Raw genomic sequence first — 57,671 nt, 5'->3', positions numbered from 1 at the left:
GTTACGACGCCAGGTAAGAAAAATGTATATCGCATTATAAACAAGAAAACAGGTAAGGCAGAAGGCGATTATATTACTTTGGAAAATGAAAATCCATACGATGAACAACCTTTAAAATTATTCCATCCAGTGCATACTTATAAAATGAAATTTATAAAATCTTTCGAAGCCATTGATTTGCATCATAATATTTATGAAAATGGTAAATTAGTATATCAAATGCCAACAGAAGATGAATCACGTGAATATTTAGCACAAGGATTACAATCTATTTGGGATGAAAATAAGCGTTTCCTGAATCCACAAGAATATCCAGTCGATTTAAGCAAGGCATGTTGGGATAATAAACATAAACGTATTTTTGAAGTTGCGGAACACGTTAAGGAGATGGAAGAAGATAATGAGTAAATTACAAGACGTTATTGTACAAGAAATGAAAGTGAAAAAGCGTATCGATAGTGCTGAAGAAATTATGGAATTAAAGCAATTTATAAAAAATTATGTACAATCACATTCATTTATAAAATCTTTAGTGTTAGGTATTTCAGGAGGACAAGATTCTACATTAGTTGGAAAATTAGTACAAATGTCTGTTAACGAATTACGTGAAGAAGGCATTGATTGTACGTTTATTGCAGTTAAATTACCTTATGGAGTTCAAAAAGATGCTGATGAAGTTGAGCAAGCTTTGCGATTCATTGAACCAGACGAAATAGTAACTGTAAATATTAAACCTGCAGTTGATCAAAGTGTGGAATCATTAAAAGAAGCCGGTATTGTTCTTACAGATTTCCAAAAAGGAAATGAAAAAGCGCGTGAACGTATGAAAGTACAATTTTCAATTGCTTCAAACCGACAAGGTATTGTAGTAGGAACAGATCATTCAGCTGAAAATATAACTGGTTTTTATACGAAGTACGGTGATGGTGCTGCAGATATCGCACCTATATTTGGTTTGAATAAACGACAAGGTCGTCAATTATTAGCGTATCTTGGTGCGCCAAAGGAATTATATGAAAAAACGCCAACTGCTGATTTAGAAGATGATAAACCACAGCTTCCAGATGAAGATGCATTAGGTGTAACTTATGAGGCGATTGATAATTATTTAGAAGGTAAGCCAGTTACGCCAGAAGAACAAAAAGTAATTGAAAATCATTATATACGAAATGCACACAAACGTGAACTTGCATATACAAGATACACGTGGCCAAAATCCTAATTTAATTTTTTCTTCTAACGTGTGACTTAAATTAAATATGAGTTAGAATTAATAACATTAAACCACATTCAGCTAGACTACTTCAGTGTATAAATTGAAAGTGTATGAACTAAAGTAAGTATGTTCATTTGAGAATAAATTTTTATTTATGACAAATTCGCTATTTATTTATGAGAGTTTTCGTACTATATTATATTAATATGCATTCATTAAGGTTAGTTTGAAGCAGTTTGGTATTTAAAGTGTAATTGAAAGAGAGTGGGGCGCCTTATGTCATTCGTAACAGAAAATCCATGGTTAATGGTACTAACTATATTTATCATTAACGTTTGTTATGTAACGTTTTTAACGATGCGAACAATTTTAACGTTGAAAGGTTATCGTTATATTGCTGCATCAGTTAGTTTTTTAGAAGTATTAGTTTATATCGTTGGTTTAGGTTTGGTTATGTCTAATTTAGACCATATTCAAAATATTATTGCCTACGCATTTGGTTTTTCAATAGGTATCATTGTTGGTATGAAAATAGAAGAAAAACTGGCATTAGGTTATACAGTTGTAAATGTAACTTCAGCAGAATATGAGTTAGATTTGCCGAATGAACTTCGAAATTTAGGATATGGCGTTACGCACTATGCTGCGTTTGGTAGAGATGGTAGTCGTATGGTGATGCAAATTTTAACACCAAGAAAATATGAACGTAAATTGATGGATACGATAAAAAATTTAGATCCGAAAGCATTTATCATTGCGTATGAACCTCGAAACATACATGGTGGATTCTGGACTAAAGGCATTCGTCGTAGAAAGCTTAAAGATTATGAACCAGAAGAACTGGAAAGTGTAGTAGAACATGAAATTCAAAGTAAATGAGAACGAAACAATTGCTGATTGTTTGTCACGAATGAAAATGCAAGGGTATATGCCGGTAAAACGTATTGAAAAACCCGTGTTTCAGGAGCAAAATGATGGCACGGTTGAAGTATCACATCAAGAAATCATTTTTGTAGGTAAGAAAATCCAATAACATAATCCAATTTAAATAAAGACTATTTGAATAGGAAAGGCTATTCAAAGTTTGAGTAATTTTACTTTGGATAGCCTATTTGTTTATACATGCAAGATGCTAGATTCATATTGTATGAGAAAGGGCTTGGGACATTAAGTTCTTAGGCAATGTAAAAAAGCTGATTTCTATTAATTATTTGATAGAAATCAGCTTTTTTGATATGTATTTTATAATGTACAGCTCGTTGAGCTGCTATTTTCCTTATATTAAGTGCCATTAATACAAAACCTAGCTCTCGTTTAACTTTATTTATTCCTCGAACTGACATTCGAGTGAAACCCAAAATAGCCTTCATAAATCCAAAAACAGGCTCTACATCAATTTTTCTTTGACTATAGATTTTTTTCGTTTCTGGTTCAGAAAGCTTTTGATTAATTTGGGCTTTAAAGTATTCCCAATTATAATTCTTCATGATTTTCTTATTGGATTTCGAATTTGGTTTCATGCATTGTTGCCTCAAAGAACATGCTGAACAGTCATCGCATTCATATAGCTTGAAGTCACGTTTAAAACCATATCTATCATTACGGTATGCATATCTTTTAAAACCTATTCTTTTGTTATTAGGACATATAAATTCATCATTAAGTTCGTCATATTTCTAATTTTGAGTGTTAAAAATGTCACTTTTAAACTTTCTCGTTTTATCTTTAATAAACATGCCATACGTAATAAGTGGCGTTTTATTAAAGTCATCTATAATAGCCATATAGTTTTGCTCACTACCATAACCTGCATCAGCTACAATATACTCCGGTAAATAACCGAAGGTATTTTGAATCATTGTTAAAAATGGAATTAAAGTTCTAGTATCTGTTGGGTTTTGAAATAGGTCATAGGATAAAACAAATTGAGAATTTGTCGCTATTTGTAAATTGTATCCTGGCTTAAGTTGGGTCATGTTATAATTTTTATACATAAGGCACCTCGTTAATTTAGTTTAGTGGTATTTATTAAATTATGCGAAGGGACCCAACACAGAAAATTCATTTTATTGAATTTTACATTTATGTGCAAGTTGGGCAAAGTGTCTTATTTTTTTAAAGTATTTAAAAGTAAAATAACATGTTAATACGTAGTATTAATGGCGAGACTCCTGAGGGAGCAGTGCCAGTCGAAGACAGGGGCCCCAACACAGAAGCTGACATATAGTCAGCTTACAACAATGTGCCGGTTGGGGTGGCTGAGACGGCACCCTAGGAAGGGACCCGTCATCAAAAATTCTATTTATAGAATTTTACAGTAATGTGCCAGACGGGCAAAGCGAAGCCATTCAATACGAAGTATTGTATAAGTAGAGAACAGCAGTAAGATATTTTCTAATTGAAAATTATCTTACTGCTGTTTTTTAGGGATTTATGTCCCAGCCTCTTCTTAATATTTTAAAATCATTGTTAAATTATATATATCGTCGCTTTTTCTAAAACAATCTCATCGCATGAAATTTTTTCTTCCTAGAGACCTTTAATAAGATTAATAGTTTACTTAATCATATCTAGATAGTCTTATGACTTATGCTTAATGAAAGTCATTCTAGGAGAAGTTCCCAAAGCTTCTGTGTTCATAATTGTTAGTAGTATTTTATTATCATTTGGTATAAATATTTCAATAACAATTGAGCTATTATTTTTATTATATAATGTGAGTTGTTTGTGTTCTGTATTTATATATTTGCAAATGTAATCAGAATCGTCTGAGGTACTGAGAATAAATTTTAAAGGACTATCATTTAAATCTTGAGGATGCCATTCTCCCTCAATAATATTAAGATAATACTTAGCCTCTGAATTACATTTGAATTTATCAATACTAAATAATTCAATTTGTTCCATAATATTATTTACCTTTCTAAAATACAAATTTTAATAACCATAAATAGATGAATACCATCGATAATGGTCGCCATTGGATACTGGAATAACATTGTTTTTAGCATCTTGAGTCATAAAACCATTATCCCATGGATTCCATATAATTATAACCTCTTGTCCATTGTCTAATTTAGCATTCCCAACAACTGCCATGGCATGCCCTGCGTGCATACCATTTCTTGATTCTACTCTACTACCTAAAATAGCAATTCCTTTATTATTTTTAGTAAGATTGTCAACTTCATTATATGTAGTCATTCTATTAAGAAGTTGTGGATTTCTTCCCTGAGTTTGTCCAAAATAAATCATCTCTCTTGGCGTTAAACCAGTAAATTGGAATTGTTGTCCTTGTAAGTTTGGGTGTAAAAATCTCATCACAGCTTCTGCATGATATTTGTTAGTATTATAAGTTGCATTTAGTAATGCAGACATCGTATAGCCTGCACACCAACCATTGTTACCTTGAGTTTCTCTTATCTTGAAATTCTCAAGTTTATTTACATATTGCTCGTTGTAAGTATAATTATTACTTTTAAATTGACTAGTTGGCATAGTGACAGAAGCTTTTTGCTTTAGTTGCGTTACATTATTGCCAGTAGGTATACTCTCGGTCTTTTTTACCTTTTTATCTTCTAGACGTGGTGTTTTTAGTACTAATTTTGCTTTATGATTTTGAGTAACCACATAGTAACCTTTTGAGTTTGTCAAAATAGTAATTTGTTGATCTTTATATTGATTTAAGGCTTTAGATAAAAATGAAGAAACATTGATTGTGTATTTAGAAGATGAACTAGAATCCTTAGTGACTTTTGGTGAAATTGTAACTATATAATCGATATTACCTTCAGTGTTCAAAACAGGAAAATAATAATTACCATCACTCTTTTTGTTGAATTTGTAAATTTTAAAAGGTTCACCAAGTGTATACGAGGCTTTCTCTTTATTATAGATTTTATCAAGTGAAGTAACATAAGAAAGATAGTCTTTTTGCGCTAAATTACGTACGTCAGTAGGAACACTCTTGTCCTCGACATTAACTTGCACATGCTTCTTATCTTTTGCTTTGATATTTGAATTGCTCTCGGCGTTTGCAATAGGGGTAATACTTAAAGAAATTATTAAACTTAAAGCTATTAATTTTGGAAAGTTTCTTTTCATATAAAAACTCCTTTCTTTTATTATAAAATAATTATATTAAATTTAGTTAAGAATTTCAATATAAATTTTTAATCTATGTTTAAAAAATATTTAATTATTACACATTATCAGTTTATTTAATAATTTAGTAGCTTATTTACTAAATTGTAAACATTTCATTCAATAATTAATATGATCGAAAGTTTCATGAAAATATATTAGTCGATTTCGAAAGAAGCGTAGTCAATTTATGTCTTTCTATAAAAATTTACTATTAAGAAAATCTCTGCGTATTTTTCTATAATCAGTTTCGTATTTATACGATTCTGGAGGTCGATATTAATGGCTTATGTTTAAAATGCTACACCTATGCAATAGAACATATATTCTTTTTGTGAGTAGAAAATTTGTTAAATTAGAAGCGAATAATTTTAAAAGGCATTATGGAATGTAAGAAGGAATATTATGAAACTAGGTAAAGTAGATTGTTGAAAATTCCATACAATAGGAGAAGTAAAGTGAATAAAATCTGGTATTACTAAAGCTATTGATTGTCCTAATTGTAATAAAAAGTTGGATAGTGTAGTTGAGGGGAGAAAAATTAAAATGCAATATTATATTCTTAATGGATCATTATAAATACCAGTTAGATTAAAGTGTTGCGAACATTTACAATTAGAAATCAGTATTAATCTGCCATAGATAATTGTATTAATGTAAAAAATAAAATAGAATGAGAATATACGGAAATTTTTTATACATTTATAACCAATTCTGTTAAACTGTGAAGAGTAGAGTTAAAAACGAACTTTTTATTTATTTTTATTAAAAATGTTCTGTTTTTGAAAATTCGAGTATACATACGATAGGAGTTAAAAAAATGATTGAACGTTATTCTAGAGAAGAAATGTCTGATATTTGGACTGATCAAAATCGCTATGAAGCATGGTTAGAAGTGGAAATTTTAGCATGTGAGGCATGGAGTGAATTAGGACATATACCGAAAGCTGACGTACAAAAAATTCGTCAAAACGCAAAGGTAAATGTCGAACGTGCACAAGAAATTGAACAAGAAACGCGCCATGATGTTGTAGCCTTTACTAGACAAGTTTCTGAAACGCTAGGTGAAGAACGTAAGTGGGTACATTATGGTTTAACTTCTACTGATGTTGTAGATACAGCTTTAAGTTTCGTTATTAAACAAGCAAATGACATTATTGAAAAAGATTTAGAAAGATTTATCGACGTTTTAGCTGAAAAAGCAAAAAATTATAAATATACATTGATGATGGGACGTACACATGGAGTGCATGCAGAACCAACTACATTTGGTGTCAAAATGGCATTGTGGTACACGGAAATGCAACGTAACTTACAACGTTTCAAACAAGTAAGAGAAGAAATTGAAGTAGGGAAAATGAGTGGTGCAGTAGGTACTTTTGCTAACATTCCTCCTGAAATAGAAAGTTATGTGTGTAAACATTTAGGTATTGGCACAGCGCCTGTATCAACGCAAACATTGCAACGCGATCGACATGCATACTACATTGCGACATTAGCATTAATCGCGACGTCACTAGAAAAATTTGCCGTTGAAATTCGTAACCTTCAAAAAACCGAAACAAGAGAAGTTGAAGAAGCATTTGCAAAAGGCCAAAAAGGTTCATCTGCAATGCCTCATAAACGAAATCCAATTGGCTCTGAAAATATCACAGGTATTTCAAGAGTCATTCGTGGTTATATTACTACAGCTTATGAGAATGTGCCATTATGGCATGAAAGAGATATTTCTCATTCTTCAGCTGAGCGTATTATGTTACCAGATGTTACAATAGCACTAGATTATGCATTGAATCGTTTCACGAATATTGTGGACCGTTTAACTGTATTTGAAGATAATATGCGTAATAACATAGATAAAACATTTGGTCTGATTTTCTCACAACGTGTCTTATTAGCATTAATTAATAAAGGTATGGTTCGTGAAGAAGCATACGACAAAGTACAACCAAAAGCGATGATATCTTGGGAAACGAAAACACCTTTCCGTGAATTAATCGAACAAGATGAGTCTATTACAAGTGTTTTAACAAAAGAAGAATTGGATGAATGTTTCGATCCTAAACATCATTTGAATCAAGTTGACACTATTTTCAAACGCGCTGGATTAGCATAAAATTAAATAAAGTAACGATTCAGATTTAATAAAATATAAATCGCTACACTTTAATAGGTTAATGCGTTAAAATGACATAAAGAATAAAATTATAGGGGTTGTTTCGATATGCAAATTGAAAAATTACGAGGTGCAGCGTTAGATGAATTGTTTGATGCAATACTAACGTTAGAAAATAGAGAAGAATGTTACCAATTTTTCGATGATTTGTGTACTGTAAATGAAATTCAATCACTGTCTCAAAGATTACAAGTTGCTAAAATGATTAAGCAAGGTTATACCTATGCAACGATTGAACAAGAATCTGGAGCATCGACTGCAACGATTTCTAGAGTGAAGCGTTCATTACAATGGGGTAATGATGCTTATACAATGATTTTAGATCGTATGAATATTGAAACAAATGAATAATAAATGAACGATAAACAATGGTTATCTATCTGCACTAATAAGGTAGATAATCATTGTTTTTTCACGAAAAAATTTACAGAGTAAAAGAACTTAAAATTCATATTAAGTCTTTAGAACTCGACACTTAAAAATGCTATAATCATATGTATGTTAAAAAAGGAGTTTCGGAAAATGTATGACATTAAAAAATGGCGCCATATTTTTAAATTAGACCCAGCTAAACATATTTCAGATGATGATTTAGATGCGATTTGTATGTCTCAAACAGATGCAATTATGATTGGTGGAACTGATGACGTTACTGAAGATAATGTCATTCATTTAATGAGCAGGGTAAGAAGATACCCATTGCCTTTAGTACTTGAAATATCAAACATCGAAAGTGTAATGCCTGGTTTTGATTTTTATTTTGTACCTACAGTACTGAACAGTACAGATGTTGCATTTCACAATGGTATATTATTAGAAGCGCTTAAAACATATGGACATAGTATAGATTTTGAAGAAGTAATATTTGAAGGGTATGTCGTGTGCAATGCTGATAGCAAAGTGGCAAAACATACCAAAGCAAATACAGATTTAACAACAGAAGATTTAGAAGCATATGCCCAAATGGTCAATCATATGTATCGATTACCGGTTATGTATATAGAGTATAGTGGCATTTATGGCGACGTATCAAAGGTTCAAGCTGTCTCAGAACATCTAACAGAAACGCAACTTTTTTATGGTGGCGGTATTTCCTCAGAACAACAAGCGACAGAGATGGCAGCTATTGCAGATACAATTATCGTCGGTGATATTATTTATAAAGATATTAAAAAAGCTTTAAAAACAGTAAAAATAAAGGAGTCTAGTAAATGAATGCGTTATTAAATCATATGAATACAGAGCAAAGTGAAGCTGTAAAGACAACAGAAGGACCATTGTTAATTATGGCAGGTGCTGGTTCAGGGAAGACACGTGTTTTAACACATAGAATTGCTTATTTATTAGACGAAAAAGATGTCTCACCATACAATGTTTTGGCTATTACTTTTACAAATAAAGCTGCAAGAGAAATGAAAGAACGTGTTCAAAAATTAGTAGGTGATCAAGCAGAAGTTATTTGGATGTCAACATTCCACTCAATGTGTGTTCGTATTTTACGTCGTGATGCAGATCGAATAGGTATAGAACGCAATTTTACGATAATTGATCCTACAGACCAAAAATCTGTTATTAAAGACGTCTTAAAAAATGAAAATATTGATAGTAAAAAGTTTGAACCTCGTATGTTTATCGGTGCGATCAGTAATTTGAAAAATGAACTTAAAACACCTGCAGATGCTCAAAAAGAAGCCACAGATTATCACTCGCAAATGGTAGCAACGGTTTATAGTGGATATCAACGCCAATTGTCGCGTAATGAAGCGTTAGATTTTGATGACCTTATTATGACAACGATTAACTTATTTGAGCGTGTACCAGAAGTTCTAGAATATTATCAGAACAAATTCCAATATATTCATGTAGATGAGTATCAAGATACTAATAAAGCACAATATACATTAGTTAAATTATTAGCAAGTAAGTTTAAAAACTTATGTGTTGTAGGTGACTCAGATCAGTCAATTTATGGTTGGCGTGGTGCTGATATTCAAAATATCTTATCATTTGAAAAAGACTACCCAGAAGCGAATACAATCTTTTTAGAGCAAAATTATCGTTCGACGAAAACGATTTTAAATGCGGCTAACGAAGTGATTAAAAATAATTCTGAACGTAAGCCAAAAGGACTGTGGACTGCAAATACGAATGGTGAGAAAATTCATTACTATGAAGCAATGACAGAACGTGATGAAGCGGAATTTGTAATACGAGAAATTATGAAGCATCAACGTAATGGTAAGAAATATCAAGATATGGCAATTTTATATAGAACAAATGCACAATCACGTGTACTTGAGGAAACATTCATGAAATCTAATATGCCATACACAATGGTTGGTGGCCAAAAGTTCTATGACCGTAAAGAAATCAAAGATTTATTAAGTTATTTGCGTATAATTGCCAATAGTAATGATGACATTAGTTTGCAACGTATTATTAATGTTCCAAAAAGAGGTGTAGGTCCTTCATCTGTTGAAAAAGTTCAAAACTATGCACTTCAAAACAATATCAGTATGTTTGATGCACTTGGAGAAGCTGATTTTATCGGATTGTCAAAAAAAGTGACACAAGAGTGTCTTAATTTTTACGAGTTGATCCAAAGCTTGATAAAAGAACAAGAATTTTTAGAAATTCATGAAATAGTTGACGAAGTATTACAAAAGTCTGGCTACCGAGAAATGCTTGAACGTGAAAATACATTAGAATCTCGAAGTAGATTAGAAAACATCGATGAATTTATGTCAGTACCAAAAGACTATGAGGAAAATACCCCATTAGAAGAACAGTCATTAATTAACTTTTTAACGGATTTATCGTTAGTAGCTGATATTGATGAGGCAGATACTGAAAATGGCGTAACACTAATGACAATGCACTCGGCTAAGGGCCTTGAATTTCCAATTGTCTTTATAATGGGGATGGAAGAATCTTTATTCCCACATATTAGAGCGATTAAGAGTGAAGATGATCACGAAATGCAAGAAGAACGTCGTATTTGTTATGTAGCAATTACAAGGGCTGAAGAGGTGTTATATATCACTCATGCGACATCAAGAATGTTATTTGGTCGCCCTCAGTCAAATATGCCATCTAGATTTTTAAAGGAAATTCCAGAATCACTATTAGAAAATCATTCAAGTGGCAAACGACAAACGATACAACCTAAGGCAAAACCTTTTGCTAAACGCGGATTTAGTCAACGAACAACGTCAACGAAAAAACAAGTATCGTCATCTGATTGGAATGTAGGTGACAAAGTGATGCATAAAGCCTGGGGAGAAGGCATGGTGAGTAATGTAAACGAGAAAAATGGCTCAATCGAACTAGATATTATCTTTAAATCACAAGGGCCAAAACGTTTGTTAGCGCAATTTGCACCAATTGAAAAAAAGGAGGATTAAGGGATGGCTGATTTATCGTCTCGTGTGAACGAGTTACATGATTTATTAAATCAATACAGTTATGAATACTATGTAGAGGATAATCCATCTGTACCAGATAGTGAATATGACAAATTACTTCATGAACTGATTAAAATAGAAGAGGAGCATCCTGAGTATAAGACTGTAGATTCTCCAACAGTTAGAGTTGGTGGTGAAGCCCAAGCCTCTTTCAATAAAGTCAACCATGACACGCCAATGTTAAGTTTAGGGAATGCATTTAATGAGGATGATTTGAGAAAATTCGACCAACGCATACGTGAACAAATTGGCAACGTTGAATATATGTGCGAATTAAAAATTGATGGCTTAGCAGTATCATTGAAATATGTTGATGGATACTTCGTTCAAGGTTTAACACGTGGTGATGGAACAACAGGTGAAGATATTACCGAAAATTTAAAAACAATTCATGCGATACCTTTGAAAATGAAAGAACCATTAAATGTAGAAGTTCGTGGTGAAGCATATATGCCGAGACGTTCATTTTTACGATTAAATGAAGAAAAAGAAAAAAATGATGAGCAGTTATTTGCAAATCCAAGAAACGCTGCTGCGGGATCATTAAGACAGTTAGATTCTAAATTAACGGCAAAACGAAAGCTAAGCGTATTTATATATAGTGTCAATGATTTCACTGATTTCAATGCGCGTTCGCAAAGTGAAGCATTAGATGAGTTAGATAAATTAGGTTTTACAACGAATAAAAATAGAGCGCGTGTAAATAATATCGATGGTGTTTTAGAGTATATTGAAAAATGGACAAGCCAAAGAGAGTCATTACCTTATGATATTGATGGGATTGTTATTAAGGTTAATGATTTAGATCAACAGGATGAGATGGGATTCACACAAAAATCTCCTAGATGGGCCATTGCTTATAAATTTCCAGCTGAGGAAGTAGTAACTAAATTATTAGATATTGAATTAAGTATTGGACGAACAGGTGTAGTCACACCTACTGCTATTTTAGAACCAGTAAAAGTAGCTGGTACAACTGTATCAAGAGCATCTTTGCACAATGAGGATTTAATTCATGACAGAGATATTCGAATTGGTGATAGTGTTGTAGTGAAAAAAGCAGGTGACATCATACCTGAAGTTGTACGTAGTATTCCAGAACGTAGACCTGAGGATGCTGTCACATATCATATGCCAACCCATTGTCCAAGTTGTGGACATGAATTAGTACGTATTGAAGGCGAAGTAGCACTTCGTTGCATTAATCCAAAATGTCAAGCGCAACTTGTTGAAGGATTGATTCACTTTGTATCAAGACAAGCCATGAATATTGATGGTTTAGGCACTAAAATTATTCAACAGCTTTATCAAAGTGAATTAATTAAAGATGTTGCTGATATTTTCTATTTAACAGAAGAAGATTTATTACCTTTAGACAGAATGGGGCAGAAAAAAGTTGATAATTTATTAGCTGCCATTCAACAAGCTAAGGACAACTCTTTAGAAAATTTATTATTTGGTCTAGGTATTAGGCATTTAGGTGTTAAAGCGAGCCAAGTGTTAGCAGAAAAATATGAAACGATAGATCGATTACTAACGGTAACTGAAGCGGAATTAGTAGAAATTCATGATATAGGTGATAAAGTAGCACAATCTGTAGTTACTTACTTAGAAAATGAAGATATTCGTGCTTTAATTCAAAAATTAAAAGATAAACATGTTAATATGATTTATAAAGGTATCAAAACATCAGATATTGAAGGACATCCTGAATTTAGTGGTAAAACGATAGTACTAACTGGTAAGCTACATCAAATGACACGCAATGAAGCATCTAAATGGCTTGCATCACAAGGTGCTAAAGTTACAAGTAGCGTTACTAAAAATACAGATGTCGTTATTGCTGGTGAAGATGCAGGTTCAAAATTAACAAAAGCACAAAGTTTAGGTATTGAAATTTGGACAGAGCAACAATTTGTAGATAAGCAAAATGAATTAAATAGTTAGAGGGGTATGTCGATGAAGCGTACATTAGTATTATTGATTACAGCTATCTTTATACTCGCTGCTTGTGGTAACCATAAGGATGACCAGGCTGGAAAAGATAATCAAAAACATAACAATAGTTCAAATCAAGTAAAAGAAATTGCTACGGATAAAAATGTACAAGGTGATAACTATCGTACATTGTTACCATTTAAAGAAAGCCAGGCAAGAGGACTTTTACAAGATAACATGGCAAATAGTTATAATGGCGGCGACTTTGAAGATGGTTTATTGAACTTAAGTAAAGAAGTATTTCCAACAGATAAATATTTGTATCAAGATGGTCAATTTTTGGACAAGAAAACAATTAATGCCTATTTAAATCCTAAGTATACAAAACGTGAAATCGATAAAATGTCTGAAAAAGATAAAAAAGACAAGAAAGCGAATGAAAATTTAGGACTTAATCCATCACACGAAGGTGAAACAGATCCTGAAAAGATTGCAGAAAAATCACCAGCCTATTTATCTAACATTTTAGAGCAAGATTTTTATGGTGGTGGAGATACAAAAGGTAAGAATATTAAAGGTATGACGATTGGTTTAGCTATGAATAGTGTTTATTACTATAAAAAAGAAAAAGGTGGACCGACTTTTAGTAAAAAACTAGATGATAGCGAAGTTAAAAAGCAAGGTAAACAAATGGCTAGTGAGATATTATCAAGGTTACGTGAAAATGATGATTTAAAAGATATACCAATTCATTTTGCAATTTATAAGCAATCAAGTGAAGATTCAATCACACCAGGTGAATTTATCACTCAAGCGACTGCAGAAAAGAGTCAAACAAAGCTTAATGAATGGCATAATATCAATGAAAAATCAGCTTTATTACCTTCTTCAACAGCAGCAGATTATGATGAAAATTTAAATAATAATTTCAAGCAATTTAATGATAATTTGCAATCATATTTTTCTAATTTCACACAAGCAGTAGGGAAAGTTAAATTTGTTGATAAAAAGCCACAACGATTAGTAGTAGATTTACCAATCGATTACTATGGACAAGCTGAAACAATTGGTATTACACAGTACGTTACTGAACAAGCGAATAAATATTTCGATAAAATCGATAACTATGAAATTCGTATTAAAGATGGTAACCAACCACGAGCTTTAATTAGTAAGACAAAAGATGACAAAGAACCGCAAGTTCACATTTATAGTAATTAATTGTAAATTAAAGATAATAAAAAGGTACCAATGTTAGTCAGAATTTTGATTAACATTAGTACCTTTTTAATTTGTTAAGACTTATGAATTATTTTTCTCTAACGATGTCACGAACTTTGTTTAAGTCAGTTTCAACAAATGCACCAGGTTTTTTAGTAAGTTTACTTACAACATATGTAACGATTACACTTACAATAAATCCAGGAATAATTTCATATAAGCCGAATATTTCGTTGATATGTGCCAATGGTTTAATCCACGCAATCCAAACGATAACGACTAAGGCACCTGAAACCATTCCACTTACAGCACCGGCACGTGTCAAACCTTTCCAGTAAAGTGCAAATAGCACAAGTGGACTGAACGATGCACCAAATCCGGCCCAAGCATTACCTACTAAGTTTAGTATTGTGTCATTTGGATTCCATGCAATTGCAATAGCAACGATTGCTACTGCTAATACAGATAAACGTCCAATCATAACAAATTCTTTTTGGTGCGTTTTAGCTTTTTCTTCACCACGAATTAATTTATAAAAGTCTTCCGTTAATGAACTAGATGTTACAAGTAATTGTGAAGAAATCGTGCTCATAATTGCAGCTAGAATCGCAGCAAGTAAGAAACCACCTACAAGAGGATGGAAGAGTACTTGACTCATCACGATGAATAATGTCTCAGGATCTTCTAGTTTAATATGATAAGCAGGTACGAATGCAATACCTGTTAAACCAACAGCCACAGCGCCTAACAAACCAACTGCCATCCAGCTAATACCTAAACGTCTAGCTTTAGGTAGCATCTTGTGTGATTTAATAGACATAAACCTTACAATGATATGAGGTTGACCGAAATAACCTAATCCCCATGAAAATAGAGAGATAATTCCTATAAATGATAACCCTTTAAATAAATTTAAATTTGTAGGTTTCATAGCTGCTACATCATGAAACGTTCCCCAGCCGTTTAAATTCATCATAGCAACAATAGGGACCATAACCATCGCAATTAACATAATGACACCTTGGAAGAAATCTGTAATTGATACAGCTAAATATCCACCAAAGAAAGTATAGAAAATGACAATGAAAGCAACTAATATTAAACCGAAATGATAATCTAATCCAAAAGCACTTTCAAATAATTTACCACCAGATACGAAACCAGAATGTGTATATAAAGTAAAGAATATAACGATAATTAATCCAGAAATAATCTTTAGAACATTATTTTTATCGTTTAGTCTATTTTTAAAGAAATCTGGTAATGTGATTGCATCTCCAGCTAATTCGGTATAAACACGAAGTCTAGGAGCAACAACAAAGTAATTTATATAAGCACCTAATGTTAAACCGATTGTAATCCACATAGCTGATAGACCAGTGCTATAGACAGAGCCAGGTAGACCCATAATCATCCATCCACTCATATCTGAAGCTCCAGCTGATAATGCAGTAATATACGGTCCAATACTACGTCCACCTAACATGTACTCGCTTAGGTTACCAGTTGCTTGCTTGTAACCGTAAAAGCCAATAACGATTAGTATCAAAAAGTAGACGGCAATCATAATATAAGTTTGCCAATTGGCATCTACTTGTTGACTTAATGCTGTCCCCATTGTAAGCATGATAAACACTCCCTTTATTTAATTTATAATTTAGTTACTTGAAAACATTATACATAAAGATAAATGTTTAGAAAAGTAGGAAAATTAAATTTATTCTTTTTGAAATACTTGTATATCAATATAGAAAACGCTTTCGTATTTTTTGGATATGGGCAAATTTTTATAATTAAAATTGCATAATCATAATATTGAATTGGGTTGTCTAATATTAAAGGGTGTTGTTTTTATAAAAAATGATTTGATAAATGAATGATAATGTTTATACAGTTTATATGAAATTAAAGTAGTACCTCATAAATACTTAGATTTTTAATTGGAAATTTGATACAATTTAGTGATGAATGACTTAAAGGAGGCTTTTATTAATGACAAAAGTAACACGTGAAGAAGTTGAGCATATCGCGAATCTTGCAAGACTTCAAATTTCTCCTGAAGAAACGGAAGAAATGGCCAACACATTAGAAAGCATTTTAGATTTTGCAAAACAAAATGATAGCGCTGATACAGAAGGCGTTGAACCTACATATCACGTTTTAGATTTACAAAACGTTTTACGTGAAGATAAAGCAATTAAAGGTATTCCGCAAGAATTAGCTTTGAAAAATGCCAAAGAAACAGAAGATGGACAATTTAAAGTGCCTACAATCATGAATGAGGAGGACGCGTAAGATGAGCATTCGCTACGAATCGGTTGAGAATTTATTAACTTTAATAAAAGACAAAAAAATCAAACCATCTGATGTTGTTAAAGATATATATGATGCAATTGAAGAGACTGATCCAACAATCAAGTCTTTTCTAGCGCTGGATAAAGAAAATGCAATTAAAAAAGCGCAAGAATTGGATGAATTACAAGCAAAAGACCAAATGGATGGCAAATTATTTGGTATTCCAATGGGTATAAAAGATAACATTATTACAAACGGATTAGAAACAACATGTGCAAGTAAAATGTTAGAAGGTTTTGTGCCAATTTACGAATCTACTGTAATGGAAAAACTACATAATGAGAATGCCGTTTTAATCGGTAAATTAAATATGGATGAGTTTGCAATGGGCGGTTCAACAGAAACATCTTATTTCAAAAAAACAGTTAATCCATTTGACCATAAAGCAGTACCAGGTGGTTCATCAGGTGGATCTGCAGCAGCAGTTGCAGCTGGCTTAGTACCATTTAGCTTAGGTTCAGACACAGGTGGTTCAATTAGACAACCGGCTGCATATTGTGGCGTTGTCGGTATGAAACCAACATACGGTCGTGTATCTCGATTTGGATTAGTTGCATTTGCATCTTCATTAGACCAAATTGGTCCATTGACTCGAAATGTAAAAGATAATGCAATCGTATTAGAAGCTATTTCTGGTGCAGATGCTAATGACTCTACAAGTGCACCTGTTGATGATGTAGACTTTACATCTGAAATTGGTAAAGATATTAAAGGATTAAAAGTTGCATTACCTAAAGAATACTTAGGTGAAGGTGTAGCTGATGACGTAAAAGAAGCAGTTCAAAACGCTGTAGAAACTTTAAAATCTTTAGGTGCTGTCGTTGAGGAAGTATCATTGCCAAATACTAAATTTGGTATTCCATCATATTACGTGATTGCATCATCAGAAGCTTCGTCAAACCTTTCTCGTTTTGACGGAATTCGTTATGGTTATCATTCTAAAGAAGCTCATTCATTAGAAGAATTATATAAAATGTCGAGATCTGAAGGTTTCGGTAAAGAAGTAAAACGTCGTATTTTCTTAGGTACATTTGCATTAAGTTCAGGTTACTACGATGCTTACTATAAAAAATCTCAAAAAGTTAGAACATTGATTAAAAATGACTTTGATAAAGTATTCGAAAATTATGATGTAGTAGTTGGTCCAACAGCGCCTACAACTGCGTTTAATTTAGGTGAAGAAATTGATGATCCATTAACAATGTATGCCAATGATTTATTAACAACACCAGTAAACTTAGCTGGATTACCTGGTATTTCTGTTCCTTGTGGACAATCAAATGGCCGACCAATCGGTTTACAGTTCATTGGTAAACCATTCGATGAAAAAACGTTATATCGTGTCGCTTATCAATATGAAACACAATACAATTTACATGACGTTTATGAAAAATTATAAGGAGTGGAAATCATGCATTTTGAAACAGTTATAGGACTTGAAGTTCACGTAGAGTTAAAAACGGACTCAAAAATGTTTTCTCCATCACCAGCGCATTTTGGAGCAGAACCTAACTCAAATACAAATGTTATCGACTTAGCATATCCAGGTGTCTTACCAGTTGTTAATAAGCGTGCAGTAGACTGGGCAATGCGTGCTGCAATGGCACTAAATATGGAAATCGCAACAGAATCTAAGTTTGACCGTAAAAACTATTTCTATCCAGATAATCCAAAGGCATATCAAATTTCTCAATTTGATCAACCAATTGGTGAAAATGGATATATCGATATCGAAGTCGACGGTGAAACAAAACGAATCGGTATTACTCGTCTTCACATGGAAGAAGATGCTGGTAAGTCAACACATAAAGGTGAGTATTCATTAGTTGACTTGAACCGTCAAGGTACACCGCTAATTGAAATCGTATCTGAACCAGATATTCGTTCACCTAAAGAAGCATATGCATATTTAGAAAAATTACGTTCAATTATTCAATACACTGGTGTATCAGACGTTAAGATGGAAGAGGGATCTTTACGTTGTGATGCTAACATCTCTTTGCGTCCATATGGTCAAGAAAAATTTGGTACTAAAGCCGAATTGAAAAACTTAAACTCATTTAACTATGTACGTAAAGGTTTAGAATATGAAGAAAAACGCCAAGAAGAAGAATTGTTAAATGGTGGAGAAATCGGACAAGAAACACGTCGATTTGATGAATCTACAGGTAAAACAATTTTAATGCGTGTTAAAGAAGGTTCTGATGATTACCGTTACTTCCCAGAGCCTGACATTGTACCTTTATATATTGATGATGCTTGGAAAGAGCGTGTTCGTCAGACAATTCCTGAATTACCAGATGAGCGTAAAGCTAAGTATGTAAATGAATTAGGTTTACCTGCATACGATGCACACGTATTAACATTGACTAAAGAAATGTCAGATTTCTTTGAATCAACAATTGAACACGGTGCAGATGTTAAATTAACATCTAACTGGTTAATGGGTGGCGTAAACGAATATTTAAATAAAAATCAAGTAGAATTATTAGATACTAAATTAACACCAGAAAATTTAGCAGGTATGATTAAACTTATCGAAGACGGAACAATGAGCAGTAAAATTGCGAAGAAAGTCTTCCCAGAGTTAGCAGCTAAAGGTGGTAATGCTAAACAGATTATGGAAGATAATGGCTTAGTTCAAATTTCTGATGAAGCAACACTTCTAAAATTTGTAAATGAAGCATTAGACAATAACGAACAATCAGTTGAAGATTACAAAAATGGTAAAGGCAAAGCTATGGGCTTCTTAGTTGGTCAAATTATGAAAGCGTCTAAAGGTCAAGCTAATCCACAATTAGTAAATCAACTATTAAAACAAGAATTAGATAAAAGATAATTTAAATCATCAAACTATGAAGATTTAAAAAATATACCCTTGATTGCTGACTTAGATGCAATCGAGGGTTTATTTATATCTATAGAAGTCATATTACTTTTAACTTTATTCATTGTACATGTTAATGGTAAAAATATTAATTTTATTAATGCGTTAGCTTTAATTATATTAAGGCAAACTGTATAATAAAAAGGTATAAAACATTTTTGTATAAAGACAACATTATATTTACAACATCATTTTAAAGGTAAAATAGCATAACTGACGAAGTCTATATAACGAAGAACGGCAAAAAATGCTGAATAAATAACAACCTTTGTACATATTGAGATAGTATTTGTTTAAGATACAAGTTGGTCTTTAACGATATTAAGAATGATGAAATAAGACTGAGCCTGGGTCATAAATTCAATGTCCTAGGCACTACAATGTTATATTGGCAGTAGTTGACTGAAAGAAAATACGCTTGTAACAAGCTTTTTTCAATTCTAGTGGGGCCCCAACAAAGAGAATTTCGAAAGAAAATTCTACAGACAATGCAAGTTGGCGGGGCCCCAACAAAGAGAATTTCGAAAGGAAATTCTACAGACAATGCAAGTTGGGGCGGGGCCCCAACATAGAAGCTGACTTTCTGTCAGCTTACAATAATGTGCAAGTTGGGGTGGGGCCCTCAACAAAGAGAATTTCGAAAGGAAATTCTACAGACAATGTAAGTTGGGGTAGAACGAAATAAATTTTGTTAAATATTATTTCTGTCCCACTCCCTATTAGACGAAACCAAGATGAAGTTAAAATATATGAATTTTAAGTAGAGGGATAAGATATGAGGAAACGTGCTAGAATCATTTATAACCCGACATCAGGTAAAGAGCTATTTAAAAGAGAATTACCTGATGCCTTAATAAAATTAGAAAAAGCGGGATATGAAACGAGTGCATATGCAACCGAGAAAATAGGTGATGCCACACTTGAAGCAGAAAGAGCTATGCATGAAAATTATGATGTATTAATCGCTGCAGGTGGTGACGGAACATTAAATGAAGTAGTTAATGGTATCGCAGAAAAGCCTAATCGTCCTAAGTTAGGTGTCATTCCTATGGGTACTGTTAATGACTTTGGACGTGCATTGCATATACCTAATGACATCATGGGGGCACTTGATGTCATCATTGAAGGTCATTCTACTAAAGTAGATATTGGTAAAATGAATAATCGATACTTTATTAATTTAGCTGCAGGCGGACAATTGACGCAAGTCTCTTATGAAACACCGAGTAAATTGAAATCTATTGTTGGTCCATTTGCTTATTACATCAAAGGTTTCGAAATGTTACCTCAAATGAAAGCTGTAGATTTAAGAATTGAATATGATGGTAATGTTTTCCAAGGAGAAGCATTATTATTCTTTTTAGGTTTAACAAATTCAATGGCAGGATTTGAAAAATTAGTGCCGGACGCTAAGTTAGATGACGGCTATTTTACGTTAATTATAGTTGAAAAATCAAACCTTGCAGAACTTGGTCATATTATGACTTTAGCTTCAAGAGGAGAACATACTAAGCATCCTAAAGTTATTTATGAAAAAGCAAAGGCAATTAATATTTCATCATTCACAGACTTACAACTAAATGTAGATGGAGAATATGGTGGTAAATTACCAGCGAATTTCTTAAATCTAGAACGTCATATAGATGTCTTTGCACCTAATGATATTGTAAATGAAGAGTTAATAAATAATGATCATGTTGATGACAATTTAATCGAAGAATAAACAGAAATAGTGAAATATATAATGGCAGGTTAGGAAGCGCATAATTTTGTTCCTAACCTGTTCATTTTGGAGGTAAAATTTTGCAAGCAATAGCTAAAAATGACATAAAAATGGGAACAGTTGTTGATTTAACGCATGAAGGCCATGGTGTTGTAAAAATAGATCGCTTTCCTATTTTCATACCACAAGCTTTAATTAATGAACAAATTGAATATAAAATTATCAAAGTAAAAAAGAACTTTGCGATTGGTAAGTTGCTTAATATAAATACGAGAAGTGAGAATCGTGTTGCACCGCCATGTATATATTATGAACGTTGTGGTGGGTGCCAACTTCAACACTTATCATACGAAGCACAACTTGAAATGAAAAAGGAACAAGTGATTAATTTGTTTCAGCGAAAAGCGCATTTTGATAATTCTAAGTTTAACGATACAGTTGGCATGACAGATCCTTGGCGATATCGAAACAAGTCCCAGATTCCAGTTGGTAAGAATGAACAGAATGAAGTTATTATGGGCTTTTATCGTCAAAGAAGCCATGACATTATTGACATGGAAAGTTGTTTAATACAAGATTCACAACATCAAGAAGTGATGAATGAAGTTAAATCTATTTTAAAAGATTTAAATGTAAGTATTTATCAAGAACAATTGAAAAAAGGTTTAATGAGACATTTGGTTGTAAGAACAGGATATCATACAGACGAAATGATGATTATTTTTGTAACTAATGGTAAAAAGTGGCCACAAAAAAATGCTGTTGTTGAGAAGATATTAGATGCATTTCCTAATGTGACAAGCATTAAACAAAACATTAATGATAGCCACTCTAATGTTATTATGGGACGTCAGTCTATAACGCTATATGGTAAAGATACAATTATTGATCAATTAACAGATAGTACATTTAAAATAAGTGATCAGTCATTCTACCAAATTAATTCTGAACAAACAGAGAAATTATATAATAAAGCAATTGAGTATGCGCAATTGACAGGTAATGAAGTTGTATTAGATACCTATTGTGGTATTGGAACAATAGGGCTATATATGGCACCACATGCAAAACATGTATACGGTGTTGAAGTAGTACCTTCTGCAATTGAAGACGCACAACAAAATGCGACTATAAACCAATGCAATAATACAACTTTTGTCTGTGGGAAAGCTGAAGAAGTTATTTTACAATGGAAAGCACAAGGGATTAAACCAGATGTTGTAATGGTTGATCCGCCAAGAAAGGGCTGTGACGAAACGTTTATTCAGACTTTGCTTACATTAGAACCTAAGCGTATTGTCTATATTTCATGTAATCCCGCAACACAGCAACGTGATGCATTATTATTAGCTGAAAAATATCAACTTGAAGAGGTAACACCGGTAGATATGTTTCCACAAACAACACATGTTGAGACAGTGGCATTATTCAATTTGAAATAGCGCACATGATTTGAGATAAAATTTCGCCTTAATAAGTGAAGAAAGAAGTCGTACATTAAAATTTTATTACAGCCAATTTACTTTCTTGATATGAACTTTTTAAATTAAATGTGACATTGTATACTATATTTAAAGAAGAATAAGAATGTCATGATCGGGAGGGTTGGTAATGCATAAAATTGATTTAACGACAAATAATTTTCAAATGCGAAGGTTTATTATCTTGCAACTTGTTATTGCGTTATTCGTGATTTTATTTACGTATAAGTGGGCGTTAGGTGTCACAGCGGTTGTCGATCAAAATATCATCATCAATCTTGTATATGGGTTTGCTGGATTCATTATTTTATTGATTTTACATGAACTTATCCATAGAGCATTATTTCTTTTATTTAAAAAAGATAGCAAACCTATGTTTAATATAAAAAAAGACAGAATCTTATTCCAAACAGCAGATGCTTGCTTCAACAAATGGCAATTCTCAATTATTATGCTGTCACCACTATTCCTATTAAGTACTGGCTTGCTTATTTTAATTAAGGTATTTGGTTATTCATCACTTATTTTTATGTTTAGTATGCATACTGCTTATTGCTTTATAGATATTCTGCTTGTTGCATTAACAATATCTAGTAGTTTTAAATATGTTCAACAAGATGAAGATAGTATTTATTTGTATCATCAAAAGCCGACTCAATAATAAATTTTAATATGATGATACCAACAAAATGAATTTGCTTGAATTATTTCAGATTACCTATGTTTTCTTACTCAATCGTCTTCATCATCATGCTTAAATAGCAATTGATTTTATAACAACTTGTAGTTATCTCAATATAGTTATCGCTAAGTGCAAGATTTATGTAAAAAAATCGTACACAGCGTATAATTATGTTGAGATATTTTTGTGCGTTATAAAAGTAAAAATTAGTAGGGAGGTGAGCACTTGACTGAGAGACGAATTATTCATATAGATATGGACTATTTTTTTGCACAAGTCGAAATGAGAGATAACCCCAAATTGAAAGGGAAACCAGTCATTGTTGGTGGTAAAGCAAGCAGTAGGGGTGTTGTCTCTACGGCATCCTATGAAGCACGAAAATACGGCGTCCATTCAGCAATGCCTATGTCACAAGCGCATAAATTATGTCCAAATGGATACTTTGTCACAAGTAATTTTGGTGCTTACCGAGAAACATCTGCGCAGATTATGTCTATTTTCCGAAGTTATACAGATAAGGTAGAACCGATGTCATTGGATGAAGCGTATTTAGATATTACAGAATTAGTGAGACCAGACCTTCCTGCTTCGAAAATTGCTCAGTATATTAGAAAAGATATTCTAGAGCAGACACATTTAACAGCATCTGCAGGTGTTTCTTATAACAAATTTTTAGCTAAATTAGCGAGTGGTATGAATAAACCTGATGGTTTGACTGTGATTGATTATCAAAATGTCCATGATATTTTGATGACATTGGATATTGGAGATTTTCCAGGCGTAGGTAAAGCTTCCAAAAAAGTAATGCATGATAATGGTATTTTTAACGGTAGAGATTTATATGAGAAAACGGAATTTGAATTAATACGTTTGTTTGGAAAAAGAGGTCGGGGTTTATATAACAAGGCACGCGGTATTGACCATAGTGAAGTGAAATCATCAAGAGTAAGAAAATCAGTAGGGACTGAACGCACATTTGCAACAGACGTGAATGATGATGAAGAGATTTTAAGAAAAGTATGGGAATTGTCAGGTAAAACAGCTGAACGTCTAAATAAATTACAGAAGTCAGCTAAAACTGTAACGGTTAAAATTAAAACTTATCAATTTGAAACGCTATCTAAACAGATGAGTTTAAGAGATTCGGTTAGTTCTGAAGAAGATATTTATAATATTGCATATTTACTTTATAACGATTTAAAAGACCCAGATGTACCAATTCGACTTATTGGTGTCACTGTAGGTAATTTAGAACAATCAACTTATAAAAATATGACGATATATGACTTTATATAAAATAAAGCTCCCTGCAAAGTTTACATTTTTACAATGCTTACTTTTGAAGGGAGTATTTTATTTAGTCCTAGCCTTTATCTTTTAGATTTTTACCATAAATATTAGTTACATATGTTAAATTTTCATAATTTTTCAGTAGCCTAAAAGTAATCATTGCGCATGCTTTGGCATCATTCAATGCATCATGATGACCATGAAAATCTAATTGATAAAACTCCATCATATGTTTTAAACCGTATCGATACGAATCAACGGTTCTTTTAGCAAGTTGATAACTACAAAAGTAAGTTAAATTTGGAGTTGGTAAACCAATATTTTGAATGCTTTGATGTAAGACGTTCATATCAAATGCCGCGTTATGTGCGACAACAGGTAAATCTGCAATAAATTGCATCATATATGGAAATACGTAGTCAAACGTAGGTGCATTTTCAACATCTTCTGGTTGTATGCCATGAACTTTAATATTTTGTTGTGAAAAATAGTCTTGCGGATTCACAAGAGTATGAAATGTTTCTGTTATTTGACTATCAATGACTTTAACCATTCCGACAGAACAAATACTTGTACGTTTACCATTTGCTGTTTCAAAATCAAGTGCAACAAACGCATCTTGTATCATGTAGTCAATCCTTTCAATTAATTAAATGTATATATTAATAGACTTTTAGTCATTTGCTTACAAACGATACATAATATTATACGTGAAGGTATAACGTGAAATCTATCATTTGGATGTAACTCTGATTAAAAAGTAAATGATGATATGCTTTAAAATCGGTCAAATTAATTCAACATCAAATTTAGAGTTATTAACATTAGTAGTTTAAAAAATAAATGACTAAAAATACAATAATTAGCCTTGAAAATGAAAAAACGCAGATCAATGATTCAGAAAATGAATCTAGTGATCTCCGTAAAGCAAAATAATATAGACATTGGGTTATTGTAAGTGACCCAAATGCCTATCATGTCGTATGATATTTATCTGTCTATTGTAGTGATGTTTAATTATTCTTCGTCGAATGTACGAGCGCCAAGTTCTTTTTCGTAAAGATATAATGCATTGCTGTCATCGCCGATACGAGTTAAATAATTGATGTGAGTTTCAAACATTGATTCTTCTTCGACTTGTTCATCTAAGAACCAGTTTAAGAATGAGATAGTTGCATAATCTTTATCTTGACGAGCGATTTCAGATAAGTTATAGAAACGTCTTGTTACTTCTTGTTCTTGAGATAAGCTGTCTTTGAAAGTTTCTAGTATGCTTGAAAAGTCAATTTTTGGTGCTGAAACTGCTCTGAATTCTGCATGTGCACCTCTGTCGTTAATATAGTTATAAATCTTTTGTCCATGGAAACGTTCTTCTTTAGCTTGTTGAATGAAGAAGTTTGCAAATCCTTCGTACGATTCTTTATCACAGTATGCTGCCATTGCCATATATGCGTGTGCTGCAAAGTACTCATGGTTCATTTGATCATTTAATGCTTCTAATAAATTTTTACTTAACATTTTGATACACCTCTTATTTGTAAATTAAAATTACTATGAATTAAACTTAGTATAACAAACTCATTCTCAATTGTAAATAATAATAATTATAATTTAACACCTTATTTTAGCACTCTAATTGAGAAAATGTATCATTTAGCGATATTTAATTGAGAATAAATATCATTTTTAATTATCTAAATGAGAATGATTATAATTTAGAAACACTGTATCAATTTGTGATTGAGAAACTTTTTTGAAGTTGCCTTGTCATGTTATAATGATGCGAGTGGAAATTTGAGGAGGAAACACATGAGACAGTGGACGGCAATCCATCTAGCGAAATTGGCGCGTAAAGCAAGTAGAGCAGTAGGTAAAAGAGGAACAGATTTACCTGGACAAATCGCTAGAAAAGTGGATACAGATATATTAAGAAAATTAGCAGAGCAAGTTGATGATATTGTATTTATCAGTGGAACAAATGGTAAAACAACGACTTCAAACTTAATTGGACATACTTTAAAAGCAAATAATATTCAAATTATACACAATAATGAAGGTGCTAATATGGCTGCAGGTATAACTTCTGCATTCATCATGCAATCAACACCTAAGACTAAAATTGCGGTAATCGAAATTGATGAAGGTTCGATTCCACGTGTGTTAAAAGAAGTTACACCTTCAATGATGGTATTTACTAATTTCTTTAGAGATCAAATGGATCGCTTCGGTGAAATTGATATTATGGTTAATAACATTGCAGAGACAATTAGTAATAAAGGCATCAAATTATTGCTAAATGCTGATGATCCATTTGTGAGTCGTTTGAAAATCGCAAGTGATACGATTGTGTACTATGGTATGAAAGCACATGCCCATGAATTTGAACAAAGTACGATGAATGAAAGTAGATATTGTCCAAACTGTGGTCGCTTATTGCAATACGATTATATTCATTATAATCAAATTGGTCATTATCACTGTCAGTGTGGTTTCAAACGAGAGCAAGCAAAATATGAAATATCAAGTTTTGATGTGGCACCGTTTTTACATTTAAATATCAATGATGAAAAATATGATATGAAAATTGCAGGTGACTTTAACGCTTATAACGCGTTAGCAGCATATTCAGTTTTAAGAGAGCTTGGGTTAAATGAACAAACAATTAAAAATGGCTTTGAAACGTATACATCAGACAATGGTCGTATGCAGTACTTTAAAAAAGAACGAAAAGAAGCGATGATCAATTTAGCTAAAAACCCTGCAGGAATGAATGCAAGTTTATCAGTTGGTGAACAATTAGAAGGCGAAAAAGTGTATGTTATTTCGCTAAATGATAACGCTGCAGATGGTCGAGATACTTCATGGATTTATGATGCAGATTTTGAAAAATTATCTAAGCAACAAATTGAAGCTATCATCGTGACAGGTACACGAGCAGAAGAACTTCAATTGCGATTGAAGTTAGCAGAGGTTGAAGTACCAATTATAGTTGAGCGTGATATTTATAAAGCAACGGCAAAGACTATGGATTATAAAGGTTTCACAGTTGCAATACCAAACTATACATCATTAGCGCCTATGCTTGAACAATTAAACCGTTCGTTTGAAGGAGGTCAATCATAATATGCATGAATTGACTATTTATCATTTTATGTCAGATAAATTGAATTTATACAGTGATATAGGAAATATTATTGCTTTAAGACAACGTGCTAAAAAACGAAATATTAAAGTTAATGTCGTAGAAATCAATGAAACAGAAGGTATTACCTTTGATGAATGTGATATTTTCTTTATCGGTGGTGGAAGTGATAGAGAACAAGCATTAGCAACAAAAGAATTAAGTAAAATTAAGACACCACTTAAAGAAGCGATTGAAGATGGTATGCCGGGATTAACAATTTGTGGAGGCTATCAATTTTTAGGAAAAAAATATATCACGCCTGATGGTACAGAATTAGAAGGGTTAGGTATTTTAGATTTTTATACTGAATCAAAGACAAACCGATTAACAGGAGATATTGTTATCGAAAGTGATACTTTTGGAACTATTGTAGGTTTTGAAAATCACGGTGGTAGAACATATCATGATTTCGGTACACTTGGTCATGTTACTTTTGGTTATGGTAATAATGATGAAGATAAAAAAGAAGGCATTCATTATAAAAATTTATTAGGTACTTATTTACACGGACCAATTTTACCTAAAAATTACGAAATCACTGATTATCTGTTAGAAAAAGCTTGTGAACGTAAGGGTATTCCGTTTGAGCCTAAAGAAATAGATAATGAAGCGGAAATACAAGCGAAACAAGTATTAATAGACAGAGCAAATAGACAGAAGAAATCTCGTTAACTCTGAATATCGCATCAATGGATTTAATATTGATAAACGATGAAGTTTAGTAATTAATCATATATGTATAAACACACACATTATTTTGGATGGAAACAACCAAATTGATGTGTGTTTTTTTGTTCTAGTGAATAATTATTATACAATGAGTATCTATCCTAGAATTATCAATAGTAATGGTGATTATGCAACATGAAAAAATGAATGATGAAAGGAATTTGACGATGAAGCCCACTAAAGTGATTTTAAGAGATGCATCTTATTTACATAGCAAAACATCGATAACATTTATTTTAAAAGATGTAGTTATCGAAGAAGATAATAAAATTTATTATTTCGACACTAGTGCAACTTTCGAAGATCAAGAAGTTAAATTTGAATTTGCACTTTTTGATAGTGACATGGACAATTTGAAACATATGGATTACGACAATCCTGTTACCGAAATATATTTTATAGAACCTGATTTACATTTTACGATTATTGATTTTAATCAAGAACTGCTTTGTATTTATATTGATTTTGATTCTGGTTTAAGGCATTCAAACATGGCAACAGAATCTGGTATTTCATTAAGGATAAATGTTGCTAAATCAGATTTTACTAAATTTATTAATGAATTAGCCTCTTTACATTAATGATTTAAATCTGATACATAATTACAATCAAAAAAGACAGCCACATCCCTCCGTAGTTTAGGCGTGTGGCTATATTTGAGTCTGAATATTTATGCTTGTAATTTTAAAAAGGGACATGCTATATACGATAAAAAGAGGCGGGGACATAAATCAATGTTCTATGCTCTACGAAGTTATATTGGCAGTAGTTGACTGAACGAAAATGCGCTTGTAACAAGCTTTTTTCAATTCTAGTCAGGGGCCCCAACAAAGAGAAATTGGATTCCCAATTTCTACAGACAATGCAAGTTGGGGTGTGGGCCCCAACACAGAGAATTTCGAAAAGAAATTCTACAGGCAATGCGAGTTGGGGTGGGACGACGAAATAAATTTTACGAAAATATCATTTCTGTCCCACTCCCATGGTGCCAATTAGCATAAGATACTTAAATTAAGCATATCTGCTGTCTAGCAGTCGATAAATCATTAGAACTTCGTATAGTATATGACTTTTAATTTGATTTTCACCACTAATTTCAAGTGCTTTTATTGTCGAACGTAAAGTTTCTACAGAATCATCTTCTCTCTTAAAAGAACCATCATAAAATATATCTTTGATGCTACTACTAATTTTTAGCAATGCCATTTTTTCGTCACCTGAAAAGTTAACACGAGTATTTTTAGGCAAGTAAATGATATTTGATAAATGAGTGATAAACAAACGATTCGTATATGCACGTTTAGTTAATTGATTGAGTAATTTCCAATCACATTCTTTTTTCTTATGATAGCTTAATTCATCACGTTGATAACTTATTAACGTTTCAACTTGATTGTTTAAATTGAAAATATTTTTATATGCTTTTTCGCTTTTATCAGATTGCAGTCTTGATAAGATAAGTTCTTGGCAGCGATTGTAAAATAATTTATACATCAAGGCATCTGTCTTACTTAATTTTTCTTCGACCTGACCATAATACTTAGGTGGAAACACCATGAAGTTAATTAAACCTGATGTCACGAGTCCAATAATTGCTGTCAATGTTCGAGACAAAAAGTTGAATATGTAGGCATCATGAATACCTGGAATCATAGCTAATGATGTTAGTACAGCGACATTCGTACCAACTTGCAATTTGAGTTTTGTACAGAATAAAATCGTGAACGTTGCACTCAATGCATATGTAAAAGGTGATTGATCGCCGAATAAATATGTAAATAATACTGCAAAGCCTGCACCAATTACCGTAGCAGGTAATCTACGATAACCTTTAATAAGTGATGCCTTGGCAGTTGGTTCAATTGTGACTACAGCTGTTAAAATGGCATAGATGGGTGTTAAATCTAGTGCCATACAAAAGACAGCTGTTAAAAAAATGGCAATACCAGTTTTAATTGTTCTGGCACCAATTAAATGTTTATACCATTGATCGTTCATTTTTTAACCTCTAATCATCGTAAAATCTTAGCGAGCGCTTTATAATAATAGTATCGTACATTGGAAAAGTTCATGTATGTAAAATATTTGAAATAATCATACTTAAGCATTACTTTGATTTTCATATACATTAATCAAAGTTCTGGGCTCCACAATGTTATATTGTTAGTAGTTGACTGAAATAAAATGCACTTGTAACAAGCATTTTTCAATTATAGTCCGGGGCCCCAACACAGAAGCTGACGAAAAGTCAGCTTACAATAATGTGCAAGTTGGGGTGTGGGCCCCAACATAGAGAATTTCAAAAAAGAAATTCTACAGGCAATGCAAGTTGGGGTGTGGGCCCCAACACAGAGAATTTCGAAAAGAAATTCTACAGGCAATGCAAGTTGGGGACGATAAAGAAATATTTTTTCTTTATCACACTATGTCTCACTCACTTTCCAAAATACTAAAGTAACATCTTTAGTATATCAAAGAATTTTTGCTATAATAAGTTATAATTATATAAAAAAGGAACGGGATAAAATGATTGTAAAAACAGAAGAAGAATTACAAGCGTTAAAAGAAATTGGATACATATGCGCTAAAGTGCGCAATACAATGCAAGCTGCAACCAAACCAGGTATCACTACGAAAGAGCTTGATAATATTGCGAAAGAGTTATTTGAAGAATACGGTGCTATTTCTGCGCCAATTCATGATGAAAATTTTCCTGGTCAAACGTGTATTAGTGTCAATGAAGAGGTGGCACATGGGATTCCAAGTAAGCGTGTCATTCGTGAAGGAGATTTAGTAAATATTGATGTATCGGCTTTGAAGAATGGCTATTATGCAGATACAGGCATTTCATTTGTCGTTGGAGAATCAGATGATCCAATGAAACAAAAAGTATGTGACGTAGCAACGATGGCATTTGAGAATGCAATTGCAAAAGTAAAACCGGGTACTAAGTTAAGTAACATTGGTAAAGCGGTGCATAATACAGCTAGACAAAATGATTTGAAAGTCATTAAAAACTTAACAGGTCATGGTGTTGGTTTATCATTACATGAAGCACCAGCACATGTACTTAATTACTTTGATCCAAAAGACAAAACATTATTAACTGAAGGTATGGTATTAGCTATTGAACCGTTTATCTCATCAAATGCATCATTTGTTACAGAAGGTAAAAATGAATGGGCTTTTGAAACGAGCGATAAAAGTTTTGTTGCTCAAATTGAGCATACGGTTATCGTGACTAAGGATGGTCCGATTTTAACGACAAAAATTGAAGAAGAATAGTTCAACATATACTAAGACTAAAGTATGAACATCATTTAGTTCCGGAGCCTATTCATATTGGTTTCGGAACTGTTTTATAATAATTAAGAACACAATCAATGCGTCATTTCAAAAATATGTTGTAATAAAGTAGTTTTTAAGCAAACATATCATCGACATCAACGAAGATACATAGCGCATTTGGTATTTTAAAACTTATTATAAAAGGTGATAGTTATGAACTATGTTGAACGTTATATTGAACAGTTTTTGAGAGCAACAGTAAGAAATAATATCAAGCACTACCTTTTAATGCTAGATGAAAAAATGAAAAATTTAGATGATTATATGCGTTATTTAATTACTAAAAAAGAACAACTTAGCAAGTTAATTGACAGTCTAATGCTAACATTAGAAAATAAATATATTGATATTGCTGAAGCATTTCAAATTCAATGTGCAAGAGAAATCAATAATCAAGAAATTGAAAATATTAAATCAGAGTTGAATAAAGTTGAAGCATATTATGCACAAATTGAAACTCAAATTCAACAAACTTCAACTGAAAAAATAGCAACAGAAAAAACATCGTATCTAATAAATTATATGAACGCTGTGGCATAGAAAGGCGGCGAAACATGACACACAAATATATATCAACGCAAATGTTGATTATTTTTACTGCATTAATGATTATTGCCAATTTTTACTACATATTTTTTGAAAAAATTGGCTTTTTACTCGTTCTATTATTGGGATGTGTATTAGTTTATGTAGGATATCTTTATTTTCATAAAATACGTGGCCTTTTGGCGTTTTGGATAGGCGCGCTATTAATTGCATTCACATTATTGTCTAATAAGTATACAATCATCATCTTGTTCGTCTTTTTATTACTACTTATTGTGCGTTATTTAATACACAAATTTAAACCAAAAAAAGTAGTTGCGACGGATGAGGTTATGACTTCACCATCTTTTATTAAACAAAAGTGGTTTGGTGAGCAACGCACACCAGTTTATGTATATAAGTGGGAAGATGTCCAAATCCAACATGGAATTGGCGACCTACATATTGACTTAACAAAAGCTGCAAATATTAAGGAAAATAATACCATTGTTGTGAGACACATTTTAGGTAAAGTACAGGTTATATTGCCGGTTAATTACAATATTAATTTACATGTAGCTGCTTTTTATGGAAGTACTTACGTGAATGAAAAATCATATAAAGTTGAAAATAACAATATTCATATTGAAGAAATGATGAAACCGGATAACTATACAGTTAATATCTACGTATCAACGTTTATCGGAGACGTAGAGGTGATTTATCGATGAACCACTACATTAGAACAATTGGTTCAATGCTCATCTTAGTATATAGCATGCTAGCTGCATTTCTATTCATCGATAAAGTTTTTGTAAATATCATCTATTTTCAAGGTATGTTTTATACACAAATATTCGGAATACCAGTCTTTTTATTTTTAAATCTCATCATCATATTATTGTGTATTATTGTTGGTTCGGTACTCGCTTACAAAATCAATCAGCAAAATGATTGGATTAAGACGCAAATTGAGCGTTCAATGGAAGGCGAAACAGTTGGCATTAATGATCAAAATATAGAAATATATAGTGAAACGTTAGATTTATACCATACACTCGTACCTTTAAATCAAGAATTGCATAAGTTGCGACTTAAAACTCAAAACTTAACCAATGAAAATTATAATATTAATGATGTGAAAGTTAAAAAGATTATTGAAGATGAACGTCAAAGACTAGCACGAGAACTTCACGATTCTGTTAGTCAGCAACTTTTTGCGGCAAGTATGATGCTATCTGCTATCAAAGAAACGAAGTTAGAACCACCATTAGACCAACAAATTCCTATTTTAGAGAAAATGGTTCAAGATTCGCAGTTAGAAATGCGTGCTTTGCTGTTACATTTAAGACCGCTTGGTTTAAAAGACAAATCTTTAGGTGAGGGTATTAAAGATTTAGTTATTGATTTACAAAAAAAAGTGCCAATGAAAGTTGTGCATGAAATACAAGATTTTAAAGTGCCTAAAGGTATTGAAGATCATTTGTTCAGAATTACACAGGAAGCAATTTCGAATACATTGCGTCATTCAAACGGTACAAAAGTGACAGTAGAATTGTTTAATAAAGACGATTATTTATTGTTGAGAATTCAAGATAATGGTAAAGGTTTTAATGTTGATGAAAAATTAGAACAAAGTTATGGACTTAAAAATATGCGTGAAAGAGCTTTGGAAATTGGTGCAACGTTCCATATTGTATCATTGCCAGATTCAGGTACACGTATCGAGGTGAAAGCACCTTTAAATAAGGAGGATTCGTATGACGATTAAAGTATTGTTTGTGGATGATCATGAAATGGTACGTATAGGAATTTCAAGTTATCTATCAACGCAAAGTGATATTGAAGTAGTTGGTGAAGGCGCTTCTGGTAAAGAAGCAATTGCCAAAGCCCATGAGTTGAAGCCAGATTTAATTTTAATGGATTTACTTATGGAAGACATGGATGGTGTAGAAGCGACGACTCAGATTAAAAAAGATTTACCGCAAATTAAAGTATTAATGTTAACTAGTTTTATTGAAGATAAAGAGGTATATCGTGCATTAGATGCAGGTGTCGATAGTTACATTTTAAAAACAACAAGTGCAAAAGATATCGCCGATGCAGTTCGTAAAACTTCTAGAGGAGAATCTGTTTTTGAACCGGAAGTTTTAGTGAAAATGCGTAACCGTATGAAAAAGCGCGCAGAGTTATATGAAATGCTTACAGAACGAGAAATGGAAATATTATTATTGATTGCGAAAGGTTACTCAAATCAAGAAATTGCTAGTGCATCGCATATTACTATTAAAACGGTTAAGACACATGTGAGTAACATTTTAAGTAAGTTAGAAGTGCAAGATAGAACACAAGCTGTCATCTATGCATTCCAACATAATTTAATTCAATAGTTCGTATCGAATTAAGAAAAGTTACTTACGCCAATCACAATATAACATCAAATAGACACCAAAAAACAGAGGTCTTCGCAATCATTAGCGAAAACCTCTGTTTTGTTGGTGTTTAGTCTTTTTTAAGCTTATCAACGATTTTGTCTTTTATATTTTTATCATCTTCTGGATAGGTATCACTAGGATGTTCATCAACATGATACGTACGTTGATGTGTTGCATTACTATCTTCATCATATTCGTATCTAGTGTTCTCATTATAATGATTTTTATTATTGTCATCATGTTCTAATGCTGCTTCTTCAGGTGTTTTACCTTTAATTACACTACGCTGATGAATGATTGCATTGATTTCAGCACCGACAATTATAATAAAACTTGTGATATATAACCATAGTAATAAAATGATGATACCCGCGATACTGCCATATGTTTTAGAATAGTTACCAAAATTTGAAATATACCAACCAAAACCAAATGAACCAGCTAACCAAATAATTGAAGTAAATACTGCACCTGGTAATACTGACTTAAGCTTCGTTTTAACGTTAGGTGCAACCGAATATAACACGATAAATATGATAAATATAATAATGATTGGTAACACAATTCTAATAAGGTTAAAAATCCATTTCACTTGTTCGTCAAATCCAAGTGGACCGAATAGGAAATGACTAATTACAGAACCAAGCGTTGGTAATGCTAGAGCAACTACAAACACAACGCCCATAACTACAGTGAAGACAACACTTAGTAGTTTTAAAACGATTCCATTACGGCTATCTTCTACATCGTAAGCAACATTGAAAGAATTCATAATTGCAGTCATTCCATTTGAAGTTGACCAAATTGCTAAAATCAAACCGATAGATAATAAGCCACCACTGGAGTTTTGAGTTATATCACCAATTACACTCTTAATTAGAGTAGATGTTTCAGCGGGTGCATTGCTTAACATATTAGTAATTTGACTCTGCTTAATATTGAAAAATGGTAATAATGTTAATAGGAAAAGCAACATAGGGAACATAGCAAGTACGAAATGGTAAGTCATTTGCGCTGCTAGTCCTGAGGCATCATCTTTTCCTATGCGATAGATGAGATATGATAAGAAATTAGAGTCTTTCTTATATTTTGCAGGTTTATTTAATCTTGATAAGAAGAAAACCTGATCATCTTTTTTAGGTTTCTTAGATTGGAATTGTTGAGGTTCAATATATGTACGATCAACATCAATTTTGGGATTACTTTTATTTTTCTTTTTTGACTCCTCTTGCGCTTCCTTAACAGAATTAAGGTATTTTGAAGAAGAGTGATCCTTTTTCGACATGTGCACTCCTTAACCTTTCTCTATGTAATGTTTTATAAAGTAACTATTAGTATTTATCCAATTATAAAAAAACTAAACAATGATATGCTTTAAAAATGATAATATTATAGAAATTAATTGATTTAAATCTTTCATAGGCTATTTTGATTTAAAATTAAAACAAAGGCAATACTGAAACAATGTAGTTTGGCCAATCATTGTATTATCATTTAATAATGATAACTATGAAAGGCGTACACCAAATTGTTAAGTATTGCCTTATAAAAACAAAATCATCTTAGCGTTGATTTTTTCTATTAACAAATGTTTCTTTCGCATCCTTTAATGAACGTTCTAATTCAGGATTATTACGACGAATTTCTTCAACAACATCTTTCCAGTATAAAACTTCGTCTTTAATCTTGCTGACTTTAGAAGGCTTACGAGTGCGGTTACCATTTTTTGCATCTTTAACTGATTGAACTAAAGCTTGACGTGTAGATTTATCAGCTAAACTAATTGCACCACCAATTACGGCACCAATTAAAATACCAGGAACAAATTTATTTTCCATAAAAAACTACCCCTCTTTCAAATTTGCATCTTTTACGATGTAGTCTATTAAATTATCACAAGATGATAATACCATGTCGTATACACCTTCAAAATTATTCGTGTAGTATGGATCTGGTACATCACTCTCTTCCATATTACTAAATTCTAACAGTTTGAACAATTGTCCCTTAAGATTAGGATTGATAGATTTAATATTATCAACGTTACTTTGATCCATAGCCACAATGTAATCAAAATCATCTGTCGCTTCGAATAATTCACTAATCATGCCATCAAATGGAATATTGTGTTTGTTGAGAATTTTTTGTGTACCTTCATGAGGCGGCTCTCCTAAATTCCAGCTACCAGTACCTCTTGAATGTACTTTAATATCATGAATATTTCTGTCTTTAAGTCTTTGTCGCATGATTGCTTCTGCCATTGGAGAACGACATATATTGCCAAGACAGACAAATGCTACATCTACCATTTTGATTCCTCCAAACTATGTAGTTATATCCCCATTTTATAGCGACTTTAAACAATAAGAAAGCAGATTATATAAAATTCTATTAAAGTTTATTAAATTGTGATACTTTGATAACATAACTATTATTAGAGGTGAACATTGTGGCTATGACAAATGAAGAGAAAGTATTAGCTATTAGAGAGAAGTTAAATATTGTTAATCAAGGATTATTAGATCCTGAAAAATATAAAAATGCAAATGAAGAAGAATTAACAGATATATATGATTTTGTTCAATCAAGAGAAAGATTGTCGCCAAGTGAAGTGACAGCTATTGCTGACGCTTTAGGACAATTGCGACACGACTAGGAGTGGGAATTTTGACTAATTACAAAGAAAAGTTACAACAATACGCTGAACTATTAGTTAAGGTTGGTATGAATGTTCAACCAAAACAGCCAGTATTTATTAGATCATCAGTAGAAACATTAGAATTAACGCATTTAATTGTAGAAGAAGCATATCATTGTGGCGCTTCAGATGTACGTGTTGTATATAGCGATCCAACCTTAAAACGCTTAAAATTTGAAAATGAATCTGTGGAACATTTTGCTAATCATGAGTTAAAATCATATGATGTTGAAGCGAGAATGGATTACGTTAAACGTGGCGCTGCTAATTTAGCACTTATTAGTGAAGATCCTGATTTAATGGATGGTATCGATAGCCAAAAATTACAAGCATTTCAACAACAAAACGCACGCGCATTTAAAGGATATATGGAAAGTGTACAAAAAAATCAATTTCCATGGGTCGTAGCTGCTTTTCCATCTAAAGCTTGGGCGAAGAGAGTGTATCCTGAACTATCTGTAGAAGAAGCATATATTAAGTTTATTGACGAGGTATTCGATATTGTGCGAATTGATGGTAACGATCCAGTTGAAAATTGGCGTCAACACATCGCTAATTTAAGTGTTTACGCTCAAAAGTTACAACAAAAAAATTACCATGCGTTGCATTATGTATCTGAAGGTACTGATTTAACGGTAGGTTTAGCGAAAAATCATATCTGGGAAGATGCTACAAGTTATGTTAACGGCAAGGAACAAGCTTTTATTGCTAATATACCAACTGAAGAAGTATTTACAGCACCAGATCGAAATAGAGTAGATGGATATGTTACTAATAAATTGCCTTTAAGTTATAATGGCACAATTATCGATCAATTTAAATTGATGTTTAAAGATGGAGAGATTATTGATTTTTCAGCTGAAAAAGGTGAAACGGTATTGAAAGATTTAATCAATACTGATGAAGGTTCAAGAAGATTAGGTGAAGTAGCATTAGTACCTGATGATTCACCGATATCAAATCGTAATACCATTTTTTACAATACTTTATTTGATGAAAATGCAGCATGTCATTTAGCGATTGGATCTGCTTACGCCTTTAATATTCAAGGTGGAACGGAAATGACTGTTGAGGAAAAGATTGCAAGCGGATTAAATGATTCAAATGTACATGTCGATTTCATGATTGGTAGTAGTGATTTGACTATTTATGGCATATTCGAAGATGGTTCAAAAGAACTAGTATTTGAAAATGGAAATTGGGCATCAACATTTTAATAAATGTTATTTTGAGGTGCTGAGTAGGAAATGAAACATGTATTTAAAGGTCAAATACGTGATTAAAGTATAGATTGGGAGATAAAATAATGACAAATCAGGACAGACCAATGAAATCTATGTCAGAATCAAAATGTTATAAAAATAGACAAGTTTTCCCTCAAGATACGAATCACCATCATACAATGTTTGGTGGTACATTGATGGCTAATATTGATGAAATTGCAGCAATCACAGCTATGAAACATGCTGGTGCGCAAGTAGTTACCGCATCTACAGACTCAGTAGATTTCTTAAAGCCGATTAAAACAGGGGACATATTACAATACGTAGCGATGGTTTCATACGCTGGGACTAGTTCAATGGAAGTGGTCGTTCAAATTAGAATTGACGATGTATTTAATAACAAGCATGATTTAGCTGCATTAAGTTACTTAACATTTGTTGCGTTAGATGATGAAGGCAAACCTAAACATGTACCTGGTGTATATCCAGAAGATGATGTTGAAAAATGGTTTTATGATACAGCACCACAACGTGTTGAACGAAGAAAAGCACGTCGCATTGAAAGTAAACAAACAATTGAATATTTAGCTCAAGTGCAACATATTAGAGACTAAAAATATAAAGACAGATTGTTAAGGATGAATTGAACTGTTATGTTCGAATATTCCACCTACAATCTGTCTTTTTGATTATGCACGTTTATGCTTTTAGTTAAAATTTACCCCTTTTATTATAGACTATTAGTCCTATTAAATGACCTTTATTATTAAAGTAGAGTACTGCCAGCAATTAATTGTTTTTTATTTTATAATAGCATTAAAATATGCGGAGACTACTTATCGATAAAGTGCTTCTCCGCATAATTAAGCGTTTTTAAAATTGTATAATTTGTGGTTGTTTGTGCATATGACGCTCATTATCTTTAAAATCCATATTCGGATAGTACATATTTTTAACAAGAACATTTGGTCCTAAACAACTAAACTCGGAACAATGACAATTTAATGATTTAGCAAGATCAGAGGATAACCATTTATCAAATACATCTGTTAATTTATCTTTTTGTATATTCGAAATTGTACCTGTTTCATCTCCGAAATCAGTTACGATTACATTACCTGTAAATACATTGACATTTAAACGACTACGGCCATCCGGGTCATTTCTAGTCGTTACATTTTTAGCATTTCTTAAACGTGATAGTAACTTTTGATCTTCATCATCCTTTAAGCATGGAAACACAGGCAAAGTACCAAATAACATCCAAATATCTTCATCTCTGAAATCCAATATATCATGAATTGTCTTTTTCATTTCCGCTAGAGTTAACACATTTAATTGACTTGCAAAGTCAGCTGGATACATAGGGTGAATCTCGTGTCTGCTACATTTCATATCATGAACGACTTCTTGATGTATTTTTCGTAAATGTGGTAGCGTACTTTGATTGAGCATTGTTTCCGCAGATACAAACATTCCTTGTTCTGATAATGTACGTGCATTCGAAATCATTTGTTCATATAATTTTAACTTAGCTTTTAACGGTGGTTGCTTCTTCATTGCGCCAAAGCCAACATTTGCGAATTCATCAGTTGTTCCCCAGTTATGTGAGATATGCATAACATCGATATATTCAGCAATATCTAAATAACGATCTTGAGGCAATGTTAGGTTTGAATTCATTTGTGTATATATACCTCGATGATGTGCATACTTTAATAGAGGTTTAACAACATTTCTAATAGACTTTTTAGAAAACATTGGTTCGCCACCTGTAATTGACATCGTTCGCAGATTTGGAATTTCATCAAGTCTACGATAAATTAAGTCCATATCTAAAGGCTCGGGGTCGACAGTTTGTAAAGTATAACCAACTGCACAGTGGCTACAACGCATATTACAAAGATTTGTAGTTGTAAATTCGATGTTACTTAAAGTTAATTGGCCATGTTCTTTAACATCGTTATATGATTCCCATGGATCATTGTAAATGCTAACAGGTTGCTTCAATTTGACGCTATTCATCGTCTTAAACTTCCTTCTTTCTATTTGGTTCATATCGGTATGATACCACTTCGTATTATCACTCGTAACAAATTATCTCTTAATTTTAGTTAATTGAAAAGGGGATTTTTAAAAGTCAAAATAATTTGAATGTCATAAATATAGCTAAGATTATATCGCTTTAACGCAATTTCTGTTAGGATAATAATGAAAAAGAAAACAAAATAAAAGGAGTTAACTTTTTATGAATGAACAGCAAACAATCGAACAGATAAAAGCGCGTTTAAATAAGTTTATTGAGGATATCGATCATGTAAATCCTGATGAAGTACGTGTTGAAGATATAGATGAATGGATTGGATTGTTAGATCAGCTTGAAGAAAAGGTTAAATTAGTATCTAAGTAAATGCCACATAAGATGTGTTAGGGTTAGATATCGCGACAGTCGCTTAATAATTTTTATATCTTGTATGTTTAATCACTGATTTACTTGTCTATAGTAATTATATCAATGATATATAGAAAGGTGATTTTCAATGACTAAAAAAGTAGCAATTATTCTAGCAAACGAATTTGAAGATATAGAATATTCAAGCCCTAAAGAGGCATTAGAGAATGCAGGCTTTAATACTGTAGTGATTGGAGATACTGCAAATAGTGAAGTTGTTGGTAAACACGGTGAAAAAGTTACTGTCGATGTAGGCATTGCAGAAGCTAAACCAGAAGATTATGATGCATTATTAATTCCTGGAGGATTTTCACCAGATCATTTACGTGGAGATACAGAAGGTCGATATGGCACATTTGCTAAATACTTTACTAAAAATGATGTACCAACATTTGCCATTTGTCATGGGCCACAAATACTAATAGATACAGACGATTTAAAAGGTCGTACGTTAACAGCAGTATTAAATGTACGCAAAGATTTATCAAATGCAGGCGCACATGTAGTTGATGAGTCAGTAGTTGTAGACAACAATATTGTAACAAGTCGAGTACCAGACGATTTAGATGATTTTAATCGAGAAATCGTTAAACAATTACAATAGAAGTATTGTGGTTATCGATTGTTAAAATTTATATATTTTCGTTTGAAATGAAATATGGATTTTAGTTTTAATAAATGAATAACAAATAAAAGGTCGTCTCTATTGGCATTTAATAGGGATGGTCTTTTATTTTTACAAAATATAACAATATTTGACATGATTAATATTTAAAATTGCAATGATTTATCTATAATTTTTTCAAAAAACAAAAAAGTAAGTATGATGGCGTATACGATTGTAAGCCCTTGGACTGATTTTCCCAAAAAGTGTAGCCTATTTGTGATAGTACTGGTAAACTCAAGGTATATACTAAGTGAGTTTTAAAAGAAGGAGCAAACGCATGAAAAGAAGCGATAGGTACTCAAACTCAAATGAACATTTTGAGCATATGAAACACGAACCTCACTATAATACGTATTATCAACCAGTTGGCAAACCGCCGAAAAAGAAAAAAAGTAAACGAATACTATTGAAAATATTATTAACCATTCTAATCATTATCGCATTGTTTATTGGTATCATGTATTTTTTATCTACACGCGATAATGTGGATGAACTAAGAAAAATTGAAAATAAAAGTAGTTTTGTGTCAGCTGATAACATGCCAGAGTATGTTAAAGGTGCCTTTATTTCAATGGAAGATGAACGATTCTACAATCATCATGGATTCGATTTGAAAGGTACAACTAGAGCTTTATTTTCAACGATTAGCGACAGAGATGTGCAAGGTGGTAGTACCATTACACAACAAGTTGTCAAAAATTATTTTTATGATAATGATCGTTCATTTACTAGAAAAGTAAAAGAATTATTTGTAGCTCATCGAGTTGAAAAACAATGTAATAAGAACGAAATTTTAAGCTTTTATTTAAATAATATTTACTTTGGGGATAATCAATATACGCTTGAGGGCGCAGCAAACCATTACTTTGGAACAACCGTGAATAAAAATAGTACAACAATGTCTCACATAACAGTTTTACAAAGCGCTATTTTAGCTAGTAAAGTCAATGCACCTAGCGTATATAATATCAATAATATGTCAGAGAATTTTACGCAACGTGTAAGCACGAACTTAGAAAAAATGAAGCAACAAAATTATATCAATGAAACACAATATCAACAGGCTATGTCACAATTAAATCGTTAAATACTTGCATTCATGTGTAAGATGCTTGGAACTATAATGTAGAAGGTTTAATTGAAATGTCATAATGATAAAGTTGAATTGTTTCTGCTTTATAAATTTTACAGATTTGCTTGTAATCACACTTTCATTTTAAAAGATGATAGTGTGATTTTTTGTTAGCATCGAAAAATATTTAAAGTTAAACATTTGCTATAGGAAGTGGCTTATTGAATAATAAAAGAGTATTGTATTAAAACTTGAGAAAGTAACGGGGTGATCCAGTGCCGAAGATTACTAAAATAGAAGTTCAAAAGAAAAACAAAGAACGTTTTAATCTTTTTTTAGACGAACAATTTGAAATGGGTATAGATATCGATACATTAGTCAAATTTAATTTAAAAAAAGGGCAACAACTTGAAGCTGCTGACATGGCAGAGATTCAAAAGTATGATCATTATCGCATAGGTTTAAACAAAGCAATCCAATATTTATCATATAAAAAGAGAACTGAAAAAGAAGTTATACAATATTTACAAAAAGAAGAGATATCAGAGCAAGCGATTTCTGAAGTGATTGAATATTGTTATCGCGAAAAGTTAATCGACCATCAAGATTATGCGGAAAGTTTAAAAAATACAATGATTCGCACGACAGATAAAGGACCTAAAATTTATCAACAAAAACTATATCAACTTGGTATAGAACCAAATATCATTGAAATGTTTACAGAACTTTATAGAGAACAACAGGAACTTGATGATATTATCCAAATTGCTGAAAAAATATCTAAAACAAAAAAAGGGCCACAAAATAAGGTTAAAGAAAAAGTAATGCAATCTTTAATTCAAAAAGGGTTTGAAATGGAAACCATTCATGCTGTATTGAATGAAATGGATTTTACACAAGATGAAGCGGTTTTAGACGATTTATTACAACGAGATTTAGAAAAAATTTATAATAAAAATCGAAAGAAGTACACGCAACAGAAATTAATTTCAAAAACTATCGAAGGCCTTATGAGAAAAGGATATAAATATGATAAAATTAAAGCTAAATTAGAAGAAAGTGGTATTGCCGATGGAACAGAAGAAATTGAGTGAGATGTCTGAGCCAGAATTAAGACACGAAATACAACTTTATAAAGAGAAAATGAGAAAAGCTGAGATGAACGGTATTTTAAATGAATATGACGTTTATCAAAGTAAAGTAATTGTTGCCGAAAGTTACTTAGTAGACAGAAAAAAGATAGAAATTGGTAAAATTTATAAACTGACTGATGGCAGTAATCAATATTTTAAAGTAGAAAGATTAAAAGGTATTTTTGCGTGGGGGTTTAGATTTAATAGCGATGAACCCGAAGAAGGCTTACCTATAGCGTTATTACAATTATAGAAGGATGAAAATAGATGGGAAGTTCAATTGTTTTAAAGTTACTAAAAGTAACACACTACTATAGGAATAAACAGAATAAAAAATGGTATTTACCTTTTGGATATGATGCTGAAGATATCGATTTAAACAATATTAGTTTACATATTTATCAAGGAGAAGCATTAGGTATAATTGGTGAACCTGAATCTTCCAAAGCGTTGGTAGGTCAATTGTTGGCAGGTGCAATTAAACCTGATAAAGGTAAAGTAGTTTGTACTGAAGATTTGTTCTACGGATATATTGAAGATCAATCGTTAATTCATCAAACTGTTGAAGCTTATACAGCGCAGTTAGTTCAACTATTTCCATATGAAATTAATGATCATAAAGCTGAACAGATTATTCAATATGCACATTTAGGCGATTTTAAAACGAAGCCGGTTAACCATATATCGAAAGCGGCATACGCTCAATTACTATTAAGTATTGCACGCTCATCAAAATCAAATATTATTATTTTAAATCATGTTATTGACTATTTAACACCACAATTTATGGAACGTGCGATTGAATTAACAAATGATTATATTGAAAATAATTTAACGATTGTGTCAATTGGTGATGATATTGATAAAATTTCACAAGTGAGTAACTACATAGCTTGGTTTTCACATGGTCAATTAAGAATGGAAGGGTCACTTAAACAAGTTATTCCATCTTTTAAAGAACATGAACGTGATCGATTAAGTCTAAACTCAAAAGAAGAAATTGAAAACTTTGATTTAGATTGGAAAAAGAATCGTACAAGAATACCAGAGATGACCTATAATTTCAAACGTGTTGAGCGCTATAATCATGCAAAACCGCCTAAGTTTTTAGTGCGTTTTTGGACTTTAGCCTCAGGTACCATTTTAGGCTTAGCATTGATGATGTTGCTCATTTTCAATAATATAGGAATTATTTCGATAACAGATTTTACGAATCGTGCTACGATGCAAAATGAAAATAAAGATCCATATGGCGAAAAGTTAGCTTATGGAATTGCTTTTAATGGCAGTGTGGATATGCAAGGGGATAAACAAGTCACAATTCCAAAATATAGTGTAGTTACAATTACTGGCGAAAATAGTAAAAATTATCGTGTTACCGCCGATAATAAGACTTACTATGTTAGTAAAGATAAATTAGAATATTTTAACCCGGCAGGTTTATATCAAACGCATAGTTTTAAAAAATTAGCACCATATATGAAATCAAATTATAGTAATTACTATGCATACTTTAATAGTCAATTACATAAAAAGCATAGTTCAGTTATTAAAACTTTAGTTCCTGATGATGATAACCGTTTCGTTGCATCCGTTACACAACAACCGATACAATTACTTTTCAATGATAATAATCAGTTATATGGTTTTGTTTATCCAATTGTAGATAAAAAAGAATTAAAAGATAAGTTTAATATTAACAATAACATTTGGATTACTAAAGTTGGGAATGGATATTGTATTGCCAATTTGAAAGAAGACAAATGGATTTATATTGAATTGTAGGTGTAAAGATGCTAGATAATATTATTTTATATTTTAAAAACTTACCGCATACTAAAAGGTATGTAACAGAACGTTTAAAACAAAGTTGGAAAAGTTTTCTAATCGTATTAGCTGCATGTTTAATACTTATTATTGCAAGTGAAACGCTATTTTCCTTTAGTCATTTGACCGATGTTAAAGAGGTGCGATGGTTATTTAGAATTATTGCATTGATTGTTTTTGCGGTAGTGATGTTCACAATTTATATCTCTTATCATCATTATATGAATGACTTTTTAGTTACTAAGTTATTTAATATTTCCGCAGCGACGCCAGTAGTTATTATGTCTATTTTAAGTTTTATTATGCTAGTCATTTTGACGATGATTAGTGCATTGGTTAAACCAGTAAACTTCGAAACATCATATATAGCGCTATTCTATTTTATTGTGATGGCAACTATTTTTGTAGGATTAATATCCGTTACTTTTGGTCTTATTCGACTGTTAACTGAAAAAATAAATATCATATTTTATGGGGTTTGTGTATTGTGTATCTTATTGTTACCAATTATTTTCATACCAAATCCAAATCATGTATTTATCAATCACATCCTAATGCTGAATCCAATGTATTACATTGTTAATGGTATAGCACAATCTATCATATTTGGTATATCAAGTATGGAAAACATTCCATATCATTTTTACTTTATTTTATTCTTATGTTTAATAGCTGCAGTAAATTTCGTATTAGCAAGGTATACGACACACGCAATTTATAATAAAACATCTAAAGTGACACAAACTGATAATCAACAGGATGTTTCAAATGATAGTACAGACGAGGCGGATACTTCTTCATGATGTTTAGCTGACCTGTTGTGTAAATTAATCTGTGAGAATCAGAAACAATTAGAATATCATCTAGATATTGTTTTCCTATACTGATTTTGATATTTCGAGTCATTAAAGGTAGTTTGTTAGCAACAATATAAATTTTAGATTTTGTAAAAGCATTCATAGTTTTACATTAAAAAACCGGACAGAGTAAAAATCGTTTTGATTTTCATTCTGCCCGGTTGTTCATTTTTTATAGATTAACTTTAGTGAATAATAACTTGAAATTATTTAGCATACAGTTTACGTTGTAACTTATCTTCTGTAAATACCCAGCCAATATAAGAGTGGTCTATGACATTATCGTTTGTTACATGTGCAATTGCCACAAATGAATAATGATCATTTTTTAAATAACGCAAATCAATCAAACGAATTTCAGTAGAACCATCTGCTAACGTTGTTGTTTGCCAACGATAGATTGATGAAAAGTTTAAAAAAGTACGTATATCTTTATTACCTTTGACTTTCCATAAAATGGAGTCTGTTGATAATGTTTGACGTTCCACTTTATCACTAAACACCACATTCCTACCATATGCTTTTCCAACATAGTCATGTGCATCAGTTTGTATCGCGACACGCCATTCCATAAATTTTATTGTTGGCGCAACAAATACTTTAACAGGGTGATGCTCTTGTTGAATTGCTTTTAAAGCTTGTTGCTTAATTACGGCTCTCATTTTAAAACGAATCATGTAATAAATGATTAGTAAAGCGATTATAGGAAAGAAGACTGCAAATGGATGCAAGCCTATAACCCATAATACAATACCAATACAAAGAACTGTGAAAATAATAGGGTCAAATGTGTTAATCACACTTAATTGAATCCATTTGTTTGTGATAGGTCTAAGTGCTTGTGTACCATAAGAATTGAATATATCTACAAAGACATGTAAAAATACTGCGAGCTGAGCCCACATCCATACATGAAATGGGTTGGTTCCACTAAAGAACGTGAATATTAAAAATGTAATTAAAATTGGCCATAGTATTGTGAAAGGGATGGAATGCGTGATACCTCTATGATGCGAAATATATGTTGCATTGTCCTTTAATTTAAGAACAGTATCCCCATCAGGAATTAATGAACCAACGATAAGGGTTGTAGCTGTTGCACCAAACGTAGAAGCCATTGCTGGATCTTGAGTTGCAAGTGCTGTAAGGCCCACCCCAATTGCGATATGTGTTGCAGTGTCCATATCAGTTCACTCATTTCATAATATTATATATACTATTATAATCCAATTTCGCAAATAACTAAATTAACTTACATACTAACCATGATTTTAATGTACAATAAAAACATTATGAGTAAAGACAATTAATTTTGGTGAGGAAAGGGTTTTATAAATGTATCAGCAGTCTAGTTTTAAAGAAAATTTGATACACTGGTTTGATGAAAATCAAAGAGAAATGCCATGGCGACAAACGACCAATCCGTACTATATTTGGTTAAGTGAGGTCATGTTACAACAGACACAAGTTAAAACAGTTATTGACTATTATCATCGTTTTGTTGAACGATTTCCAACTGTGGAAGTTTTGAGTCAAGCTTCGGAAGATGAAGTGTTAAAGTATTGGGAAGGCTTAGGATATTATAGTAGAGCTCGAAATTTTCATACGGCGATTAAAGAAGTTTATGATAAATATGAAGGCTTAGTTCCCAAAGATCCTGATCAATTTAAAGCGTTAAAAGGTGTTGGCCCATACACACAAGCTGCAGTAATGAGCATTGCATATAATGTACCACTAGCAACTGTAGACGGAAATGTTTTTCGAGTATGGTCTAGATTGAATGATGACTATCGAGATATTAAATTACAATCGACGAGGAAATCGTACGAACAAGAATTGTTACCGTATGTTACTACAGAAGCTGGAACGTTTAATCAAGCTATGATGGAATTAGGGGCATTAATTTGTACACCAAAAAATCCATTATGCTTATTTTGTCCAGTTCAAGAAAACTGTGAGGCATTTGATAAAGGTACATTTGAAAAGTTACCTGTTAAATCTAAAAATGTAAGTAAAAAAGTAATTGAGCAATCCGTCTTTTTAATTAGAAATAATCAAGGTCAATATCTGTTGCAAAAGCGTAGCGAAAAATTATTGCATGGTATGTGGCAATTTCCTATGTTTGAAAGTGAGCATGCTAGACATGAAATGACTGAAAAAATCGGTCATGACATTCAACCAGTAGAAACACCTATTTTTGAGTTGAAGCATCAATTTACTCATTTAACATGGAAGATTAAAGTATACGCCGTTTCAGGAGCAATTAACATTGAAACATTACCAGATGACATGATTTGGTTTGATTTAAGTGATCGAGATCAATATACATTCCCTGTACCTATGTCAAAGATTTATCAATTTATAAATGGGTAACATTCGATGATTGGTAATATTATCGGAAAACATAGTGACATTAATTTTAAAAAGTATAAATGATATCTTTAAATCTCATAGAATAACAATGTCAAAAAGTTAAAGTGTTGATATATAAAAGTGATGATTTTATATACTTTAAATGGGACATGTAAATCTCTGTTGCAGTACTTAGCAATATTACCGAGTTTAATTATTAAGTAGTAAAATCTTATTTCGTAAAAATATGTATTTATATAATACTATTTCTGAAATATGCTATAATTTATAATGGTTAAATTAACAGAAGGTGGTGTGGAGTATGGTCAGAGAATCCATACCTAAAGAAGGGGAAAACATTAAAATTCAGAGTTATAAACATGATGGTAAGATTCATCGCGTTTGGTCTGAAACAACAATATTAAAGGGTACTGATCATGTTGTCATTGGTGGCAATGATCATACGTTAGTGACTGAAAGTGACGGAAGAACTTGGATAACACGTGAACCGGCAATTGTTTACTTTCACTCAGAATATTGGTTTAATGTTATCTGCATGTTTAGAGAAGATGGAATTTATTACTATTGCAATTTGTCATCACCATTTGTTTGTGATGAAGAGGCATTAAAATATATAGACTATGATTTAGATATTAAAGTATATCCAAACGGAAAGTATCATTTATTAGATGAAGATGAATATGAGCAACATATGAATCAAATGAATTATCCGCATGATATTGATATTATTTTAAGACGCAACGTGGACATTCTTCAACAATGGATAGAACAGAAGAAGGGCCCATTCGCGCCAGATTTTATCAAAGTTTGGAAAGAACGTTACAAAAAAATTAGACAGTATTAAGCAAATAAAGTGTAAATACTGATTAAATCATTTATATTGACTTAGTGATGTAAAGAAGTATGATAACTTTTGCTGTCGTGTGGGGACACAGTATCCATAGATTAAATTGAATAGAATATAACATACGAATAAGACAACGTATTTAATCACATGAATATGACAGAGGTTGAGATATCTTAATTTTAAAAATGTAAATTGTAAGAAGAATTTACATCTACAAATTATGTATCCAACCTCTATTCATTTTTATGCTTATGAATAGGATAGGGCAATAGATTAGGGGGGGATTGTATGATTAAACGATATTTGCAATTTGTTAAGCCATACAAATATCGTATTTTTGCAACGATTATTGTTGGAATAATTAAGTTTGGTATACCAATGCTTATACCACTTTTAATTAAATATGCAATAGATGGCGTGATTAATAACCACGCACTAACGACTGATGAAAAAGTTCATCATTTAACTATTGCCATTGGTATCGCATTATTTATTTTTGTAATAGTGAGACCACCAATTGAATTTATACGTCAATATTTGGCGCAATGGACAAGTAATAAAATATTGTATGATATACGTAAAAAGTTATACAACCATTTACAAGCTTTAAGTGCGAGATTTTATGCTAATAATCAAGTAGGTCAAGTAATATCTAGAGTGATTAATGATGTTGAACAAACAAAAGATTTCATTTTAACCGGGTTAATGAATATTTGGTTAGATTGTATAACAATTATTATTGCACTATCCATAATGTTCTTTTTAGATGTGAAATTGACTTTAGCAGCACTGTTTATCTTCCCATTTTACATTTTAACGGTGTACGTTTTCTTTGGAAGATTAAGAAAATTGACGCGTGAGAGATCGCAAGCATTAGCTGAGGTTCAAGGATTCTTGCATGAACGTGTTCAAGGTATTTCAGTCGTTAAAAGTTTTGCGATTGAAGACAATGAAGCGAAAAACTTTGATAAAAAGAACACTAATTTCTTAACACGTGCTTTGAAACATACAAGATGGAATGCCTATTCCTTTGCCGCAATTAATACAGTTACAGATATTGGACCAATAATTGTCATCGGTGTTGGTGCATATCTTGCTATTTCTGGATCAATCACAGTAGGTACACTTGCAGCATTTGTTGGATACTTAGAGTTATTGTTCGGGCCTTTACGTCGTTTAGTCGCATCATTTACAACTTTAACGCAAAGTTTTGCTTCAATGGACCGTGTATTCCAATTAATTGACGAAGATTATGACATTAAAAATGGTGTTGGTGCTCAACCTATTGAAATTAAACAAGGTCGTATTGATATTGATCATGTTAGTTTTCAATATAACGATAACGAAGCTCCAATTTTAAAAGATATTAATTTGAGTATTGAAAAAGGAGAAACAGTTGCTTTCGTAGGTATGAGTGGTGGTGGTAAATCAACATTAATTAACTTAATACCGAGATTTTACGATGTAACTTCTGGGCAAATTTTAATAGATGGTCACAACATTAAAGATTTTTTAACGGGAAGTTTAAGAAATCAAATAGGATTGGTGCAACAGGATAATATTTTATTCTCTGATACAGTTAAGGAAAATATTTTACTTGGTCGTCCAACAGCAACAGATGAAGAAGTAGTTGAAGCGGCGAAAATGGCTAATGCACATGACTTTATTATGAACTTGCCACAGGGATATGACACTGAAGTAGGTGAACGAGGTGTTAAATTATCAGGTGGTCAAAAACAAAGATTATCGATTGCTAGAATATTTTTAAATAATCCGCCAATGCTTATCTTGGATGAAGCAACAAGTGCACTTGATTTAGAAAGTGAATCCATTATTCAAGAAGCATTAGATGTGTTGAGTAAAGATCGAACGACACTTATCGTAGCGCATCGCTTGTCCACTATTACACATGCTGACAAAATTGTCGTAATTGAAAATGGACATATTGTTGAAACAGGTACGCATCGTGAATTGATGTCAAAACAAGGTGCTTACGAGCATTTATATAGCATTCAAAACTTATAAAGTATTAGTTGTTTGACTTCAGTACAATCTTGAAGAGAAAATTTGTAACAGGATGGTGGGGTCATAACATAGAAAAAGCAGTAAGAGATTTTCTTAATTGAAAATAATCTTACTGCTTTTTTTAATTTAATTTCGAGATTCAATATTACTTTATCTCATTGTGGTATTAATTACAGGAATTGCTTTAAACTTATAAATCAAAGTCTTCTTCAACAATTTCAATGTCTGCATCAGATCTATGATATGTGAAAAAGCTAATTCTTATGCGGTCTAAATGCTCTAAATGGTGTCGATACTCTTCGATGGCTGCAACAATTTGCATAACATTGGCAAACGAATATTCCGTTTGATAAGGATGATTTATTAACTCATGCTGAAATGTGGACAATAAATCTTTTTTCTGCGGATTATCTAACTCATAATCAACATGTGTCACATTATAACGTGCTTTTTTAGAAAGGCTAGCTAAAATTTGCTCGTGAAAAGCAGTTAATGAATCTAAATCTAATTTGATTTGTAATAGGAAATTGTTATTAAGTAAATATAAGTCGTTTTGATAACGCGACAATTTGTTTAATACTTCATAAGCTTGTCTAGTCGTCTGAACTACTTCTCTGAAAAGTATTTTCTTTCTATTCTGTTGGTGAATATGTTTTTTTGTAATAGGACGTTCTTCGCTATAGTAATCATAAATTTTCTCTAACTTTTCGACACGTTGTTTTAAATTATGACTATCTTGTTTAATATTATTAAACTCCGTCGTATCATTTAATACTAATTTAAACCACATAAAAATATCTGAGGATATATTTAATGAATTATAGTAAATTTTTGTTTCAAATTTAGGTGGTAGAAACACAAAGTTAACTAGAGATGAACTTATGACACCAATCATTACAAGTACAAACCTGTAAAAGGCGGTAATATAGAAAGAACCGGTATGTTGTCCCATAATGATTAATGCTGTTACACTCGCCAAAGTAGCAACATGTGCTAAATTAAATTTAAATAAAATAGCAATAAGTACTATGACGGTAACACCCATAATGATAAAATTATCACTAAAAATTGTTACCATTGTAACAGATAGTATGGCACCTATAATGTTACCCAATGCTTGATCAGAAACTGTTTTAAATGAACGATAAATACTAGGTTGCATTGCAACAACAGCACTGACACCAGCTAAGGCTTTCAGACCAACATCATCCGGTAGTAAAGAAGCGATAGACATAGCTAAAATAATGGCTATACCAGTTTTAAAAATCCGAGCTCCTAGTCTCAAAAATAATGACGCCCCTTTTAAGTTTATTGAATATCTAATATTCGTATTCATTACTGTTATACACTTACTAGTTACAAAATTCAAGCTTATTTATAGTTGTTAAAATAAATCATACATAATACTGATAGTGATGTAAAACTTTAGTCAGAGATTAAAAGAGTATAAATTTGTAAAATAAAAACTCACATAGTGACATATCAAGTTAAACGTTAATAGTTAACGATATAAAATGAATCTACTATGTGAGCATTTGCTTTATTTTAATTCAATTAAAAATATACTTCCTTAAAAGTTATTTCATTTGACTAAAAGCATAGTCTGCAGCTTTTAAAGTTTGTTTAATATCTTCTTCTGTATGTTCAGTTGTTAAGAACCAAGCTTCAAACTTAGAAGGTGCTAAATTGATACCTTGATTTAACATTAATTTGAAAAATTTACCGAACGCTTCGCCGTCAGAATGTTCAACTTGATCATAATGTGTGACTTTTTCATCTGTAAAGTACAATGTTAAAGATCCATAAATACGATTAATTGTAGCTGTGATATTATGTTTTTCGATTAATTTAAGTAAACCTTCTTCTAGTTGTTGGCCTAAGCTGTCTAATTTTTCATAAACACCGTCTTGTTCTAGTACTTCGAGTAATGCAATACCTGCTTTCATAGATAATGGGTTACCAGCCATTGTACCAGCTTGATATGCAGGTCCTAGAGGTGCTACTTGTTCCATAATATCTTGACGTCCACCATAGCCTCCAATTGGTAAACCACCGCCAACAATTTTACCAAATGCAGTTAAATCAGGGATAACACCTAATAAATCTTGAGCGGCACCGTAATGGAAACGGAATGCAGTAATTACTTCATCATAAATCACTAGTGTCCCATTGTTATGCGAAATTTCATTAACCTCTTCTAAAAATCCAGGTTGAGGCATTACCATTCCAAAGTTACCAACAATTGGTTCTACTAATACTGCGGCAATTTCATCACCCCAAAATTCAATTGCTTCTTTATATGCGTTAATATCATTGAAAGGTACAGTAATGACTTCACGTGCGACGCTTTCTGGAACACCAGCTGAGTCTGGAGAACCGAGCTGAGATGGGCCACTACCTGCTGCAACCAATACTAAATCAGAATGGCCATGATAAGATCCAGCAAATTTTATAATTTTATTTCTTTTAGTATATGCACGTGCAACACGAATTGTTGTCATGACTGCTTCTGTTCCAGAATTTACAAAGCGAATTTTCTCAAGAGATGGAATTGCATCACGTAATTTTTGGCTGAATTCAATTTCTAGTTCAGTCGGTGTACCAAATAAAACACCTTTAGCTGCTTGTTCTTGAATTGCTTTAGTAATATGAGGATGTGCATGCCCCGTAATAATTGGACCGTATGCTTGAAGGTAATCAATAAATTTATTGCCATCGACATCATATAAATATGCACCGTGTCCTTCTTTCATAACAACAGGTGCACCGCCTCCTACAGCTTTATAAGAACGAGAAGGGGAATTGACACCGCCTAGAATATATTCGTTTGAAAGTTGTTGTAAACGTTCACTTTCACTAAAATTCATTTATATCAACCTCTTTTAATTTAATATTTTCATCTAATATCGTATCATAAAATTATTATAATGAAGAAAAAGGTGATTATATGTTGCAAAAAGGAGAACAATTTCCAATATTTAAATTAGAAAATCAAGACGGAACTGTCATTACAAATGATACATTAAAAGGTAAAAAGGCGATTATATATTTTTATCCTAGAGATAATACACCTACTTGTACCACAGAAGCTTGTGACTTTAGAGACAATTTAGAAATGTTCAATGATTTAGATGTTGCAGTATATGGTATAAGCGGTGATTCAAAGAAAAAACACCAAAATTTTATTGAGAAACACGGATTGAATTTCGATTTATTAGTAGATGAAGATTTTAAATTAGCTAAAGAAACTGGCGTATATCAGTTGAAAAAATCATTTGGCAAAGAAAGTATGGGCATTGTAAGAACGACTTTTATAATAGATGAACAAGGCAAAGTATTAGATGTTATCGAGAAGGTTAAGGTTAAAACACAAATAGAAGAACTTAAAAACATTTTGGGGTGACATATATGAAAGTTGTTGGGTTAAATCGTATGCGTGAAGTTGAAACTGAATTACAACAAAGCTTTTCAGATTTAGATTTTAAATTTTATAAAAAAGCATCAGAAATACCTGAGAGCGACTTGGCTGATTTAGATATATTAGTTGGTTATGATGGCGGTATCAATGAGGCATTTTTACGACGTTGCCCGAATTTAAAATGGATTGCATGGTTTGCTACGGGTGTAAATACATTACCGTTAGATTATATTGCAGATCACGGCATACTTGTAACTAATGGAAAAGGTGTTCAAGCTAAACAATTATCTGAATACATTTTAGCTTTCATTTTAGATGATTATAAAAAGATGAAACTATCATATGATAACCAACGACAACATATATATGATTCGAAAATAACTGGTAAACGCCTATCAGGACAAACAGTTTTATTTTTAGGTACAGGTGCAATTGCTACTAGAACTGCGAAGTTAGCAAAGGCTTTTAATATGAATTTAATTGGTCTGAGCAAGTCAGGTCAGAACAAAGATGAGTTTGACGAGATATATACTATCGAATCACTTGAAAGCACATTACCAAATGCTGACATTATTATAAATGCTTTACCAGAAACGCAAGAAACGATTCATTTACTAAAGAAAAAACATTTTGAATTAATGAAAGATGAAGCACTTTTTATAAATATAGGACGAGGTAGCATAGTTAAAGAATCGCTCTTAATAGAAGTATTAAAAAGTAGAGTTATTCGACATGCGTATTTAGATGTGTTTGAAAATGAACCTTTGAAACCTAATCATGAATTATATGAATTGGAAAATGTAACTATAACAGCGCATATAACTGGTAATGATTATGAGGCAAAGTATGACTTATTAGATATTTTTAAAAACAATCTAGTTAATTTTCTCAATAAGAATGGTCTAATTGAGAATGAAGTTGATGCTAAAAAAGGCTATTAAATGAAATCATCATGTAAATATTGACACGCGCGCAATACTACAGTTATATTTATAGTAAGTAATAATAATTATTATATAAGAAAGATGGTGATATAGATGAGTGTTGAAATAGAATCAATTGAACATGAACTAGAAGAATCAATTGCATCATTGCGACAAGCAGGCGTAAGAATTACACCTCAAAGACAAGCAATATTACGTTATTTAATTTCTTCACATACTCATCCAACAGCTGATGAAATTTATCAAGCACTTTCACCTGATTTTCCAAATATAAGTGTTGCGACAATATATAATAACTTAAGAGTGTTTAAAGATATTGGAATTGTAAAAGAATTAACATATGGAGACTCATCAAGTCGATTCGACTTTAATACACATAATCATTATCATATTATATGTGAACAATGTGGTAAGATTGTTGATTTTCAATATCCACAGTTAAATGAAATTGAAAGATTAGCTCAGCATATGACTGACTTTGACGTAACACATCATCGAATGGAAATTTATGGAGTTTGTAAAGAATGCCAAGATAAATAATTTAACTTTGGTAGTATGACAAATTAAAAAAGCGTTAGCTTACTTCATATAAGTAAGTGTAATATTTAAGAAGTTAAACGACATGAAAGTTGTTTAACTTCTTTTTTATGCTCATTCTGAAAAATATTTAAATAGAAGAAAAGAACATTTTAACTACGGAAGTGGTATTAACTAATAACTAGTATCCTTTATAAATAAACATAAAAATATTCAAACGAAGGTTCACTAAATAACTATCCATAAAGTGAGGATAAGTTTGTTTGTAAAACTGAAGTAAAAAGCGTAAGGAATTACACTTTAAATACATATAGTACTTACGAATAGAAAATAATCCCTTCAACAGTAATTTTTAAACAAAAATAAGTGTTGTTTTATGTTGACTCTACTAGAATAACTTGATATTATATAAAAGTCGTCAAACGGCACTAATATTTAAAAAACAAATGTTTTAAGTTGTTGATTTAAAATATTAACAAAGTGTAAATTTGACTATTGAAATTCGAACAAATACATAATAAAATAATATTTGTTGAATTAATTGAGTTAGGAAATTTATTTTTTAGAAATAAAATAATTAAAAATAATTCTTGACTTACAAAAACTTACGAGTTATAATTAAATCTTGTAAGTGACAAACGAACATTGAAAACTGAATGACAATATGTCAACGCTAATTCCAAAAAACGTAACTATAAGTTACAAACATTATTTAGTATTTATGAGCTAATCAAACATCATAATTTTTATGGAGAGTTTGATCCTGGCTCAGGATGAACGCTGGCGGCGTGCCTAATACAT

Annotated in this window: 58 protein-coding genes and 1 pseudogene (1 of these 59 running past the window's edge); 45 read left to right on the top strand and 14 right to left on the bottom strand. The window is 31.9% G+C overall.

The window, feature by feature from the left end:
* The 4 genes from IDG65_RS07990 to IDG65_RS07975 all read left to right on the top strand — a co-directional run.
* Window positions 1-408, top strand: partial view of a nicotinate phosphoribosyltransferase gene (locus IDG65_RS07990; protein ID WP_000284433.1) — the end only. 1,062 nt of this gene lie to the left of the window's left edge; only the last 408 of its 1,470 coding nucleotides appear in the window; the start codon falls outside the window, past its left edge; it ends in the stop codon at window positions 406-408.
* On the top strand, window positions 401-1,222 hold the full coding sequence (gene nadE / locus IDG65_RS07985) for an ammonia-dependent NAD(+) synthetase (RefSeq protein WP_000040871.1): 822 nt from the start codon (window positions 401-403) through the stop codon (window positions 1,220-1,222). Before IDG65_RS07990 ends, nadE begins: the two co-directional genes overlap by 8 nt.
* A 270-nt stretch (window positions 1,223-1,492) precedes the next feature.
* Window positions 1,493-2,095: a DUF2179 domain-containing protein gene (locus tag IDG65_RS07980; RefSeq protein ID WP_000011542.1), complete on the top strand. Its 603-nt coding sequence runs from the start codon at window positions 1,493-1,495 to the stop codon at window positions 2,093-2,095.
* On the top strand, window positions 2,076-2,249 hold the full coding sequence (locus IDG65_RS07975; protein WP_000669863.1) for an NETI motif-containing protein: 174 nt from the start codon (window positions 2,076-2,078) through the stop codon (window positions 2,247-2,249). Before IDG65_RS07980 ends, IDG65_RS07975 begins: the two co-directional genes overlap by 20 nt.
* Window positions 2,250-2,391: 142 nt before the next feature.
* On the opposite strand, the pseudogene IDG65_RS07970 reads toward IDG65_RS07975, so the two are convergent.
* The 3 genes and pseudogenes from IDG65_RS07970 to scpA all read right to left on the bottom strand — a co-directional run.
* Window positions 2,392-3,186, bottom strand: a pseudogene (locus IDG65_RS07970) (transposase); the annotation flags it as partial.
* Between the two features lie 610 nt (window positions 3,187-3,796).
* On the bottom strand, window positions 3,797-4,123 hold the full coding sequence (locus IDG65_RS07965) for a staphostatin A (protein WP_000434933.1): 327 nt from the start codon (window positions 4,121-4,123) through the stop codon (window positions 3,797-3,799).
* Between the two features lie 30 nt (window positions 4,124-4,153).
* Window positions 4,154-5,320 carry a cysteine protease staphopain A gene (gene scpA, locus IDG65_RS07960; protein WP_000827757.1) on the bottom strand — a complete coding sequence of 389 codons (1,167 nt, stop codon included), beginning with the start codon at window positions 5,318-5,320 and terminating at the stop codon, window positions 4,154-4,156.
* 859 nt (window positions 5,321-6,179) lie between these two features.
* On the opposite strand from scpA, the gene purB reads away from it, so the two are divergent.
* From purB to IDG65_RS07930, 6 genes are all read left to right on the top strand, one after another.
* Window positions 6,180-7,475 (top strand): adenylosuccinate lyase, encoded by a 1,296-nt coding sequence (gene purB, locus IDG65_RS07955; RefSeq protein WP_000572872.1) that lies wholly within the window; start codon window positions 6,180-6,182, stop codon window positions 7,473-7,475.
* Between the two features lie 108 nt (window positions 7,476-7,583).
* A complete protein-coding gene (locus tag IDG65_RS07950; protein WP_001165363.1) occupies window positions 7,584-7,886 on the top strand; it encodes a YerC/YecD family TrpR-related protein in 303 nt (100 codons plus the stop codon).
* A gap of 171 nt (window positions 7,887-8,057) precedes the next feature.
* Window positions 8,058-8,750, top strand: coding sequence for a heptaprenylglyceryl phosphate synthase (pcrB, locus tag IDG65_RS07945; RefSeq protein ID WP_000272061.1), 693 nt, complete (start codon window positions 8,058-8,060; stop codon window positions 8,748-8,750).
* A complete protein-coding gene (pcrA, locus tag IDG65_RS07940) occupies window positions 8,747-10,939 on the top strand; it encodes a DNA helicase PcrA (protein WP_000992924.1) in 2,193 nt (730 codons plus the stop codon). The genes pcrB and pcrA overlap by 4 nt, the downstream gene beginning before the upstream one ends.
* A 3-nt stretch (window positions 10,940-10,942) precedes the next feature.
* Window positions 10,943-12,946 carry an NAD-dependent DNA ligase LigA gene (gene ligA, locus IDG65_RS07935; protein WP_000774565.1) on the top strand — a complete coding sequence of 668 codons (2,004 nt, stop codon included), beginning with the start codon at window positions 10,943-10,945 and terminating at the stop codon, window positions 12,944-12,946.
* Window positions 12,947-12,958: 12 nt separating this feature from the next.
* Entirely contained in the window at window positions 12,959-14,158 is a 1,200-nt protein-coding gene (locus IDG65_RS07930) for a CamS family sex pheromone protein (protein ID WP_206174066.1), read from the top strand.
* An 88-nt stretch (window positions 14,159-14,246) separates the two neighbouring features.
* Here IDG65_RS07930 and putP read toward each other — a convergent pair whose 3' ends face one another.
* The gene (gene putP, locus IDG65_RS07925) at window positions 14,247-15,785 is read right to left on the bottom strand and encodes a sodium/proline symporter PutP (RefSeq protein ID WP_000957011.1); all 1,539 of its coding nucleotides are present in this window, start codon (window positions 15,783-15,785) and stop codon (window positions 14,247-14,249) included.
* Window positions 15,786-16,150: 365 nt separating this feature from the next.
* Between putP and gatC the strand changes: the two genes are divergently transcribed.
* From gatC to dinB, 8 genes are all read left to right on the top strand, one after another.
* Window positions 16,151-16,453 carry an Asp-tRNA(Asn)/Glu-tRNA(Gln) amidotransferase subunit GatC gene (gene gatC, locus IDG65_RS07920; RefSeq protein ID WP_000170162.1) on the top strand — a complete coding sequence of 101 codons (303 nt, stop codon included), beginning with the start codon at window positions 16,151-16,153 and terminating at the stop codon, window positions 16,451-16,453.
* A gap of 1 nt (window position 16,454) precedes the next feature.
* Complete coding sequence (gene gatA / locus IDG65_RS07915) at window positions 16,455-17,912, top strand: Asp-tRNA(Asn)/Glu-tRNA(Gln) amidotransferase subunit GatA (protein WP_000027924.1); 1,458 nt, start codon at window positions 16,455-16,457, stop codon at window positions 17,910-17,912.
* 12 nt (window positions 17,913-17,924) lie between these two features.
* Window positions 17,925-19,352, top strand: coding sequence for an Asp-tRNA(Asn)/Glu-tRNA(Gln) amidotransferase subunit GatB (gene gatB / locus IDG65_RS07910; RefSeq protein WP_000545370.1), 1,428 nt, complete (start codon window positions 17,925-17,927; stop codon window positions 19,350-19,352).
* Window positions 19,353-19,391: 39 nt separating this feature from the next.
* Entirely contained in the window at window positions 19,392-19,538 is a 147-nt protein-coding gene (locus IDG65_RS07905; protein WP_001789566.1) for a hypothetical protein, read from the top strand.
* A gap of 637 nt (window positions 19,539-20,175) precedes the next feature.
* The gene (locus tag IDG65_RS07900; RefSeq protein ID WP_001231451.1) at window positions 20,176-21,123 is read left to right on the top strand and encodes a diacylglycerol kinase; all 948 of its coding nucleotides are present in this window, start codon (window positions 20,176-20,178) and stop codon (window positions 21,121-21,123) included.
* Window positions 21,124-21,203: 80 nt separating this feature from the next.
* Entirely contained in the window at window positions 21,204-22,565 is a 1,362-nt protein-coding gene (rlmD, locus tag IDG65_RS07895; protein WP_001147860.1) for a 23S rRNA (uracil(1939)-C(5))-methyltransferase RlmD, read from the top strand.
* Window positions 22,566-22,734: 169 nt separating this feature from the next.
* Window positions 22,735-23,265, top strand: coding sequence for a DUF3267 domain-containing protein (locus IDG65_RS07890; RefSeq protein ID WP_000548775.1), 531 nt, complete (start codon window positions 22,735-22,737; stop codon window positions 23,263-23,265).
* A gap of 246 nt (window positions 23,266-23,511) precedes the next feature.
* Window positions 23,512-24,582, top strand: a complete 1,071-nt coding sequence (gene dinB, locus IDG65_RS07885; protein ID WP_000140172.1) for a DNA polymerase IV — start codon at window positions 23,512-23,514, stop codon at window positions 24,580-24,582.
* Window positions 24,583-24,649: 67 nt separating this feature from the next.
* On the opposite strand, the gene IDG65_RS07880 is transcribed toward dinB, so the two are convergent.
* A complete protein-coding gene (locus IDG65_RS07880; protein ID WP_000613738.1) occupies window positions 24,650-25,204 on the bottom strand; it encodes a 3'-5' exonuclease in 555 nt (184 codons plus the stop codon).
* Between the two features lie 215 nt (window positions 25,205-25,419).
* Here IDG65_RS07880 and IDG65_RS07875 point away from each other — a divergent pair, with 215 nt between their 5' ends.
* Window positions 25,420-25,512, top strand: a complete 93-nt coding sequence (locus IDG65_RS07875; protein WP_001790679.1) for a hypothetical protein — start codon at window positions 25,420-25,422, stop codon at window positions 25,510-25,512.
* Between the two features lie 81 nt (window positions 25,513-25,593).
* Here IDG65_RS07875 and ftnA read toward each other — a convergent pair whose 3' ends face one another.
* A complete protein-coding gene (gene ftnA, locus IDG65_RS07870) occupies window positions 25,594-26,094 on the bottom strand; it encodes an H-type ferritin FtnA (protein WP_000949467.1) in 501 nt (166 codons plus the stop codon).
* Between the two features lie 291 nt (window positions 26,095-26,385).
* On the opposite strand from ftnA, the gene murT reads away from it, so the two are divergent.
* From murT to IDG65_RS07850, 4 genes are all read left to right on the top strand, one after another.
* Complete coding sequence (gene murT / locus IDG65_RS07865; protein ID WP_001250329.1) at window positions 26,386-27,699, top strand: lipid II isoglutaminyl synthase subunit MurT; 1,314 nt, start codon at window positions 26,386-26,388, stop codon at window positions 27,697-27,699.
* A 1-nt stretch (window position 27,700) separates the two neighbouring features.
* Window positions 27,701-28,432 (top strand): lipid II isoglutaminyl synthase subunit GatD, encoded by a 732-nt coding sequence (gene gatD, locus IDG65_RS07860; RefSeq protein WP_000544969.1) that lies wholly within the window; start codon window positions 27,701-27,703, stop codon window positions 28,430-28,432.
* A gap of 85 nt (window positions 28,433-28,517) precedes the next feature.
* Window positions 28,518-28,628 (top strand): hypothetical protein, encoded by a 111-nt coding sequence (locus tag IDG65_RS07855; RefSeq protein WP_001790257.1) that lies wholly within the window; start codon window positions 28,518-28,520, stop codon window positions 28,626-28,628.
* 28 nt (window positions 28,629-28,656) lie between these two features.
* A complete protein-coding gene (locus IDG65_RS07850) occupies window positions 28,657-29,070 on the top strand; it encodes a hypothetical protein (RefSeq protein ID WP_001670387.1) in 414 nt (137 codons plus the stop codon).
* Window positions 29,071-29,500: 430 nt separating this feature from the next.
* Here the strand turns inward: IDG65_RS07850 and IDG65_RS07845 are convergent, their stop codons facing one another.
* Complete coding sequence (locus tag IDG65_RS07845) at window positions 29,501-30,487, bottom strand: FUSC family protein (RefSeq protein ID WP_000999713.1); 987 nt, start codon at window positions 30,485-30,487, stop codon at window positions 29,501-29,503.
* A gap of 528 nt (window positions 30,488-31,015) precedes the next feature.
* Between IDG65_RS07845 and map the strand changes: the two genes are divergently transcribed.
* The 5 genes from map to vraR all read left to right on the top strand — a co-directional run bounded on the left by map (window position 31,016) and on the right by vraR (window position 34,752).
* Window positions 31,016-31,774: a type I methionyl aminopeptidase gene (gene map, locus IDG65_RS07840; protein WP_000636142.1), complete on the top strand. Its 759-nt coding sequence runs from the start codon at window positions 31,016-31,018 to the stop codon at window positions 31,772-31,774.
* 216 nt (window positions 31,775-31,990) lie between these two features.
* Window positions 31,991-32,377 (top strand): hypothetical protein, encoded by a 387-nt coding sequence (locus tag IDG65_RS07835; RefSeq protein WP_001110179.1) that lies wholly within the window; start codon window positions 31,991-31,993, stop codon window positions 32,375-32,377.
* Window positions 32,378-32,391: 14 nt separating this feature from the next.
* Window positions 32,392-33,093: a cell wall-active antibiotics response protein VraT gene (gene vraT / locus IDG65_RS07830; protein WP_000149064.1), complete on the top strand. Its 702-nt coding sequence runs from the start codon at window positions 32,392-32,394 to the stop codon at window positions 33,091-33,093.
* On the top strand, window positions 33,090-34,133 hold the full coding sequence (gene vraS, locus IDG65_RS07825; RefSeq protein ID WP_001017131.1) for a sensor histidine kinase VraS: 1,044 nt from the start codon (window positions 33,090-33,092) through the stop codon (window positions 34,131-34,133). Before vraT ends, vraS begins: the two co-directional genes overlap by 4 nt.
* Window positions 34,123-34,752 carry a response regulator transcription factor VraR gene (gene vraR / locus IDG65_RS07820; RefSeq protein WP_000153535.1) on the top strand — a complete coding sequence of 210 codons (630 nt, stop codon included), beginning with the start codon at window positions 34,123-34,125 and terminating at the stop codon, window positions 34,750-34,752. The genes vraS and vraR overlap by 11 nt, the downstream gene beginning before the upstream one ends.
* 112 nt (window positions 34,753-34,864) lie before the next feature.
* Here vraR and IDG65_RS07815 read toward each other — a convergent pair whose 3' ends face one another.
* The 3 genes from IDG65_RS07815 to IDG65_RS07805 all read right to left on the bottom strand — a co-directional run bounded on the left by IDG65_RS07815 (window position 34,865) and on the right by IDG65_RS07805 (window position 37,106).
* Entirely contained in the window at window positions 34,865-36,082 is a 1,218-nt protein-coding gene (locus tag IDG65_RS07815; protein ID WP_050972021.1) for a YihY/virulence factor BrkB family protein, read from the bottom strand.
* Between the two features lie 277 nt (window positions 36,083-36,359).
* Window positions 36,360-36,635 (bottom strand): YtxH domain-containing protein, encoded by a 276-nt coding sequence (locus IDG65_RS07810; RefSeq protein WP_000428172.1) that lies wholly within the window; start codon window positions 36,633-36,635, stop codon window positions 36,360-36,362.
* 6 nt (window positions 36,636-36,641) lie between these two features.
* Window positions 36,642-37,106: a low molecular weight protein-tyrosine-phosphatase gene (locus tag IDG65_RS07805; protein ID WP_000228666.1), complete on the bottom strand. Its 465-nt coding sequence runs from the start codon at window positions 37,104-37,106 to the stop codon at window positions 36,642-36,644.
* 146 nt (window positions 37,107-37,252) lie between these two features.
* Here IDG65_RS07805 and IDG65_RS07800 point away from each other — a divergent pair, with 146 nt between their 5' ends.
* From IDG65_RS07800 to IDG65_RS07790, 3 genes are all read left to right on the top strand, one after another.
* The gene (locus tag IDG65_RS07800; RefSeq protein WP_000180460.1) at window positions 37,253-37,453 is read left to right on the top strand and encodes a DUF1128 family protein; all 201 of its coding nucleotides are present in this window, start codon (window positions 37,253-37,255) and stop codon (window positions 37,451-37,453) included.
* Between the two features lie 2 nt (window positions 37,454-37,455).
* Entirely contained in the window at window positions 37,456-38,712 is a 1,257-nt protein-coding gene (locus IDG65_RS07795) for an aminopeptidase (RefSeq protein WP_075583716.1), read from the top strand.
* An 89-nt stretch (window positions 38,713-38,801) separates the two neighbouring features.
* Complete coding sequence (locus IDG65_RS07790) at window positions 38,802-39,332, top strand: acyl-CoA thioesterase (protein ID WP_000184383.1); 531 nt, start codon at window positions 38,802-38,804, stop codon at window positions 39,330-39,332.
* 259 nt (window positions 39,333-39,591) lie between these two features.
* Here IDG65_RS07790 and yfkAB read toward each other — a convergent pair whose 3' ends face one another.
* A complete protein-coding gene (gene yfkAB, locus IDG65_RS07785; protein ID WP_001089620.1) occupies window positions 39,592-40,743 on the bottom strand; it encodes a radical SAM/CxCxxxxC motif protein YfkAB in 1,152 nt (383 codons plus the stop codon).
* 223 nt (window positions 40,744-40,966) lie between these two features.
* Between yfkAB and IDG65_RS07780 the strand changes: the two genes are divergently transcribed.
* The 7 genes from IDG65_RS07780 to IDG65_RS07750 all read left to right on the top strand — a co-directional run bounded on the left by IDG65_RS07780 (window position 40,967) and on the right by IDG65_RS07750 (window position 46,672).
* Window positions 40,967-41,128: an SE1561 family protein gene (locus IDG65_RS07780; protein WP_001005407.1), complete on the top strand. Its 162-nt coding sequence runs from the start codon at window positions 40,967-40,969 to the stop codon at window positions 41,126-41,128.
* Between the two features lie 130 nt (window positions 41,129-41,258).
* Window positions 41,259-41,774, top strand: coding sequence for a type 1 glutamine amidotransferase domain-containing protein (locus IDG65_RS07775; protein ID WP_000163283.1), 516 nt, complete (start codon window positions 41,259-41,261; stop codon window positions 41,772-41,774).
* Window positions 41,775-42,114: 340 nt separating this feature from the next.
* Window positions 42,115-42,924 (top strand): monofunctional peptidoglycan glycosyltransferase SgtB, encoded by an 810-nt coding sequence (sgtB, locus tag IDG65_RS07770; RefSeq protein WP_000830378.1) that lies wholly within the window; start codon window positions 42,115-42,117, stop codon window positions 42,922-42,924.
* A gap of 260 nt (window positions 42,925-43,184) precedes the next feature.
* Window positions 43,185-44,003 carry a recombination regulator RecX gene (gene recX / locus IDG65_RS07765; RefSeq protein WP_001124422.1) on the top strand — a complete coding sequence of 273 codons (819 nt, stop codon included), beginning with the start codon at window positions 43,185-43,187 and terminating at the stop codon, window positions 44,001-44,003.
* Entirely contained in the window at window positions 43,981-44,295 is a 315-nt protein-coding gene (locus IDG65_RS07760; RefSeq protein WP_000435806.1) for a YfhH family protein, read from the top strand. Before recX ends, IDG65_RS07760 begins: the two co-directional genes overlap by 23 nt.
* A 14-nt stretch (window positions 44,296-44,309) precedes the next feature.
* Entirely contained in the window at window positions 44,310-45,827 is a 1,518-nt protein-coding gene (locus IDG65_RS07755) for an ABC transporter ATP-binding protein (protein WP_000535828.1), read from the top strand.
* Window positions 45,828-45,835: 8 nt separating this feature from the next.
* Window positions 45,836-46,672 (top strand): membrane protein, encoded by an 837-nt coding sequence (locus IDG65_RS07750; protein WP_000886466.1) that lies wholly within the window; start codon window positions 45,836-45,838, stop codon window positions 46,670-46,672.
* A 260-nt stretch (window positions 46,673-46,932) separates the two neighbouring features.
* On the opposite strand, the gene IDG65_RS07745 is transcribed toward IDG65_RS07750, so the two are convergent.
* Entirely contained in the window at window positions 46,933-47,910 is a 978-nt protein-coding gene (locus tag IDG65_RS07745) for a metal-dependent hydrolase (protein WP_000379098.1), read from the bottom strand.
* A gap of 151 nt (window positions 47,911-48,061) precedes the next feature.
* On the opposite strand from IDG65_RS07745, the gene mutY reads away from it, so the two are divergent.
* The 4 genes from mutY to IDG65_RS07725 all read left to right on the top strand — a co-directional run bounded on the left by mutY (window position 48,062) and on the right by IDG65_RS07725 (window position 52,072).
* Window positions 48,062-49,099 carry an A/G-specific adenine glycosylase gene (gene mutY / locus IDG65_RS07740; RefSeq protein ID WP_000284762.1) on the top strand — a complete coding sequence of 346 codons (1,038 nt, stop codon included), beginning with the start codon at window positions 48,062-48,064 and terminating at the stop codon, window positions 49,097-49,099.
* A gap of 301 nt (window positions 49,100-49,400) precedes the next feature.
* Window positions 49,401-49,943 (top strand): nucleoside tri-diphosphate phosphatase, encoded by a 543-nt coding sequence (ntdP, locus tag IDG65_RS07735; protein ID WP_000251253.1) that lies wholly within the window; start codon window positions 49,401-49,403, stop codon window positions 49,941-49,943.
* 291 nt (window positions 49,944-50,234) lie between these two features.
* A complete protein-coding gene (locus tag IDG65_RS07730) occupies window positions 50,235-51,971 on the top strand; it encodes an SAV1866 family putative multidrug efflux ABC transporter (protein ID WP_052997557.1) in 1,737 nt (578 codons plus the stop codon).
* An 8-nt stretch (window positions 51,972-51,979) separates the two neighbouring features.
* Window positions 51,980-52,072 (top strand): hypothetical protein, encoded by a 93-nt coding sequence (locus tag IDG65_RS07725; RefSeq protein WP_001791878.1) that lies wholly within the window; start codon window positions 51,980-51,982, stop codon window positions 52,070-52,072.
* 89 nt (window positions 52,073-52,161) lie between these two features.
* Here the strand turns inward: IDG65_RS07725 and IDG65_RS07720 are convergent, their stop codons facing one another.
* A complete protein-coding gene (locus IDG65_RS07720) occupies window positions 52,162-53,256 on the bottom strand; it encodes an FUSC family protein (RefSeq protein WP_001236371.1) in 1,095 nt (364 codons plus the stop codon).
* A 292-nt stretch (window positions 53,257-53,548) separates the two neighbouring features.
* Entirely contained in the window at window positions 53,549-54,838 is a 1,290-nt protein-coding gene (locus IDG65_RS07715) for a glutamate-1-semialdehyde 2,1-aminomutase (RefSeq protein ID WP_001011605.1), read from the bottom strand.
* An 80-nt stretch (window positions 54,839-54,918) separates the two neighbouring features.
* On the opposite strand from IDG65_RS07715, the gene bcp reads away from it, so the two are divergent.
* The 3 genes from bcp (at window position 54,919) to perR (ending at window position 56,873) form a co-directional block, all read left to right on the top strand.
* The gene (gene bcp / locus IDG65_RS07710; RefSeq protein WP_000939521.1) at window positions 54,919-55,374 is read left to right on the top strand and encodes a thioredoxin-dependent thiol peroxidase; all 456 of its coding nucleotides are present in this window, start codon (window positions 54,919-54,921) and stop codon (window positions 55,372-55,374) included.
* Window positions 55,375-55,379: 5 nt separating this feature from the next.
* Window positions 55,380-56,330, top strand: coding sequence for a phosphoglycerate dehydrogenase (locus IDG65_RS07705; protein WP_000869472.1), 951 nt, complete (start codon window positions 55,380-55,382; stop codon window positions 56,328-56,330).
* Window positions 56,331-56,426: 96 nt separating this feature from the next.
* Entirely contained in the window at window positions 56,427-56,873 is a 447-nt protein-coding gene (perR, locus tag IDG65_RS07700; RefSeq protein ID WP_000110011.1) for a peroxide-responsive transcriptional repressor PerR, read from the top strand.
* Window positions 56,874-57,671: the final 798 nt, after the last annotated feature.

Source organism: Staphylococcus sp. EG-SA-17 (genome assembly GCF_017151845.1).
Classification (GTDB): domain Bacteria; phylum Bacillota; class Bacilli; order Staphylococcales; family Staphylococcaceae; genus Staphylococcus; species Staphylococcus aureus.
Note: the sequence above shows the minus strand (reverse complement) of the source record. Positions and strands in the feature narration are given on the sequence as shown.

Excerpts from the sequence above, each read along its gene's own strand:
- nadE (WP_000040871.1), top strand. The coding sequence starts at position 401 with ATGAGTAAATTACAAGACGTTATTGTACAAGAAATGAAAGTGAAAAAG.
- IDG65_RS07980 (WP_000011542.1), top strand. The coding sequence starts at position 1,493 with ATGTCATTCGTAACAGAAAATCCATGGTTAATGGTACTAACTATATTT.
- IDG65_RS07975 (WP_000669863.1), top strand. The coding sequence starts at position 2,076 with ATGAAATTCAAAGTAAATGAGAACGAAACAATTGCTGATTGTTTGTCA.
- IDG65_RS07965 (WP_000434933.1), bottom strand. The coding sequence starts at position 4,123 with ATGGAACAAATTGAATTATTTAGTATTGATAAATTCAAATGTAATTCA.
- scpA (WP_000827757.1), bottom strand. The coding sequence starts at position 5,320 with ATGAAAAGAAACTTTCCAAAATTAATAGCTTTAAGTTTAATAATTTCT.
- purB (WP_000572872.1), top strand. The coding sequence starts at position 6,180 with ATGATTGAACGTTATTCTAGAGAAGAAATGTCTGATATTTGGACTGAT.
- IDG65_RS07950 (WP_001165363.1), top strand. The coding sequence starts at position 7,584 with ATGCAAATTGAAAAATTACGAGGTGCAGCGTTAGATGAATTGTTTGAT.
- pcrB (WP_000272061.1), top strand. The coding sequence starts at position 8,058 with ATGTATGACATTAAAAAATGGCGCCATATTTTTAAATTAGACCCAGCT.
- pcrA (WP_000992924.1), top strand. The coding sequence starts at position 8,747 with ATGAATGCGTTATTAAATCATATGAATACAGAGCAAAGTGAAGCTGTA.
- ligA (WP_000774565.1), top strand. The coding sequence starts at position 10,943 with ATGGCTGATTTATCGTCTCGTGTGAACGAGTTACATGATTTATTAAAT.
- IDG65_RS07930 (WP_206174066.1), top strand. The coding sequence starts at position 12,959 with ATGAAGCGTACATTAGTATTATTGATTACAGCTATCTTTATACTCGCT.
- putP (WP_000957011.1), bottom strand. The coding sequence starts at position 15,785 with ATGCTTACAATGGGGACAGCATTAAGTCAACAAGTAGATGCCAATTGG.
- gatC (WP_000170162.1), top strand. The coding sequence starts at position 16,151 with ATGACAAAAGTAACACGTGAAGAAGTTGAGCATATCGCGAATCTTGCA.
- gatA (WP_000027924.1), top strand. The coding sequence starts at position 16,455 with ATGAGCATTCGCTACGAATCGGTTGAGAATTTATTAACTTTAATAAAA.
- gatB (WP_000545370.1), top strand. The coding sequence starts at position 17,925 with ATGCATTTTGAAACAGTTATAGGACTTGAAGTTCACGTAGAGTTAAAA.
- IDG65_RS07900 (WP_001231451.1), top strand. The coding sequence starts at position 20,176 with ATGAGGAAACGTGCTAGAATCATTTATAACCCGACATCAGGTAAAGAG.
- IDG65_RS07890 (WP_000548775.1), top strand. The coding sequence starts at position 22,735 with ATGCATAAAATTGATTTAACGACAAATAATTTTCAAATGCGAAGGTTT.
- IDG65_RS07880 (WP_000613738.1), bottom strand. The coding sequence starts at position 25,204 with ATGATACAAGATGCGTTTGTTGCACTTGATTTTGAAACAGCAAATGGT.
- IDG65_RS07875 (WP_001790679.1), top strand. The coding sequence starts at position 25,420 with ATGACTAAAAATACAATAATTAGCCTTGAAAATGAAAAAACGCAGATC.
- ftnA (WP_000949467.1), bottom strand. The coding sequence starts at position 26,094 with ATGTTAAGTAAAAATTTATTAGAAGCATTAAATGATCAAATGAACCAT.
- murT (WP_001250329.1), top strand. The coding sequence starts at position 26,386 with ATGAGACAGTGGACGGCAATCCATCTAGCGAAATTGGCGCGTAAAGCA.
- gatD (WP_000544969.1), top strand. The coding sequence starts at position 27,701 with ATGCATGAATTGACTATTTATCATTTTATGTCAGATAAATTGAATTTA.
- IDG65_RS07850 (WP_001670387.1), top strand. The coding sequence starts at position 28,657 with ATGAAGCCCACTAAAGTGATTTTAAGAGATGCATCTTATTTACATAGC.
- IDG65_RS07845 (WP_000999713.1), bottom strand. The coding sequence starts at position 30,487 with ATGAACGATCAATGGTATAAACATTTAATTGGTGCCAGAACAATTAAA.
- map (WP_000636142.1), top strand. The coding sequence starts at position 31,016 with ATGATTGTAAAAACAGAAGAAGAATTACAAGCGTTAAAAGAAATTGGA.
- IDG65_RS07835 (WP_001110179.1), top strand. The coding sequence starts at position 31,991 with ATGAACTATGTTGAACGTTATATTGAACAGTTTTTGAGAGCAACAGTA.
- vraT (WP_000149064.1), top strand. The coding sequence starts at position 32,392 with ATGACACACAAATATATATCAACGCAAATGTTGATTATTTTTACTGCA.
- vraS (WP_001017131.1), top strand. The coding sequence starts at position 33,090 with ATGAACCACTACATTAGAACAATTGGTTCAATGCTCATCTTAGTATAT.
- vraR (WP_000153535.1), top strand. The coding sequence starts at position 34,123 with ATGACGATTAAAGTATTGTTTGTGGATGATCATGAAATGGTACGTATA.
- IDG65_RS07815 (WP_050972021.1), bottom strand. The coding sequence starts at position 36,082 with ATGTCGAAAAAGGATCACTCTTCTTCAAAATACCTTAATTCTGTTAAG.
- IDG65_RS07810 (WP_000428172.1), bottom strand. The coding sequence starts at position 36,635 with ATGGAAAATAAATTTGTTCCTGGTATTTTAATTGGTGCCGTAATTGGT.
- IDG65_RS07805 (WP_000228666.1), bottom strand. The coding sequence starts at position 37,106 with ATGGTAGATGTAGCATTTGTCTGTCTTGGCAATATATGTCGTTCTCCA.
- IDG65_RS07800 (WP_000180460.1), top strand. The coding sequence starts at position 37,253 with ATGACAAATGAAGAGAAAGTATTAGCTATTAGAGAGAAGTTAAATATT.
- IDG65_RS07790 (WP_000184383.1), top strand. The coding sequence starts at position 38,802 with ATGACAAATCAGGACAGACCAATGAAATCTATGTCAGAATCAAAATGT.
- yfkAB (WP_001089620.1), bottom strand. The coding sequence starts at position 40,743 with ATGAATAGCGTCAAATTGAAGCAACCTGTTAGCATTTACAATGATCCA.
- IDG65_RS07780 (WP_001005407.1), top strand. The coding sequence starts at position 40,967 with ATGAATGAACAGCAAACAATCGAACAGATAAAAGCGCGTTTAAATAAG.
- IDG65_RS07775 (WP_000163283.1), top strand. The coding sequence starts at position 41,259 with ATGACTAAAAAAGTAGCAATTATTCTAGCAAACGAATTTGAAGATATA.
- sgtB (WP_000830378.1), top strand. The coding sequence starts at position 42,115 with ATGAAAAGAAGCGATAGGTACTCAAACTCAAATGAACATTTTGAGCAT.
- IDG65_RS07760 (WP_000435806.1), top strand. The coding sequence starts at position 43,981 with ATGGAACAGAAGAAATTGAGTGAGATGTCTGAGCCAGAATTAAGACAC.
- IDG65_RS07755 (WP_000535828.1), top strand. The coding sequence starts at position 44,310 with ATGGGAAGTTCAATTGTTTTAAAGTTACTAAAAGTAACACACTACTAT.
- IDG65_RS07750 (WP_000886466.1), top strand. The coding sequence starts at position 45,836 with ATGCTAGATAATATTATTTTATATTTTAAAAACTTACCGCATACTAAA.
- IDG65_RS07745 (WP_000379098.1), bottom strand. The coding sequence starts at position 47,910 with ATGGACACTGCAACACATATCGCAATTGGGGTGGGCCTTACAGCACTT.
- mutY (WP_000284762.1), top strand. The coding sequence starts at position 48,062 with ATGTATCAGCAGTCTAGTTTTAAAGAAAATTTGATACACTGGTTTGAT.
- ntdP (WP_000251253.1), top strand. The coding sequence starts at position 49,401 with ATGGTCAGAGAATCCATACCTAAAGAAGGGGAAAACATTAAAATTCAG.
- IDG65_RS07730 (WP_052997557.1), top strand. The coding sequence starts at position 50,235 with ATGATTAAACGATATTTGCAATTTGTTAAGCCATACAAATATCGTATT.
- IDG65_RS07715 (WP_001011605.1), bottom strand. The coding sequence starts at position 54,838 with ATGAATTTTAGTGAAAGTGAACGTTTACAACAACTTTCAAACGAATAT.
- bcp (WP_000939521.1), top strand. The coding sequence starts at position 54,919 with ATGTTGCAAAAAGGAGAACAATTTCCAATATTTAAATTAGAAAATCAA.
- IDG65_RS07705 (WP_000869472.1), top strand. The coding sequence starts at position 55,380 with ATGAAAGTTGTTGGGTTAAATCGTATGCGTGAAGTTGAAACTGAATTA.
- perR (WP_000110011.1), top strand. The coding sequence starts at position 56,427 with ATGAGTGTTGAAATAGAATCAATTGAACATGAACTAGAAGAATCAATT.